The sequence below is a fragment of the Streptococcus oralis genome (assembly GCF_001578935.1).
Taxonomy (GTDB): domain Bacteria; phylum Bacillota; class Bacilli; order Lactobacillales; family Streptococcaceae; genus Streptococcus; species Streptococcus oralis_R.
In genome coordinates this window covers 577530-635200 of the sequence record NZ_KQ969521.1, presented here as the reverse complement: position 1 = coordinate 635200, position 57671 = coordinate 577530, and the positions used below count along the sequence as shown (strand labels likewise).

Annotated in this window: 57 protein-coding genes, 1 tRNA gene, 1 pseudogene and 1 riboswitch (1 of these 60 only partly in view); of the genes and pseudogenes, 45 read left to right on the top strand and 14 right to left on the bottom strand. The window is 40.4% G+C overall.

What is annotated here, in order from left to right:
- Both SORDD15_RS03165 and SORDD15_RS03160 read left to right on the top strand, forming a co-directional pair.
- Nucleotides 1-273 carry the 3' portion of an amino acid ABC transporter ATP-binding protein gene (locus SORDD15_RS03165; RefSeq protein WP_061414261.1) on the top strand. The gene continues 357 nt to the left of window position 1, outside the view, so only the last 273 of its 630 coding nucleotides appear in the window; its start codon lies off the left edge, out of view; it ends in the stop codon at nucleotides 271-273.
- Nucleotides 274-288: 15 nt separating this feature from the next.
- Nucleotides 289-1122, top strand: coding sequence for an amino acid ABC transporter substrate-binding protein (locus SORDD15_RS03160; RefSeq protein WP_061414259.1), 834 nt, complete (start codon nucleotides 289-291; stop codon nucleotides 1120-1122).
- Between the two features lie 233 nt (nucleotides 1123-1355).
- On the opposite strand, the gene lysS is transcribed toward SORDD15_RS03160, so the two are convergent.
- From lysS to SORDD15_RS03135, 5 genes are all read right to left on the bottom strand, one after another.
- Nucleotides 1356-2846 carry a lysine--tRNA ligase gene (gene lysS, locus SORDD15_RS03155; RefSeq protein ID WP_061414256.1) on the bottom strand — a complete coding sequence of 497 codons (1491 nt, stop codon included), beginning with the start codon at nucleotides 2844-2846 and terminating at the stop codon, nucleotides 1356-1358.
- 138 nt (nucleotides 2847-2984) lie between these two features.
- A complete protein-coding gene (locus SORDD15_RS03150) occupies nucleotides 2985-3608 on the bottom strand; it encodes a histidine phosphatase family protein (RefSeq protein WP_061414253.1) in 624 nt (207 codons plus the stop codon).
- The gene (locus SORDD15_RS03145) at nucleotides 3608-4090 is read right to left on the bottom strand and encodes an aminoacyl-tRNA deacylase (protein WP_061414250.1); all 483 of its coding nucleotides are present in this window, start codon (nucleotides 4088-4090) and stop codon (nucleotides 3608-3610) included. The genes SORDD15_RS03150 and SORDD15_RS03145 overlap by 1 nt, the downstream gene beginning before the upstream one ends.
- Complete coding sequence (locus SORDD15_RS03140; RefSeq protein ID WP_061414248.1) at nucleotides 4090-4932, bottom strand: DUF368 domain-containing protein; 843 nt, start codon at nucleotides 4930-4932, stop codon at nucleotides 4090-4092. The genes SORDD15_RS03145 and SORDD15_RS03140 overlap by 1 nt, the downstream gene beginning before the upstream one ends.
- 106 nt (nucleotides 4933-5038) lie before the next feature.
- Complete coding sequence (locus SORDD15_RS03135) at nucleotides 5039-5839, bottom strand: glycoside hydrolase family 25 protein (RefSeq protein WP_061414246.1); 801 nt, start codon at nucleotides 5837-5839, stop codon at nucleotides 5039-5041.
- 155 nt (nucleotides 5840-5994) lie between these two features.
- Between SORDD15_RS03135 and glmU the strand changes: the two genes are divergently transcribed.
- The 7 genes from glmU (at nucleotide 5995) to SORDD15_RS03100 (ending at nucleotide 11975) form a co-directional block, all read left to right on the top strand.
- Nucleotides 5995-7374 carry a bifunctional UDP-N-acetylglucosamine diphosphorylase/glucosamine-1-phosphate N-acetyltransferase GlmU gene (glmU, locus tag SORDD15_RS03130; protein WP_061414244.1) on the top strand — a complete coding sequence of 460 codons (1380 nt, stop codon included), beginning with the start codon at nucleotides 5995-5997 and terminating at the stop codon, nucleotides 7372-7374.
- A 9-nt stretch (nucleotides 7375-7383) separates the two neighbouring features.
- Nucleotides 7384-7929: an NUDIX hydrolase gene (locus SORDD15_RS03125; protein ID WP_061414241.1), complete on the top strand. Its 546-nt coding sequence runs from the start codon at nucleotides 7384-7386 to the stop codon at nucleotides 7927-7929.
- An 11-nt stretch (nucleotides 7930-7940) separates the two neighbouring features.
- Complete coding sequence (gene macP, locus SORDD15_RS03120) at nucleotides 7941-8252, top strand: cell wall synthase accessory phosphoprotein MacP (RefSeq protein ID WP_000517872.1); 312 nt, start codon at nucleotides 7941-7943, stop codon at nucleotides 8250-8252.
- A gap of 15 nt (nucleotides 8253-8267) precedes the next feature.
- A complete protein-coding gene (locus tag SORDD15_RS03115) occupies nucleotides 8268-8960 on the top strand; it encodes a 5'-methylthioadenosine/adenosylhomocysteine nucleosidase (protein ID WP_061414238.1) in 693 nt (230 codons plus the stop codon).
- Between the two features lie 76 nt (nucleotides 8961-9036).
- Nucleotides 9037-9531, top strand: coding sequence for a chromosome segregation protein RocS (rocS, locus tag SORDD15_RS03110; RefSeq protein ID WP_000021252.1), 495 nt, complete (start codon nucleotides 9037-9039; stop codon nucleotides 9529-9531).
- A gap of 81 nt (nucleotides 9532-9612) precedes the next feature.
- Entirely contained in the window at nucleotides 9613-10203 is a 591-nt protein-coding gene (locus SORDD15_RS03105; protein WP_061414235.1) for a 3'-5' exonuclease, read from the top strand.
- Between the two features lie 8 nt (nucleotides 10204-10211).
- A complete protein-coding gene (locus SORDD15_RS03100; protein ID WP_061414232.1) occupies nucleotides 10212-11975 on the top strand; it encodes a glycerophosphoryl diester phosphodiesterase membrane domain-containing protein in 1764 nt (587 codons plus the stop codon).
- A gap of 37 nt (nucleotides 11976-12012) precedes the next feature.
- Here SORDD15_RS03100 and SORDD15_RS03095 read toward each other — a convergent pair whose 3' ends face one another.
- Nucleotides 12013-12312 (bottom strand): YbaB/EbfC family nucleoid-associated protein, encoded by a 300-nt coding sequence (locus SORDD15_RS03095; protein ID WP_000981515.1) that lies wholly within the window; start codon nucleotides 12310-12312, stop codon nucleotides 12013-12015.
- 187 nt (nucleotides 12313-12499) lie between these two features.
- Between SORDD15_RS03095 and efeO the strand changes: the two genes are divergently transcribed.
- The 22 genes from efeO to lacG all read left to right on the top strand — a co-directional run bounded on the left by efeO (nucleotide 12500) and on the right by lacG (nucleotide 33157).
- Entirely contained in the window at nucleotides 12500-13372 is an 873-nt protein-coding gene (gene efeO / locus SORDD15_RS03090) for an iron uptake system protein EfeO (RefSeq protein WP_061414229.1), read from the top strand.
- A 5-nt stretch (nucleotides 13373-13377) separates the two neighbouring features.
- Nucleotides 13378-14592, top strand: coding sequence for an iron uptake transporter deferrochelatase/peroxidase subunit (gene efeB, locus SORDD15_RS03085; RefSeq protein ID WP_061414225.1), 1215 nt, complete (start codon nucleotides 13378-13380; stop codon nucleotides 14590-14592).
- The gene (locus SORDD15_RS03080) at nucleotides 14567-16255 is read left to right on the top strand and encodes an FTR1 family iron permease (RefSeq protein WP_061414223.1); all 1689 of its coding nucleotides are present in this window, start codon (nucleotides 14567-14569) and stop codon (nucleotides 16253-16255) included. The genes efeB and SORDD15_RS03080 overlap by 26 nt, the downstream gene beginning before the upstream one ends.
- Complete coding sequence (tatC, locus tag SORDD15_RS03075; protein WP_061414221.1) at nucleotides 16256-16987, top strand: twin-arginine translocase subunit TatC; 732 nt, start codon at nucleotides 16256-16258, stop codon at nucleotides 16985-16987.
- Nucleotides 16971-17141, top strand: a complete 171-nt coding sequence (tatA, locus tag SORDD15_RS03070; RefSeq protein ID WP_049484393.1) for a twin-arginine translocase TatA/TatE family subunit — start codon at nucleotides 16971-16973, stop codon at nucleotides 17139-17141. The genes tatC and tatA overlap by 17 nt, the downstream gene beginning before the upstream one ends.
- Before the next feature lie 363 nt (nucleotides 17142-17504).
- Complete coding sequence (locus SORDD15_RS03065; RefSeq protein ID WP_000638514.1) at nucleotides 17505-18212, top strand: IspD/TarI family cytidylyltransferase; 708 nt, start codon at nucleotides 17505-17507, stop codon at nucleotides 18210-18212.
- A 4-nt stretch (nucleotides 18213-18216) separates the two neighbouring features.
- On the top strand, nucleotides 18217-19239 hold the full coding sequence (locus tag SORDD15_RS03060; RefSeq protein ID WP_061414218.1) for a ribitol-5-phosphate dehydrogenase: 1023 nt from the start codon (nucleotides 18217-18219) through the stop codon (nucleotides 19237-19239).
- A 16-nt stretch (nucleotides 19240-19255) separates the two neighbouring features.
- Complete coding sequence (locus tag SORDD15_RS03055) at nucleotides 19256-20113, top strand: phosphotransferase family protein (RefSeq protein ID WP_061414215.1); 858 nt, start codon at nucleotides 19256-19258, stop codon at nucleotides 20111-20113.
- Between the two features lies 1 nt (nucleotide 20114).
- Nucleotides 20115-20993, top strand: a complete 879-nt coding sequence (locus tag SORDD15_RS03050) for a DMT family transporter (RefSeq protein WP_061414212.1) — start codon at nucleotides 20115-20117, stop codon at nucleotides 20991-20993.
- An 11-nt stretch (nucleotides 20994-21004) separates the two neighbouring features.
- A complete protein-coding gene (locus SORDD15_RS03045; RefSeq protein ID WP_061414209.1) occupies nucleotides 21005-21694 on the top strand; it encodes a sugar phosphate nucleotidyltransferase in 690 nt (229 codons plus the stop codon).
- Between the two features lie 190 nt (nucleotides 21695-21884).
- Nucleotides 21885-22361: a PTS sugar transporter subunit IIA gene (locus tag SORDD15_RS03040; protein WP_000521979.1), complete on the top strand. Its 477-nt coding sequence runs from the start codon at nucleotides 21885-21887 to the stop codon at nucleotides 22359-22361.
- Nucleotides 22362-22398: 37 nt separating this feature from the next.
- A complete protein-coding gene (locus SORDD15_RS03035; RefSeq protein WP_000590551.1) occupies nucleotides 22399-22704 on the top strand; it encodes a PTS sugar transporter subunit IIB in 306 nt (101 codons plus the stop codon).
- 54 nt (nucleotides 22705-22758) lie between these two features.
- Entirely contained in the window at nucleotides 22759-24234 is a 1476-nt protein-coding gene (locus SORDD15_RS03030) for a PTS galactitol transporter subunit IIC (RefSeq protein ID WP_061414206.1), read from the top strand.
- A gap of 108 nt (nucleotides 24235-24342) precedes the next feature.
- Nucleotides 24343-25239 (top strand): aldose 1-epimerase family protein, encoded by an 897-nt coding sequence (locus SORDD15_RS09935; RefSeq protein WP_081102350.1) that lies wholly within the window; start codon nucleotides 24343-24345, stop codon nucleotides 25237-25239.
- A 291-nt stretch (nucleotides 25240-25530) separates the two neighbouring features.
- The gene (lacA, locus tag SORDD15_RS03020) at nucleotides 25531-25956 is read left to right on the top strand and encodes a galactose-6-phosphate isomerase subunit LacA (RefSeq protein WP_000029277.1); all 426 of its coding nucleotides are present in this window, start codon (nucleotides 25531-25533) and stop codon (nucleotides 25954-25956) included.
- 30 nt (nucleotides 25957-25986) lie between these two features.
- Nucleotides 25987-26502: a galactose-6-phosphate isomerase subunit LacB gene (gene lacB, locus SORDD15_RS03015; protein WP_001216921.1), complete on the top strand. Its 516-nt coding sequence runs from the start codon at nucleotides 25987-25989 to the stop codon at nucleotides 26500-26502.
- A gap of 10 nt (nucleotides 26503-26512) precedes the next feature.
- Nucleotides 26513-27442 carry a tagatose-6-phosphate kinase gene (locus SORDD15_RS03010; protein WP_061414203.1) on the top strand — a complete coding sequence of 310 codons (930 nt, stop codon included), beginning with the start codon at nucleotides 26513-26515 and terminating at the stop codon, nucleotides 27440-27442.
- 1 nt (nucleotide 27443) lies between these two features.
- The gene (lacD, locus tag SORDD15_RS03005) at nucleotides 27444-28424 is read left to right on the top strand and encodes a tagatose-bisphosphate aldolase (protein ID WP_061414201.1); all 981 of its coding nucleotides are present in this window, start codon (nucleotides 27444-27446) and stop codon (nucleotides 28422-28424) included.
- Between the two features lie 229 nt (nucleotides 28425-28653).
- Nucleotides 28654-29487 (top strand): PRD domain-containing protein, encoded by an 834-nt coding sequence (locus SORDD15_RS03000; protein ID WP_061414198.1) that lies wholly within the window; start codon nucleotides 28654-28656, stop codon nucleotides 29485-29487.
- Between the two features lie 172 nt (nucleotides 29488-29659).
- Nucleotides 29660-29977 carry a PTS lactose/cellobiose transporter subunit IIA gene (locus SORDD15_RS02995; RefSeq protein WP_023936918.1) on the top strand — a complete coding sequence of 106 codons (318 nt, stop codon included), beginning with the start codon at nucleotides 29660-29662 and terminating at the stop codon, nucleotides 29975-29977.
- Nucleotides 29977-31671, top strand: a complete 1695-nt coding sequence (locus SORDD15_RS02990) for a lactose-specific PTS transporter subunit EIIC (RefSeq protein ID WP_061414195.1) — start codon at nucleotides 29977-29979, stop codon at nucleotides 31669-31671. Before SORDD15_RS02995 ends, SORDD15_RS02990 begins: the two co-directional genes overlap by 1 nt.
- A 79-nt stretch (nucleotides 31672-31750) precedes the next feature.
- Nucleotides 31751-33157 (top strand): 6-phospho-beta-galactosidase, encoded by a 1407-nt coding sequence (gene lacG, locus SORDD15_RS02985; protein ID WP_061414193.1) that lies wholly within the window; start codon nucleotides 31751-31753, stop codon nucleotides 33155-33157.
- A 39-nt stretch (nucleotides 33158-33196) separates the two neighbouring features.
- On the opposite strand, the gene SORDD15_RS02980 is transcribed toward lacG, so the two are convergent.
- From SORDD15_RS02980 to nrdH, 4 genes are all read right to left on the bottom strand, one after another.
- Nucleotides 33197-33961 carry a DeoR/GlpR family DNA-binding transcription regulator gene (locus SORDD15_RS02980; protein ID WP_061414190.1) on the bottom strand — a complete coding sequence of 255 codons (765 nt, stop codon included), beginning with the start codon at nucleotides 33959-33961 and terminating at the stop codon, nucleotides 33197-33199.
- Nucleotides 33962-34100: 139 nt separating this feature from the next.
- A complete protein-coding gene (gene nrdF / locus SORDD15_RS02975) occupies nucleotides 34101-35063 on the bottom strand; it encodes a class 1b ribonucleoside-diphosphate reductase subunit beta (protein WP_061414187.1) in 963 nt (320 codons plus the stop codon).
- A 194-nt stretch (nucleotides 35064-35257) separates the two neighbouring features.
- Nucleotides 35258-37417 (bottom strand): class 1b ribonucleoside-diphosphate reductase subunit alpha, encoded by a 2160-nt coding sequence (gene nrdE, locus SORDD15_RS02970; RefSeq protein ID WP_061414184.1) that lies wholly within the window; start codon nucleotides 37415-37417, stop codon nucleotides 35258-35260.
- Nucleotides 37418-37498: 81 nt separating this feature from the next.
- Nucleotides 37499-37717, bottom strand: coding sequence for a glutaredoxin-like protein NrdH (gene nrdH / locus SORDD15_RS02965; RefSeq protein WP_061414181.1), 219 nt, complete (start codon nucleotides 37715-37717; stop codon nucleotides 37499-37501).
- A gap of 362 nt (nucleotides 37718-38079) precedes the next feature.
- On the opposite strand from nrdH, the gene SORDD15_RS02960 reads away from it, so the two are divergent.
- The 4 genes from SORDD15_RS02960 (at nucleotide 38080) to SORDD15_RS02945 (ending at nucleotide 43905) form a co-directional block, all read left to right on the top strand.
- Nucleotides 38080-38343, top strand: coding sequence for a phosphocarrier protein HPr (locus tag SORDD15_RS02960; RefSeq protein WP_000146948.1), 264 nt, complete (start codon nucleotides 38080-38082; stop codon nucleotides 38341-38343).
- A gap of 5 nt (nucleotides 38344-38348) precedes the next feature.
- Nucleotides 38349-40082: a phosphoenolpyruvate--protein phosphotransferase gene (gene ptsP, locus SORDD15_RS02955; protein ID WP_041170815.1), complete on the top strand. Its 1734-nt coding sequence runs from the start codon at nucleotides 38349-38351 to the stop codon at nucleotides 40080-40082.
- 396 nt (nucleotides 40083-40478) lie between these two features.
- Entirely contained in the window at nucleotides 40479-41396 is a 918-nt protein-coding gene (locus SORDD15_RS02950) for a metal ABC transporter solute-binding protein, Zn/Mn family (RefSeq protein ID WP_061414179.1), read from the top strand.
- A 7-nt stretch (nucleotides 41397-41403) separates the two neighbouring features.
- The gene (locus SORDD15_RS02945) at nucleotides 41404-43905 is read left to right on the top strand and encodes a pneumococcal-type histidine triad protein (RefSeq protein WP_061414175.1); all 2502 of its coding nucleotides are present in this window, start codon (nucleotides 41404-41406) and stop codon (nucleotides 43903-43905) included.
- 134 nt (nucleotides 43906-44039) lie between these two features.
- Here SORDD15_RS02945 and pepT read toward each other — a convergent pair whose 3' ends face one another.
- Complete coding sequence (gene pepT / locus SORDD15_RS02940; protein WP_061414172.1) at nucleotides 44040-45263, bottom strand: peptidase T; 1224 nt, start codon at nucleotides 45261-45263, stop codon at nucleotides 44040-44042.
- A gap of 330 nt (nucleotides 45264-45593) precedes the next feature.
- Between pepT and SORDD15_RS02935 the strand changes: the two genes are divergently transcribed.
- From SORDD15_RS02935 to hemH, 6 genes are all read left to right on the top strand, one after another.
- A complete protein-coding gene (locus SORDD15_RS02935) occupies nucleotides 45594-48176 on the top strand; it encodes a DUF7601 domain-containing protein (protein ID WP_061414169.1) in 2583 nt (860 codons plus the stop codon).
- Nucleotides 48176-48727: a PI-2 pilus system signal peptidase SipA gene (lepB, locus tag SORDD15_RS02930; protein ID WP_061414166.1), complete on the top strand. Its 552-nt coding sequence runs from the start codon at nucleotides 48176-48178 to the stop codon at nucleotides 48725-48727. The genes SORDD15_RS02935 and lepB overlap by 1 nt, the downstream gene beginning before the upstream one ends.
- 52 nt (nucleotides 48728-48779) lie before the next feature.
- Nucleotides 48780-50003, top strand: a complete 1224-nt coding sequence (locus SORDD15_RS02925; protein ID WP_061414165.1) for a DUF7601 domain-containing protein — start codon at nucleotides 48780-48782, stop codon at nucleotides 50001-50003.
- A gap of 18 nt (nucleotides 50004-50021) precedes the next feature.
- Complete coding sequence (gene srtB, locus SORDD15_RS02920) at nucleotides 50022-51002, top strand: PI-2 pilus system class B sortase SrtG1 (protein ID WP_061415640.1); 981 nt, start codon at nucleotides 50022-50024, stop codon at nucleotides 51000-51002.
- A 97-nt stretch (nucleotides 51003-51099) separates the two neighbouring features.
- On the top strand, nucleotides 51100-51969 hold the full coding sequence (gene srtB, locus SORDD15_RS02915) for a PI-2 pilus system class B sortase SrtG2 (RefSeq protein ID WP_155718768.1): 870 nt from the start codon (nucleotides 51100-51102) through the stop codon (nucleotides 51967-51969).
- A 77-nt stretch (nucleotides 51970-52046) separates the two neighbouring features.
- Nucleotides 52047-53141: a ferrochelatase gene (gene hemH, locus SORDD15_RS02910; protein WP_061414162.1), complete on the top strand. Its 1095-nt coding sequence runs from the start codon at nucleotides 52047-52049 to the stop codon at nucleotides 53139-53141.
- A 42-nt stretch (nucleotides 53142-53183) separates the two neighbouring features.
- Here the strand turns inward: hemH and mscL are convergent, their stop codons facing one another.
- Both mscL and SORDD15_RS02900 read right to left on the bottom strand, forming a co-directional pair.
- Nucleotides 53184-53564, bottom strand: coding sequence for a large conductance mechanosensitive channel protein MscL (gene mscL / locus SORDD15_RS02905; protein ID WP_061414160.1), 381 nt, complete (start codon nucleotides 53562-53564; stop codon nucleotides 53184-53186).
- Between the two features lie 75 nt (nucleotides 53565-53639).
- The gene (locus SORDD15_RS02900; protein ID WP_061414158.1) at nucleotides 53640-54071 is read right to left on the bottom strand and encodes a GtrA family protein; all 432 of its coding nucleotides are present in this window, start codon (nucleotides 54069-54071) and stop codon (nucleotides 53640-53642) included.
- Nucleotides 54072-54099: 28 nt separating this feature from the next.
- Nucleotides 54100-54196, top strand: a riboswitch (PreQ1 riboswitch).
- Between SORDD15_RS02900 and SORDD15_RS02895 the strand changes: the two genes are divergently transcribed.
- The 4 genes from SORDD15_RS02895 (at nucleotide 54194) to dapA (ending at nucleotide 57327) form a co-directional block, all read left to right on the top strand.
- The gene (locus SORDD15_RS02895; RefSeq protein ID WP_061414156.1) at nucleotides 54194-54706 is read left to right on the top strand and encodes a QueT transporter family protein; all 513 of its coding nucleotides are present in this window, start codon (nucleotides 54194-54196) and stop codon (nucleotides 54704-54706) included. It overlaps the preceding riboswitch by 3 nt.
- A 104-nt stretch (nucleotides 54707-54810) precedes the next feature.
- A tRNA-Thr gene (locus SORDD15_RS02890) sits at nucleotides 54811-54883 on the top strand.
- A gap of 359 nt (nucleotides 54884-55242) precedes the next feature.
- Nucleotides 55243-56319, top strand: a complete 1077-nt coding sequence (locus SORDD15_RS02885) for an aspartate-semialdehyde dehydrogenase (RefSeq protein ID WP_049489680.1) — start codon at nucleotides 55243-55245, stop codon at nucleotides 56317-56319.
- 72 nt (nucleotides 56320-56391) lie between these two features.
- Nucleotides 56392-57327: a 4-hydroxy-tetrahydrodipicolinate synthase gene (gene dapA, locus SORDD15_RS02880; protein WP_061414154.1), complete on the top strand. Its 936-nt coding sequence runs from the start codon at nucleotides 56392-56394 to the stop codon at nucleotides 57325-57327.
- 46 nt (nucleotides 57328-57373) lie between these two features.
- On the opposite strand, the pseudogene SORDD15_RS10450 reads toward dapA, so the two are convergent.
- A pseudogene (locus tag SORDD15_RS10450) lies at nucleotides 57374-57671 on the bottom strand (hypothetical protein); the annotation flags it as partial.

Genomic DNA, 57671 nt, shown 5'->3' with positions numbered 1-57671 from the left:
CAACTTGGGTTAGCTGGGCATGCAGATGCCTTTCCATTCTCACTTTCAGGTGGGCAAAAACAACGGGTGGCCTTAGCGCGCGCCATGATGATAAACCCAGAAATCATTGGATATGATGAGCCTACATCAGCCTTAGATCCAGAGTTGCGATTAGAAGTAGAAAAACTTATCCTTCAAAATAAAGAGCGTGGGATGACTCAGATTGTTGTGACCCACGATCTTCAGTTTGCGGAAAACATTGCTGATCAGATCCTCAAGGTTGATCCAAAGTAGAAGTAGGAGGTGCCTATGAAGAGAAAGAAAATTGCCCTTGTACTTGCTCTGTTCTTTAGCTTCTTCCTGACGGCTTGTACTCAGAAGGCAAGTGATCCAAATCAGGATAATTGGGCCAAATATCAAAAGCAGGGAAGTATTACCATTGGCTTTGACAATACCTTTGTTCCCATGGGATTTGAGGAAAAGAATGGCCAGTATGCAGGTTTTGATATTGACCTAGCTCAAGCTGTTTCTGAAAAGCTAGGAATTCAAATTAAATTTCAACCCATCGACTGGGATATGAAAGAAACCGAACTACAAAATGGTACCATTGATGCCATCTGGAATGGCTATACAGCTACAGATGAACGGAAAGAGAAGGTTGCTTTTACCATTCCTTACATGGAAAATCAACAAGTTTTGGTCTCTAAAAAGTCTCAAAATATCCACTCAGTTCAGGATATGACTGACAAAGTTTTAGGGGCCCAGGCTGGATCTTCTGGCTATTTGAATTTTGAAGGACAACCTGAACTACTCAAGAATCGAGTGAAAGACCAGAAGGCTAATCAATACCAAAGTTTCAATGAAGCCTTGATTGATTTGAAAAATGATCGGATTGATGCCTTGTTGATTGACCGGGTATATGCCAATTATTATCTCCAGTCTGAAGGAATATTAAATGACTACAATGTCTTTTCAGCTGGATTTGAAAGTGAAGCTTTTGCAGTGGGTGTTAGACCTGCTGATAAAACTTTGCTAGCTGCTCTGAATCAAGCCTTTGTATCACTATACCAAGAAGGAAAATTCCAGGAAATCAGCCAGAAATGGTTTGGAGAAGATGTAGCCACCAGTCAAGTTAAAAGTTAAGAATAAGAAAAAGAGATTGAGTTTTTCCTCAGTCTCTTTTTGCATCGAAAAATCCTCTGGAAAGTACCAGAGGATAAGTGTTTATACTCAATGAAAATCAAAGAGCAAACTAGGGAGCTAGCCGCAGGCTGCTCAAAGCACTGCTTTGAGGTTGTAGATAGAACTGACGAAGTCAGTAACCATACATACGGCAAGGCAACGCTGACGTAGTTTGAAGAGATTTTCGAAGAGTATTATTTCATTGTTGGGAAAAGCAATACGTCACGGATAGTAGTTGTATCAGTGAGGAACATGCAAAGACGGTCAATACCGATACCCAAACCACCTGTTGGTGGCATACCGTATTCAAGAGCCTCAATGTAGTCGTAGTCGATACCTGTTGCTTCATCGTCACCAAGTTCTTTAGCTTTTGCTTGGGCTTCGAAACGGCTAAGCTGGTCGATTGGGTCGTTCAACTCAGTAAAGGCATTACCGTATTCCTTGGTCATAATGAAGAGCTCAAAGCGGTCAGTAAAGCGTTCGTCTTCAGGGTTTTTCTTAGCAAGTGGAGATACAGCTACTGGATGTCCGTAGACAAAGGTTGGTTGGATTAAGGTTTCTTCAACAAATTCTTCAAAGAAGGCATTGATGATGTGACCAACTTCAGTGTAGTGTTTCTCAACTGGAACTTTCTTCTCAGCAGCGATAGCTTTAGCTTCCTCGAAAGTCATGTCTTGCCAGAAGTCTACACCAGTAATTTCCTTGATAGCATCTACCATGTGAACACGTTTAAATGGTTCGTTGATTTTGATTTCAGTTCCTTGATAGTTTACTGGACCATCACCCTTAACTGCCTTAGCAGCGTGTTGGATAATACCTTCCGTCAAATCCATGATATCTTGGAAGTCTGCATAAGCTTGGTAAACTTCGATAGAAGTGAATTCAGGGTTGTGAGTAGCGTCCATTCCTTCGTTACGGAAGATACGGCCAATTTCATAGACACGTTCCATACCCCCAACGATAAGACGTTTTAAGTGAAGCTCGGTCGCGATACGAAGCACCATGTCAATGTTCTGTGCATTGTGGTGAGTGATAAATGGACGAGCAGCAGCACCACCAGCTTCGTTGTGAAGGACAGGTGTTTCCACTTCAAGGAAGCCTTTTTGATCTAGATAACGACGGATTTCAGAGATGATTTTTGAACGAGTGACAAAGCGTTCAAAGCTTTCACGGTTAGAAATCAAGTCAAGGTAACGTTTACGATAAATTGTTTCAACGTCTGTCAAACCGTGGAATTTCTCTGGAAGTGGGCGAAGTGCTTTAGACAAGTGTGTAATGTGAGTTGCCTTGATAGAAAGTTCTCCCATATCTGTACGCATGACTTCACCTTCGACACCGAGGAAGTCACCGAGGTCAGCCTTTTTGAAGATTTCGTAATTTTCTTCACCAACAGCATCTTTACGAACGTAGATTTGGATTTGACCTTCTCGGTCTTGAAGATGGGCGAAGCCGACTTTCCCTTTACCACGTTTAGTTACTAAGCGTCCAGCGATAGTAGCAGTTTCATTTAATTCATGTAGTTGTTCTTTATCAAGTTCTGCAAATTTATCTTTAAGTTCTTGAGAGTTAGCAGTACGTTCAAAACGTTTTCCGAAGGGATCGATTCCTTGTTCACGGAGCGCAGCCATTTTTTCACGGCGAACGATCTGCTGGTCATTTAGTTCTTCCATATGTTCTGTAGACATGGGTTCCTCCTAATTTTACTCAAAATTTGATACGATGAGTCATTTTTTGCGATACTCCCATTTTATCATAAATAGCAGAGAAATTCACGGATATTCTTTGAAAACTAAAAAGAACTTGACTATTAAGATCAAGTTCCATTATTTTCTTTGATAGGAAGTGTCATTCCATCTTTCCAGAGTGAAGGTTTCAAAATCATCGGTCTCTAAAACTGTCAGACTAGCATTGGCCAAGCCTCCATCTTTGCGAAGGTGAGCCTCTTTATAGCCTAAGAGAGTGCGTAGGCTAGCAGTGAGATTTGCCCCATGACCAACAATCAGAATGTTTTCAGCCGGACTTCCTTTCAGAGATTTGATAAACTGAATGGTTCGCTGAGTCGTAGAGTAGAGAGATTCGGCTTCAAACATCCTCGTATCAAACTTAGCTAGATTTGACCGAAAAGCCTTGATTTGCTGCGGGTAAATAGCTTCCAAAGTTGCAATTTTTAATCCCTCTAGTTTGCCAAGTTGCCATTCACGTAGGTCAGGAATGCACTTTAAAGAACAAGGGGGCTGGAGTTGACTTTGGATAATTTCAGCAGATTTGACCGCTCTGGGTAAATCACTAGAATAAATCTTATCCAAAGGTATCTCCTTAAGATAGTGCCCCAGTTGTTTTAGTGTGTCAATGGACTCTGAAAGAAGGGGAGAGTCGCCGCTAGCACCTTGAAAACGTCCTTCAAGATTCCAGACAGTCCGACCATGACGAACAAAATAGAGTTTCATCAGTTGTTTTCCTCCAAGATATCAGCGAAGTCCGCTTTTACAAAGCTGGCTAAGTCTTGAGGTCGGATGATGATACTGTGCCCGACTTCTCCAGCAGAGACAATCATTTTGTCTAAATCCAAAGCAGTCTGATCAATAAAAATGGGATAATTGTGTTTTTGGCGAATGCCGACGGGGTTATTAGCCCCATGAATATAGCCTGTTGTTTTTTCTAGGTCTTTTTGTGGAATCATACTCACTTTTTTATTACCAGAAACCTTTGCTAATTTTTTTTCAGCGAGGTGTTCTGTTATGGGGACGATTCCGATAATTGGGCCTGTCTTGTCCCCCAGCAGAGCCAAGGTTTTAAAGATATGTGTTCGATCATATTCCGAAGGAAGTTTTCCCTCAAGCGCATTGATTTGAATACCTATGTGCTCAATTCCTGCTTTGGTTAAGATCTGCTCGACAAGAGTTTTTTTAATCTTTACTTTTTTTGCCATTATTTATACTTATCCTCCAATTGACTCATCCAGATACCAAGCCAAATGCCAAGTGCAAAGAAGAAGGCGATGAGAACATAGCTTACAACAGAAAGATTGGTATATTGGATACTTTCAGCATTTCCAGCATTTGGAATTAAAATCAAGAGTGTGCTTGATAGCACAATCCCAATAATAAAGTGATAAACACGGGAGTGGTAGTTGTTCAAGGCGTGGTCCATTAATTTTGAAAAAACGATGAGGGTTGCTCCTGCACCAATCCCGATAGGAAGGAAGGTACCAAATAAATCAAAGGTCTTAAAGCCAGTTAACATTGGAGCGTACAGTCCTAAAATCAAGAGTAGATTTGACGGACTTAAACCAGGCACCAAGACACCTAGAGCTAAAAGAGCACCCGCTAAGATGAAACTAGCGAAACTAGCACTGAGAGAACCAACAACAAAGTTTAGCGCGTAGAGCCCTAGGCCTGAAAGGATAAAGGTAGTCCAGAACCAGACTAGGTCGATCTTGTCACGATCAGATTCTCGAGTAGATTCTTTAAGGAGGCTAGGAACTGTACCGATGATGGCTCCCGCAAAGCTCCACAAAACATAGACTTGATAATTTTCTAGCAGATACTCGATTGGATAAGAAAACAAACCAATGCCTAGCAACATCCCGATTGCTACTGGGATAAAGTATAGGACATTCTCTTTAAAATCCTTAAAGGGATGAGCCAGAAAGCTAATCATTCGCTCGTAAATTCCCAAAATAGCTGCTAAAACACCGCCAGAAATTCCAGGTAGGATAAATCCTAAGGCGATGACGATTCCTTTAATAACTCTTGCAATCCATGAAAACATCATAAAATCCTCAATTTCATAAAATTCTTTCTCTATTCTATCAATTATAACACAGACGAGAAGAAAATGAAAAGACAAGTGAAAAAGAGAGCGATTTTCACTTGTCTTATGGCCTTAAAAATAGTTTTCTGAAGGTTTCTTCTTTTTTCTTCAAGGTAGAAATGAGATTAATATCTAAATGGTGTTCAAATCCAGCAATTCTTCCTTTTGAAGTATACTGATGGAGGTCATAGTCTAAATCAGTATTAGGCGTGGTTTCAAAGTAACCTGAATCCGTTCCATAAGATGGAATCCAAACAGCAGAGAACTTGTCTGGATTGATACTATGCTCTTGCATGAAATAAACACCAATGTAAATTCCAATATTTTTAGCGCCAAGTGCTTCTAATTTAGCTCTAAAAGCTTCAACACCTTCGTTCATATCAGACATTGTGTTTTCTTCAACATCAAGCCAGTAGTAACTAGGGTTATATGGAGAAGCAGCGTTGTAGAAAACCTCAGCAGCTTTTTCCATTTCTTCCTTACTAGTACCTGCTAGATAGGCATAAACAGCAACTGGAACATTGCGCTTTTGAAATTCTGAAATATGATTTATATAGGCTTTGTCGACACCATTGGCATGGGCGGCATTATTTGTTTCAGTATGCTGAGCCCCATTGTGGACACGAACAATAACACCAGAAATATTTTGAGACAAGGTATCGTAGTTGATTTCCTCAGGTCTTTGCCAGCCAGAGACGTCAATAATAGGTTTGTCAAGATTATGCAAGGCCTGATTTTCAACCTGCACTGCATTGGGTTTTGACTTGACAGGATGGTCTTCATAAGTTGGTCTATTGAGGATCAAAATAGCTATAAATATAGTAAATAAAGTAAAAATAATAGCTGGATGAATCTTTTTTCTCATATCTAAATAGTTTAACGTAAATAGATAAAAAAATCAAAGAAAACATCGGAAAAAGTGAATAAACGGGCGTCTTTTCCCTATTTCTCTGTTTGTTTACTCCTAAGAAACTAAATTATGGTATAATATAAGGGAATTTCTAGAGAAAAGAGAAGAGTATGTCAAATTACGCTATTATTTTAGCAGCGGGTAAAGGAACTCGCATGAAATCAGATCTTCCAAAGGTACTTCATAAAGTAGCTGGAATTTCGATGTTGGAACATGTTTTTCGTAGTGTTGGTGCTATTCAACCTGAAAAAACAGTTACTGTAGTTGGTCACAAGGCAGAGCTAGTTGAGCAAGTATTAGCTGGTCAGACAGACTTTGTTACCCAATCAGAACAACTAGGAACTGGACATGCTGTCATGATGGCAGAACCAATTCTCCAAAACCGCTCTGGCCACACCTTGGTTATCGCTGGGGATACTCCTCTGATTACAGGTGAAAGCTTGAAAAACCTCTTGGATTTCCATATCAATCACAAAAATGTGGCGACTATTTTAACGGCTGAAGCAGCAGATCCTTTTGGGTATGGTCGTATCGTCCGTAATGATAACGCTGAAGTTCTTCGCATTGTGGAGCAGAAAGATGCAACAGATTTTGAAAAACAAATCAAGGAAATCAATACGGGAACTTATGTATTTGACAATGAACGTCTTTTTGAGGCTCTTAAAAACATCAATACCAACAATGCCCAAGGTGAGTACTATATTACTGACGTGATTGGTATTTTCCGTAATGCGGGTGAGAAGGTTGGAGCCTATACTCTCAAGGATTTTGATGAAAGTCTTGGAGTAAACGACCGTGTAGCTCTTGCGACTGCGGAAGCAGTGATGCGTCGTCGTATCAATCAAAAGCATATGGTTAACGGTGTCAGCTTTGTCAATCCTGAAGCAACATACATCGATATTGATGTCGAGATTGCTCCTGAAGTCCAAATTGAAGCTAACGTTACCTTGAAAGGTCAAACGAAAATTGGAGCGGAGACTGTTTTAACAAATGGAACTTATATCGTAGATAGTACCGTTGGATCTGGAGCTGTAATTACCAACTCTATGATTGAGGAAAGTACAGTTGCAGATGGTGTGACAGTTGGTCCTTATGCTCATATTCGTCCAGGCTCAAGTCTGGCTGCTCAAGTTCATATTGGTAACTTTGTTGAAGTTAAAGGCTCTTCAATCGGTGAAAACACCAAGGCGGGTCATTTGACCTATATCGGAAATTGTGAAGTGGGTAGCAACGTTAATTTTGGTGCAGGAACTATTACAGTCAACTACGATGGAAAAAATAAATACAAAACGGTCATTGGTAATAATGTCTTTGTTGGCTCAAACTCAACTATTATTGCTCCTGTAGAACTTGGGGACAATTCTCTGGTTGGAGCGGGTTCAACCATTACCAAGAATGTTCCTGCTGATGCCATTGCTATCGGACGTGGACGACAAGTTAATAAAGATGAGTACGCAACACGCTTACCTCATCATCCTAAGAACCAGTAGGAGTTTGTCATGGAATTTGAAGAAAAAACGATTAGTCGGAAGGAAATCTACCAAGGTCCTATTTTCAAACTAGTACAAGACCAGGTGGAACTACCAGAAGGAAAGGGTACTGCCCAACGTGACTTGATTTTTCACAATGGAGCTGTTTGTGTACTAGCTGTGACAGCTGAGGATAAAATTGTCCTTGTGAAGCAATACCGAAAGGCTATCGAGGCGGTCTCTTATGAGATTCCCGCAGGAAAACTGGAAATTGGTGAAAATGCTGATCCAACGGCAGCGGCCCTTCGTGAATTGGAAGAAGAAGTTGCCTACACAGCTAAGTTAGAACTGTTGTACGATTTCTATTCTGCGATTGGATTTTGTAATGAAAAACTAAAACTCTACCTCGCTAGTGATTTGGTCAAGGTGGAAAATCCTCGCCCACAAGATGATGATGAAACCTTGGAAGTTTTAGAAGTTAGTCTAGAGGAAGCCAAGAACCTGATCCAGTCAGGTCATATCTGTGATGCCAAGACCATTATGGCGATTCAGTACTGGGAACTACAAAAGAAATAGAGGAGCAACCCATGGGAAAACCTTTATTAACAGACGAAATGATTGAACGTGCCAATCGTGGTGAGAAAATCTCAGGACCACCTCTTCAAGATGATGAGGAAACAAAGATCCTACCAACATCTTCACAACATTTTGGTTATTCACGCTCTAGAGACCACGGTTTTAGTCAAGATACACTTACAATCGAAGTAGAACCAACAATTCATAAGAGTCGCCGCATTGAGAACACTAAGAGAAATGTTTTTAATTCGAAACTCAATCGCATCTTGTTTGCAGTCATCCTACTTTTGATTTTGTTAATTTTAGCGATGAAACTCTTGTAATTGAAAGGACTTGAAATGAAAATTGGAATCATTGCTGCCATGCCAGAAGAACTCGTATATTTGACTCAGAATTTGGATAAACCTCAAGAAGTCCAAGTCTTAGGAAATACATACTACACAGGCTCTGTTGGCAATACTGAAGTCGTTCTAGTTCAGAGTGGGATTGGAAAGGTCATGTCGGCTATGAGTGTAGCGGTGTTAGCTAACCACTTCCAAGTAGAAGCTATCATCAATACAGGATCAGCAGGTGCTCTTGCAGACGGGATTGCAGTAGGAGATGTAGTGATTGCGGATAAGTTGGCTTACCATGATGTGGATGTGACTGCTTTTGGCTATGCTTATGGCCAAATGGCGCAACAACCGCTTTATTTTGAATCAGACAAAACCTTTGTAGCCAAAATCCAAGAGAGTCTATCTCAGTTGGACCAAAACTGGCACCTAGGCTTGATTGCTACAGGAGACAGTTTTATAGCTGGAGATGATAAGATTGCTAGTATCAAATCCCACTTTCCGGATGTTTTAGCAGTTGAAATGGAAGGGGCTGCTATTGCACAAGCAGCTCAGGCTCTTGGTCTACCTTTCCTAGTCATTCGTGCCATGAGTGACAATGCCAATCACGAAGCCTCTATCTCTTTTGATGAGTTTATTATCGAAGCTGGACGTCGTTCTGCCCAAGTCTTACTAGCCTTTTTAAAGGCTTTGGATTAAGCGGAAATTTGACAGTTTATCTAGCTTATGATAAGATTTAAATAAAGAAAAGCTAGAAAACGTTTCAGAGGATATTATGAGTATTGAAATGACCGTCAGTGAGATTGCAGAGGTCTTAGGGCTATCTCGTCAAGCAATCAACAATCGTGTCAAAGAACTTCCAGAAGAGGACACGAAAAAAAATGACAAAGGTGTAACTGTAGTTACTCGAAGTGGCTTGATCAAGCTAGAAGAAATCTACAAAAAAACGATTTTTGAAGATGAACCAGTCAGTGATGATGTCAAACAACGTGAACTGATGGAAATCTTGGTTGATGAGAAAAACGCTGAAATTCTTCGTTTGTACGAGCAGCTCAAGGCCAAAGACCGCCAGTTATCAGAAAAAGATGAACAGATGCGTATCAAAGACCGACAGATTGCTGAAAAGGACAAACAGTTGGACCAACAGCAACAATTAACTCTTCAAGCCATGAAGGATCAAGAAACCTTGAAACTCGAGTTGGACCAAGCAAAAGAAGAAGTCCAAGCAACCAAAAAAGGCTTTTTTGCTCGCCTTTTTGGAGGAAAATAAAGAAGCTGTTTGGGTTACTCATTAACCTAATGGCTTCTTTTATTGTTTATAGTTTAGTTTGGGTAGTAATTGAGGGAAATAATGGAAAAATTAAGAGATTATATCGCCTTTGATCTGGAATTCAATCAACATGAGGGGGTTACTCATTTAATTCAAGTATCAGCAGTCCGCTTTCAAGATGGACAAGAAAGTGCTGCTTTTGATTCTTATGTTTATACTACGGCACCTTTAAAGAGTTTTATCAATGGTTTGACTGGAATCACAGCTGAAACCTTGAAAGACGCGCCAAAAGTAGAACAAGTTTTAAAGGACTTTCAGGCATTTGTTGGCAACTTACCTATCGTTGGTTACAATGCAACTAAGAGTGATTTGCCTATTCTCTTGGAGCATGGTATTGATTATCGTGACCAGTATAAGGTTGATCTATATGAGGAGGCTTTTGAACGCCGTAGTTCTGATCTACACGGCATAGCCAATCTTAAATTGCAAACTGTAGCGAATTTTTTAGGCTTTCACGGGAAGTCTCATAACAGTTTAGAGGATGCCCGCATGACGGCGCGTGTTTACGAAGCTTTTTTGGAATCGGATGAAGGAAAGCTATTATTAGAAGACCAGAGTAGTTTTTCTATGAATCCCTTTAATAGCTTAGACTTATCTCAATTTTTAGACTAGGAGTGTCTATGAAACCTGAAAAACCTAAAAAGCTAGGTTTTAGGAAGATTTACTATAACCTAGATAAAATTTTATTTCTATTTTTCTTGATTTTTATGATGGTCGAGTTTGTCTGGCTACCATTAAATTCATGGATTGCTGGCATCCTTCTGAGACAAACTGGTTATTTGTTTATCTCCTACAATAACTTTTGGGCGATTATACAAGGCTCGCCTTTTATCAGTTTAGCCTTTCTCATCTTAATTGCAATCAATCTCTTGGTTGCCTATTTTCAGATTTGTCTTTTGTTTATCGGGGCTCGTCACCTTCTCTATCATGAAAAGAGAACTTTAATTGAGTATAGTAGAAAAGTATTTCAACAGAGCTTTCTATTCGTTAAGCGATTGAGCTTTTGTAAGATGGCCTTTGTCTTTTTTTACATTGCTTTGCTTTTCCCGTTCATCCGTAAGATTTTAAAAATCTACTACCTCAACAAGATTATTATCCCTGATTTTATTGTGAATTATTGGGAAGGTAAGCATTGGTTGGTAGGTCTGATGATCATAGCATCCGCTTGGATCTTTCTCTACATCTCAGTCCGATTTATGTTTGCCCTTCCTAAGATTCTCTTTGAAAGAAAGACAGTAAGAGAAAGTGTGAAATATAGTCTCCAAAAGACGAAAAAAAATGTCCTTTTCTTCTCTTGGCATCTCTTACTCATTATCATTAAAACGTATCTCTTCTTCTTTGGTTTGTTAATTCCTTTGCTTTTTGCGCAAGTAGTGATGGATAGTCTAACTCAAAAAGAATCCTTGATTCTCGGTGTGATTAATTTTGTCTTGATTAAAAATTTCCATTACATGACCCTGACTTATTTCCTAGTGAAGTTTGTTTCCTTCCTGACAGGAGAAGAGCTAGAGATTATGCCAAGGCGAAAGAAAGATCATCTGATGAGATGGGGTGTCATGGGGTGTGCAAGCATCTTCTTTGCGATAGAAGGCTACGTTTATCTGGAATCTCCGGATACCAATACACCTTTAGTGATTTCGCACAGAGGAGTAAGTAATAAAAATGGTGTTCAAAATACTGTGCAGTCTTTAGAAAAAACAGCACAACTAAAACCAGATCTCATCGAAATGGATGTGCAGGAAACGAAAGACGGTCAGTTCGTGATGATGCACGATGCTAACCTCAAAAATTTAACAGGTATTAATGCTACACCGCAAGATTTGACTCTGGATGAATTAACAAATACAGATATTTACGAGAATGGTTATCAAACAAAGATTTCAAGCTTTGATGCCTATTTAGAGCGTGCAAATGCTTTAAACCAAAAATTGCTGATTGAGATTAAAACCAGTAAAAAAGATAGTCCGCAAATGATGGACCATTTCCTCGAAAAGTATGGAGCTACTATCAAAAAATATGGACACCAGATGCAATCGCTAGACTATCATGTGATTGATAAGGTGTTGACTTATGATTCTGAAATTCCAGTTTACTTTATTCTTCCCTATAACAGTATCTTCCCAAGAACCAAGGCAACGGGTTACACTATGGAGTACTCAACTTTGGATGAATACTTTGTCAATAAACTCTGGACAACTGATCAGAGACTCTATGTTTGGACCGTAAATGGTTCGGAGGCATTTGATAAAGCAGTTCGTCTCGGCGCAGATGGCATGATTACTGATGATCTTGAAATGGTCCAGTCACAAGTCACAATGGCTCAAGACGATCCGGAATATACGGAATTACTCTTAAAGAAAGCAATGGAATTCTTTGATTTCTAAGAAAAAAGAGAAACAGATGTTTCTCTTTTTTTGTGGATTAGAAAGGCAATTTTCCAGCGAAAGCTCCTAGTTTCTTCTTAGTCGTTTCATCAATTTGTTCAAGTGCTGCGTTAATTGCTTGCGCAGTCATGTCAGAAAGGGTTTCGAGATCTTCTGGATCTACAACTGCTGGGTTGAAGTCAATGCTGACCACTTTTTTGTCTCCAGTCAAAGTTGCTTGGACAAGGTCCTGAGCTGATTTTCCAACAAATTCCATGGCAGCGAGTTCTGCTTGGCTTTGTTCCATTTGTTTTTGAAGTTTTTGTGCTTGGCGCATCATGTTTTGCATGTTCATCATGGCGGTTTACAGTTTCCTTTTTTCTATTATTTTCTTTTTTATTTTATCAATTTTAGGGACAAAAGTCTATTATTAGTTTTAGACAGCTAACATTAAATTTTCTGACAATTTATTGAAAAATGAGGAAATACATGTTATAATAGAGCGTAAAATAAATTCAGGTCTTCTGAGCCGATAGGAGTATACAATGAAAAAACTAGGTTTCGTCCTTTTATCTTCAGCCTTGCTATTGACAGCTTGTGCCAATAATCAAACAAAGCCAAGCGATACGAGCGATTCATCGAAGGTGACAGCCTTGTCTGAAGACAAGCAAAAAATGCTGGATAAGGCCACTGCTGACTATAAGACTTTTGTACAAGAGCAAATTGATAAATTGTTGACAGATACGGAAGGTTTTGTCAAACTCTTGAAAGAAGGCAAATTAGAAGAGGCTAAGAAGGTTTATCCACTGATTCGTATGTCTTATGAGCGTTCAGAACCCATTGCTGAGAGCTTTGGTGAGTCAGATGTCAAGATTGACTTTCGTTTGGCAGACTACGTAGATGAAAATAAGACTGAGGAAGGCTGGTCTGGTTTCCACCGTATTGAGCGTATCCTTTGGGAAGATAATACCACAAAAGGGACTGAAAAATACGGTGATCAATTGGTCAATGATATTAAGGAATTGAAAGCTAAGATTGCGACTGTAGATGTGGACTACAAGGTTATGTTGACTGGGGCAGTTGACTTGCTTAACGAAGTAGCGACAAGTAAGATTACTGGTGAAGAAGAAGTATACTCCCATACAGATTTATACGATTTCCGTGCTAATATCGAGGGTGCTGAGAAAATTTTCCAACTATTTAAACCTCTCCTTGAAAAATCAGATGCTGACCTAGTCAAAGAATTGGAAACAGATTTTAAATCTGTCAACAGTTTGCTAGACAAACACATGACAGACAAAGAACACTATAAACTCTATACAGATTTGTCAAAAGAAGACACTAAAGAATTGTCCGAAGCTGTGACAAAACTAGGTGAACCTCTATCACAAATGGGTAAATTTCTGGATGGAGAATAAGAAGTATGACTGATAAAGACGAAACCTTTTTTGAGAAAAAAATGGACCGTCGAGAATTTCTAAAAAAAGCAGGGATTGGAGGGGCTGGTTTAGCGCTAGGGCTCTCTGGTGCTTCTGCTTTTTTCGCACCTAAGCTAGGAAATCAAGAAAACATCTCGTACGGGAATGAAAAAATTGCTTTTTATGGCAAACACCAAGCGGGTATTACAACCCCTATGCAGAAGAATATTTATTTTGTTGTTCTGGATTTGCATACGACAGATAGGGATAAAATTATTCAGTTATTTAAGGACTGGACGAATTATAGTAGCAAACTTGTAGAGGGAGAATTGGTCAAAAAAGATAGTCAGAATGCTCTCTTGCCACCTAGTGACACTGGAGAAACCGTGGGGCTAAATCCTCATCGTTTAACGCTGACTTTTGGTGTATCTGCAAGTTTCCTGAAAAAAATGAATTTAGAACAAAAACGTCCTCAACTTTTTAAAGATTTGCCACCCTTTCCAAAGGAGCAACTGCGTGAAAAATATACTGGTGGGGATATTGTCATCCAGGCTTGTGCAGATGATGAGCAGGTTGCTTTTCATGCCATTCGGAATCTCATCCGTAAGGGGAGAAATGCGGTGACTCTTCGTTGGAGTCAGTCTGGTTTTGCTGCTATTGGGGATCGTCTGGAAACACCACGCAATCTTTTTGGTTTCAAAGATGGGACAGCAAATGTCACAACAGAAAAGGAATTTGACCGTGTTGTTTGGGCCGACAGCAAGGATTGGATGGAAAACGGATCCTATATGGCTGTTCGCCGCATCCAGATGTTTCTAGATACCTGGGATCGAACCAATCTTGAAGAACAAGAAAATACCTTTGGTCGCTACAAGGAAAGTGGCGCTCCATTTGGCAAGAAGAATGAGTTTGATGAAGTGGATTTAAGTCTTTTGCCTGATGATTCGCATGTTCGATTAGCTAAAGAGGTAGATAAGCCACTCTTGCGACGTTCCTATTCATACTCGGATGGAATTGATGAAAAAACTGGACAATTTGACACAGGCTTGCTCTTTATTTCTTTCCAAAAGGATCCCGATCATTTTGTCAAGGTTCAAACTAACCTTGGAGCTACAGACAAGATGAATGAGTATGTAACCCACATCGGTAGTGGTCTTTTTGCCTGCTTTGGTGGAGTAGAGAAAGGAGGCTATATTGGTCAAAAATTATTGGAAGGCTAGAAGTTGGTTCTTGGTCTTAGCCCTGTCATTTTTAATCCTTTCTCCAGTAGGGGCCCAAGAAAGTTTGAGTTCTTATTTTATAAAAATCACAGATGCATCCAAAGAGGTCAAAAATGGCAATCAGTCTGAGGCCAAGTCCTTAGTTAGAGAAATGGCGACGGATTTTGAAAAAGTAGAACATTCCGATTCGGATGCTGGTAAGGTCGTCAAGGAAAAGCTTGCTCTGACAGGAGATATAAGTGAGGAAAATCTGACACAGATTTCATCTGCTCTTCTTGCATTTGAGAAAGAGCAAAATCCGGTAGATCTTGATGCTGAAAAAGAAAAGCTTGTTAGTCGACTAAGACCGCGTTTTGAGGTTCTGGATAAGGCAATTTCTTCCCAAGACATAGAGCAAATTCGAGAAGCTTATAAAAAGATGAATTCAACCTGGACGATCAATGAGAGTGTTGTCCGTGACAACAGTACAGCTCATTATGGTCAAGTAGAAACAGCTATTTCTTTCTTACGGAGTAGCATAGAAACTGAACCTACTGATTTTAACTCCATCCAGACTTCCTTTGAGGACTTAAAAAAGGCTATTGATGATTTTGTAACTGGAAAAGAAGTCGCAGAAGCATCTTCTGATTTAAGTCTCAAAGACGGTATTGCCCTTTTGAAGAAGGCTTTGGAACAATTCCAAGCTGGAGACCAAGCATCAGGGGCAGCTACCATGAAAGAGTTTATCACTATATGGCCAACTATTGAAGGTACAGTTAGTACAACAAATCCTGCGCTCTATACCCGAGTGGAAAGCGAAAGTCCTGTGATTATGGTCAAGGGAAGTGAGAAAGAATATCAAGAAAAGTTAGAGAAGCTGATTACAGATTTATCCCAAATTGATACTAGTGCAAGCTACAATGCTTTTGATGCTATGCTCATTCTCCTACGGGAAGGAGTAGAGGCTCTCTTAATCGTCATGGCCTTGGTCACGACACTAAAAGCAGCCAAGATGCGCAAAGGACTCAAGTGGGTATATGGTGGTGCCCTAACAGGTATCGCTGCAAGTCTAGTGATTGCATTTATACTACAAATCGCCTTTCCTGCTGTGACATCAGGTGCCAATCGTGAAATTATCGAAGGTGCTGTTGGTATTTTCGCAGTAGTGATGATGATTGTTATCGGTATTTGGCTTCATAGTAAATCTTCAGTCAAAAAATGGAATGCCTTTATGGATTCACAGATGAAAACAGTGACTAAGACAGGTTCCTTCATTTCTATGTTTGCGCTGAGCTTTCTAGCTGTTTTCCGTGAAGGAGCAGAGACCATTCTATTTTACGTAGGGATGTTACCGAGAATATCTAGTTTTGACTTTATTCTAGGTGTTTCTCTGGCTTTGTTCGTCTTGCTAGTTATCGCATTCCTGATGAACAAAGCGAGTCAATTTATTCTCCCTCACAAGATCTTCTTTATCCTGACATGGATGATCTATGCTCTTGCCTTTAAGATGCTAGGTGTTAGCGTACATGCTCTGCAGCTGACCAATATGGCTCCAAATCACTTAATATCAGGTTTCCCAACGATCGACCTATTGGGTATCTATCCAAGTTGGGAAGGTTTAGGAAGTCAGCTAGTCTTTTTGATAATTGTTTTGGTTGTCACATTGAGACAGGGTGAAAAGTAGATGGATACAAAAGAATTGACAATCATTGAACATCTGGTAGAATTTAGAAAGAGGTTCATTGCTGTTATAGCCTGCTTTTCTATAGTCTTCTGTGGAGCTTTATTGTTTGCTGATCAGCTTTACTACTATCTAACTCAGTCCTTTAATCAAAAATTGATTGTATTAGGTCCAAATGATATTCTGTGGATTTATTTGCGCTTGGCAAGTTTGATGTCCTTTACCATTACGCTACCTTTTACAATTTATCAGATTTGGAGTTTTATCAAACCAGGCTTGAAAATCGAAGAAGCAAGAGCCATTTTTGCCTATATTCCAGCTAGTTTTATTTGCTTTCTATTTGGACTAGCCTTTGGATTCTACTTTGTAACGCCTGCCTTACTTCAAGTGCTTTTAGGACTAGGGGAAGGATTATTTGAAACCCAATTAACGGCGCAGAACTACTTAGACTTTGTTTTCCAAACAACTATCCCTTTGGCATTCATCTTTGAATTGCCAGTCATTATTGCTTTTTTAACGTCGATTGGCTTGATTGGGCCAGCTTTCTTAGTTGCTTATCGTCGTTACGCTTATTTTATTTTACTGGTGCTAGCTGTTATTTTGACACCAGCTGATTTTATCAGCGATTTAGCCATGACAATTCCTTTAATCTCGCTCTATGAGCTTAGTATTGCAATTAGCAAGAGTATTATGAAGAAAAAAATGAAAGGAGAAAAGAATGGGAATCTTACGTGATATCGGTGCTCCAGGATTGATTATCATTGTTCTAGGTGCACTCTTAATCTTTGGACCAAAACGTTTACCAGAACTGGGTGAATCAATCGGTAAAATGCTGTCTGAGTTTAAGAAGGCAGTTAAAGGACTTAGTGACCAAGAACAGGAAAAGTAATCTATTCCATAATCATAAATAAAAACAAGAAAGTTAGGAACTGTATCTGTCTTTGCGAGTTTGAACAGTTTCCTAGCTTTTTCTTGTATTTCAAAAAATATGTTTAAGTTTTCTTTAAGTTTTCTATTATATTCTAAAGAACTCTATATTAACCGAACGTTGAACGGATAATATAGAGGATAACCTATTTTTATTTCTTAATTTGTTATGGTCTTTCTGGATTTAGTAATACATTGTTCACTTTTTACCTTAAATGGTGTGTTGATTCGACTAAATGACGCTCTGTCTTTTCTTCATGATGGAGGCAGATTGTGATATAATAGACAGTGATAAGTTTTTTAGAATAAACAAAGGAGAAAATATATGATCTATGCAGGAATCCTAGCCGGAGGAACTGGCACACGCATGGGAATCAGTAATTTACCAAAACAATTCTTGGAGTTGGGTGATCGACCTATTTTGATCCACACAATTGAAAAATTTGTTTTGGAACCAAGTATTGAAAAAATTGTAGTTGGAGTTCATGGAGATTGGGTATCTCATGCTGAGGACTTGGTTGACAAGTATCTTTCTCTTCACAAGGATCGCATCATCATTACTAAGGGTGGTGCTGATCGCAATACCAGTATCGAGAAGATTATCGAAGCTATTGATGCCTACCGTCCAATCACTCCAGAAGATATCGTGATTACGCATGACTCTGTTCGTCCTTTTATCACACTTCGCATGATTCAGGACAATATCAAACTGGCTCAAAATCATGATGCAGTTGACACGGTAGTAGAAGCTGTTGACACCATTGTTGAAAGTACCAATGGTCAGTTTATCACTGATATTCCAAATCGTGCTCACCTCTATCAAGGTCAAACACCTCAGACTTTCCGTTGCAAGGATTTCATGGATTTGTATGGTTCCCTATCTGATCAAGAAAAGGAAATCCTGACGGATGCATGTAAGATTTTTGTTATCAAAGGGAAAGATGTCGCACTAGCTAAAGGGGAATATTCAAACCTTAAAATCACAACTGTGACAGACTTGAAAATCGCGAAAAGCATGATTGAGAAAGACTAAGGCTATGATTAATCAAATTTATCAACTGACAAAACCAAAGTTTATCAATGTAAAATACCAAGAAGAGGACATTGATCAGGAGAATCACATCCTTATTCGTCCAAATTATATGGCGGTTTGTCATGCGGATCAACGTTACTATCAAGGGAAACGCGATCCAAAAATATTGGCTAAAAAGCTTCCTATGGCCATGATTCACGAGTCTTGTGGAACTGTTATTTCAGATCCAACTGGGACTTATGAAGTCGGTCAAAAGGTGGTTATGATTCCAAATCAACCGCCTATGCAGAGTGACAAGGAATTCTACGAGAACTACATGACAGGGAGCTACTTCCTATCTAGTGGTTATGATGGCTTTATGCGAGAATTTGTCTCTCTTCCCAAAGACCGAGTTGTTTCTTATAATGACATTGAAGATACAGTTGCTGCCATTACCGAGTTTGTGAGTGTAGGTATGCATGCTATGGATCGATTCCTGCATCTTACCCACAGCAAGCGAGAGCGCATCGCTGTTATCGGAGATGGTAGTTTGGCTTTTGTGGTTGCCAATATTATCAATTACACTCTACCAGAAGCAGAGATTATCGTGATTGGTCGCCATTGGGAAAAATTGGAGCTCTTCTCTTTTGCAAAAGAGTGCTATATCACGGACAATATTCCAGAGGATTTGACCTTTGATCATGGATTTGAGTGTTGCGGTGGTGATGGTACAGGTCCAGCTATCAATGACTTGATTCGTTATATTCGCCCACAGGGAACGATTCTCATGATGGGAGTGAGCGAATACAAGGTTAATATCAATACACGAGACGCTTTGGAAAAAGGATTGTTATTAGTAGGCTCGTCTCGCTCAGGACGCGTCGATTTTGAGAAGGCCATTCAAATGATGGAAGTTAAAAAGTTTGCGAATCGTCTGAAGAATATCCTTTATGTTGAAGAGCCTGTGAGAGAAATCAAGGACATTCACCGTGTCTTTGCTACAGACCTAAATACTGCTTTTAAAACAGTATTCAAGTGGGAAGTGTAGAAGATGGAGGTTATTTGTGGAGAAACTCATCAAAGAAAAAATTTCTTCTTTACTATCTGATGAAGAGGAAGTACTCAGTGTCGAACAGCTGGGAGGCATGACCAACCAAAACTATTTGGTTAAAACAACCAACAAACAGTATATTGTGAAATTTTTTGGTAAAGGGACTGAAAAACTCATTAATCGCCAAAATGAAAAGTACAATCTTGAACTTTTAGAGGATTTAGATTTGGATGTCAAAAATTATCTCTTTGATATTGAGTCAGGGATTAAAGTAAATGAGTACATCGAATCAGCAGTAACTCTTGATTCAACATCTATCAAGTCCAAGTTTGAAAAGATTGCAGCAATTTTACAAACCATCCATGCTTCAGGGAAAGAATTAAGAGGAGAATTTGCCCCTTTTGAGGAAATCAGAAAATATGAATCCTTGATTGAGGGACCTATCCCTTATGAAAACTATGAAGCTGTAAGAAAAGATGTATTTTCACTAGAAAAGAGATTGGCTGATTTGGGTGTTGATAGAAAGTCCTGTCACATCGATTTGGTACCAGAAAACTTTATCGAGTCACCACAAGGTCATATGTATCTGATTGACTGGGAATACTCTTCTATGAATGACCCGATGTGGGATTTGGCAGCTCTTTTCTTAGAGTCTGAATTTACAAAGAAAGAGGAAGATGATTTCCTTTCCTACTATGAAAGTGACAAAACGCCTGTATCACGTGAGAAGATTCGTATCTATAAAATCTTGCAAGATACTATCTGGAGTTTGTGGACAGTGTACAAAGAAGCTCAAGGAGCTGATTTTGGAGATTACGGTATCAACCGTTACCAAAGAGCTGTCGAAGGTTTGACTTATTATGGAGGTTAGGATGAAGAATAAAAATGGCGTTTCTTTTGGTCTGCTCTCTGGTATCTTCTGGGGATTAGGTCTAACGATTAGTGCCTATATCTTTTCAATTTTTACAAATCTTTCACCTTTTGTGGTGGCTGCTGCTCATGATTTCTTGAGTATCTTTATCTTGTTAGCTTTTCTTTTGGTAAAAGAAGGAAGAGTTCGTCTCTCGATTTTCTTAAATATTCGAAATGTGAGTGTAATTATCGGTGCTTTACTAGCAGGACCTATTGGTATGCAGGCCAATCTTTATGCGGTTAAATATATTGGTAGTTCTCTAGCTTCATCTGTATCGGCTATTTACCCAGCAATTTCAGTTTTGCTAGCCTTCTTCATTTTGAAACACAAGGTTTCAAAGAATACAGTATTCGGTGTATTCTTGATTATTGCAGCGATCATTGCTCAAACCTACAAGGTTGAACAAGTTAACTCGTTTTACATTGGGATTCTTTGTGCCCTTATCTGTGCCATTGCCTGGGGGAGTGAAAGTGTTCTCAGCTCCTATGCTATGGAAAGTGATTTAAGTGAAATTGAAGCCTTGTTAATCCGACAAGTAACCTCATTCTTGTCCTATCTCGTGATTGTGCTCTTTTCTCACCATTCATTTGCAGAAGTGGCAGATGGGCAATTATTCGGCCTCTTGATTGTCTTTGCGGCCTTTGATATGATTTCCTACTTAGCTTATTATATCGCCATTAATCGCTTACAACCTGCGAAAGCGACAGGTTTGAATGTGAGCTATGTAGTTTGGACTGTCTTATTTGCAGTTATTTTCTTGGGTGCACCGCTAGATATGCTGACAATTATCACTTCACTTATTGTTATGGCTGGTGTTTATATTATTATTAAAGAATAAAGGAGATTCGTGTGAAAGCGATTATTTTAGCAGCGGGCTTAGGAACTCGTCTACGCCCTATGACTGAAAATACCCCAAAAGCTTTGGTTAAGGTTAATCAAAAACCCTTGGTAGAATATCAAATCGAGTTTTTGAAAGAGAGAGGAATTGATGAGATTATCATCGTTGTCGGTTACCTCAAAGAACAATTTGACTACCTAAAAGAAAAATATGGTGTCCGTTTAGTCTTTAACGACAAGTATGCTGATTACAATAACTTTTACTCACTTTATCTAGTAAAAGAAGATTTAGCTAACAGCTACGTCATCGATGCAGATAACTATCTTTTCAAAAATATGTTTCGAAGCGATCTTAAACGTTCTACCTATTTTAGCGTTTATCGTGAAGACTGTACGAACGAGTGGTTCTTGGTTTACGGTGATGACTACAAGGTTCAAGACATCATTGTTGACAGCAAGGCTGGTCGCATTTTGAGCGGGGTATCATTCTGGGATGAACCAACTGCTGAGAAGATTGTTGGCTTTATTGACAAAGCTTACGAAAGTGGTGAATTTGTTGATCTCTACTGGGACAACATGGTTAAGGATAATATCAAAGAATTGGATGTCTATGTCGAAGAATTAGAAGGAAATAGCATCTATGAAATTGATAGCGTAAAAGATTACCATAAGTTAGAAGAGATTTTATCTACTATTGAGTAAGGAAATAGAAGAAGGCTTGGGCCTTCTTTTTTTGTGGATTTTATAAAAAGAATGTTTGATATTGATTGTATTCTTTAAATGAAACAAAAATTACAAAAAAATGAACAAAATAAAACAAAAATTATTGACAACGATTTCATATAGTGTTATACTTATAGCATAAAAGATAATTGAAAGAAGGGAAAATGTTATGGGATTAGATCATTTCTTTGACAAAAATCTGGTGTTTTGCTTAGAAGCGGATAATCAAGAACAACTCTTTGATCAGGTAGCAAGCTTGTTGGAAGAACGAGAAATTGTCACTCCAACTTATCGTGAAGCCTTGATCACGCGTGAAAAGTCATTTCCAACTGGCTTAGATATGGAATTTCTAGGTAAGGACTTGCCAAATGTAGCGATTCCTCATACAGATATTGTTCATAATCTAGCTGAGAAAGTAGTGGTTGTTCGATTAGAAAAACCAGTAACTTTTCACAATATGATAGCTCCTGATAAGGAAGTAGAAGTATCCCTACTCTTCTTTATCATTAACAACTCAAGTTCAAGCCAAACAAATATTCTGGCTCAGTTGATGGACTTTTTCACAGGAAATGGACATCTGGAAGATCTATCAAAAATTTCCGAACCAGAAAAACTTTATGCTTACATTGCTGAAGCAACCGCTTAATCTTGTCTATTAAAAAATAAAATCGGAGGAAATCCAAATGATTAAAATTCTTGCTGCCTGCGGTGCAGGTGTTAACTCAAGTCACCAAATTAAAAGTGCCTTAGAAGAAGAACTTTCAAACCGTGGTTATGATGTTCACTGTGATGCAGTCATGGTGAAAGATGTAAACGAAGACCTTATCAAGGGATACGATATCTTTACACCAATCGCTGCAACTGACCTTGGTTTTGAACCAGGTATTCCAGTAATTGAAGCTGGACCAATCTTGTTCCGTATTCCAGCGATGAGCGCTCCAGTATTTGACAATATTGAAGCAGCTATCAAAGAACATGGACTAAGCTAATTTATTCTTTATCTTGTTAACATTCATATAACTAAAAAAACGGGAGGAACTATTATGGATGTCATTATCAATCTGGCCAACGATATCTTCAAACCTATCTTGGCTATGGGTGGCCCTATCATCATGCTGATCATTTTGACAGTATTGGCCCTACTTTTTGGAGTGAAATTCTCCAAAGCGCTTGAAGGTGGTATCAAGCTTGCTATCGCCCTTACTGGTATCGGTGCTATCATCGGTATGCTCAACGGAGCTTTCTCAGCATCCCTCGCGAAGTTTGTTGAAAATACTGGTATCCAATTGAACATCACTGACGTTGGTTGGGCACCGCTTGCTACGATCACTTGGGGATCTGCTTGGACACTTTACTTCTTGCTTGTAATGTTGATTGTCAACGTTGTGATGCTTGCAATGAAGAAAACAGATACGCTTGACGTTGATATCTTCGATATCTGGCACTTGTCAATCACTGGTCTTTTGATCAAATGGTATGCAGACAACAACGGTGTAAGCCAAGGGGTTTCACTCTTCATCGCAACTGCAGCAGTTGTCCTTGTAGGTATTTTGAAAATCATCAACTCTGATTTGATGAAACCAACTTTCGACGACCTTCTTAACGCACCAAGTTCATCACCAATGACTTCAACTCACATGAACTACATGATGAACCCAGTTATCATGGTCTTGGATAAGATCTTTGATAAAGTATTGCCTGGTCTTGATAAATATGACTTTGACGCTGCAAAATTGAACAAAAAAATCGGTTTCTGGGGATCTAAATTCTTCATCGGTTTCATCCTTGGTATTGTTATTGGTTTGATGGGAACTCCACACCCAGTTGCTGGAGTAGAAGATGCATCTTCATGGGAACTTGTTATTAAAGGTTGGTTGAGCCTTGGTTTGACTGCCGGTGTCTGCTTGGAGCTCTTCTCACTTATCGGATCTTGGTTCATTGCAGCCGTAGAACCACTTTCACAAGGTATTACAAACGTTGCTACTAAACGTCTTCAAGGACGTAAATTCAACATCGGTCTTGACTGGCCATTCATCGCTGGTCGTGCTGAAATCTGGGCTTGTGCTAACGTACTTGCTCCAATCATGCTAGTAGAAGCTGTGCTTCTTTCAAACGTCGGAAATGGTATCTTGCCACTTGCAGGTATCATCGCTATGGGTGTAACTCCAGCTCTCTTGGTTGTTACACGTGGTAAATTGCTCCGTATGATTATCTTCGGAACACTCTTGTTGCCTCTCTTCCTTCTTTCTGGTACTCTTATCGCACCATTCGCAACAGAACTTGCTAAAGGTGTAGGTGCCTTCCCAGAAGGTGTGAACCAATCTCAATTGATTACCCACTCAACTCTTGAAGGACCAATTGAAAAACTATTTGGTTGGGCAATCGGTAATGCTACAACAGGTGATATCAAAGCAATCCTTGGTGCAGCAGTCTTCCTTGTATTCTATGTAGGTATCTTTGCTTGGTATAGAAAACAAATGATCAAACGTAACGAAGAATACGCAGCAAATGCTAAATAATTCGCTCCTATAAAATGTAAATTGTGAAAACTAGGTTGTTAATTTCCTACATTGGGAGTGACAACCTAGTTTTTTATATAAAAATCTAAAAAATAGTTGGAGAATATTATGGTAATTGAAATAAAATCAGACCAGTTAACGGTCCAGTTTAAAACCTTAGGTGGCGCCTTGTCGTCGATCAAGGATCGAGAAGGCATTGAGTATCTGTGGCAAGGAGATGCCACTTACTGGAGTGGACAAGCTCCAGTACTTTTTCCAATCTGCGGCTCTTTAAGAGAAGATACAGCCTTCTACAGTCACGCAGATGGAACGGTGTCTACAGGTCACATTCCTAGACATGGGTTGGTACGTAAGAAAGATTTTGACTTGGTGGAACAAACAGAAAACAGTGTGACTTTTGCAATCGAAGATGATGATACTTGCTATCAAAACTATCCTTATCATTTCCGTCTAGAAATCACCTATACAGTCTCTGGAAAAACTGTTCGGACTCAGTACAAGATTTTTAATAAAGAAACTGAAAAAGTGATGCCCTTCTTTATTGGCGGACACCCAGGATTTAATTGTCCACTATTTGATGACGAAGTCTATGAAGATTACTATTTAGAGTTTGAGAAAGAAGAGACTTGCTCTGTTCCACGTCCTTTCCCAGAAACTGGTATGCTGGATTTTCAAGATAGAAGTCCATGGTTGGATTCTCAAAAGGAAGTGGGCCTCAGTTACGATCTGTTTCGTATTGATGCAGTGACTTTGGATGAGTTGCAATCCAGAACAATTGCCCTTCGTTCTCGTAAGCATGAGAAGGGATTAAAAGTACACTTCCAAGAGTTCTCAAATCTCATCATTTGGTCAACTTTGAATAAGGGACCTTTCATTGCGGTTGAACCATGGTCTGGCTTGTCAACATCCCTTGAGGAAGGAGATCATTTAGAAGATAAGAAAAACGTTCGCCTCCTAGAACCTAATCAAGTAGATCAAATTGGTTTTGATATAGAAATCTTTTAATCTAAAAAATAAAACACAAAAACAAACATTTACTGTTGACTTTTTCTAAAAATAGGAGTATATTATGTTTGTAAACAACAAATGATGTTTGTAATAAACAAATAATCACTTGTTATATTCTCTTTCAAGGGGAAAGTTTGTTTCTAGGAACTTGATTTCCTGGACTTGGATAAGGTGTTATTCATCTCATTCAATCAAATTTGTCACTAAACTGCTAGAAAGTCTTTTGTAGGTAAACTGCTAACTAAAAAAGTCTTTACTAGCCTAGAAAAATAAAAAGGAGTATACAATATGTCTATTGTTATAGGTGCAGATGCTGCAGGTTTGAGATTGAAAGAAGTTGTGAAAGACTTCTTGGAAAAAGAAAACTTCCACGTTGTGGATGTTACAGCTGAAGGTCAAGATTTTGTTGATGTGACTCTTGCTGTTGCTGCAGAAGTAAACAAAGAAGAACAAAACCTTGGTATCGTGATTGATGCTTATGGTGCTGGTCCATTCATGGTCGCAACAAAAATCAAAGGAATGGTTGCCGCAGAAGTATCTGACGAACGTTCAGCTTATATGACTCGTGGCCACAACAACTCACGCATGATCACTATGGGTGCACAACTTGTTGGTGATGAATTGGCTAAAAATATTGCTAAAGGATTTGTTAACGGTAAATACGACGGTGGCCGTCACCAAATTCGGGTCGATATGTTGAACAAAATGTGCTAATTAGATTACAGTAAGAAAGGTAAGAGAAAAATGAGAATTGCAATTGGATGTGACCACATCGTAACAGATGAAAAAATGGCGGTTTCAGAATTTTTGAAATCAAAAGGATATGAAGTCATCGACTTTGGTACCTATGACCACACACGTACTCACTACCCAATCTTTGGTAAAAAAGTTGGTGAAGCCGTTACAAGCGGTCAAGCTGATCTTGGAGTATGTATCTGTGGTACAGGTGTTGGTATCAACAACGCTGTCAACAAAGTTCCAGGTGTCCGTTCTGCCTTGGTTCGTGATATGACAACAGCGCTTTACGCTAAAGAACAATTGAACGCTAATGTTATCGGTTTTGGTGGTAAAATCACTGGCGAATTGCTCATGTGCGATATCATTGAAGCTTTCATCAATGCTGAATACAAACCATCAGAAGAAAACAAAAAATTGATTGCGAAAATTGAGCACGTTGAAACTCACAATGCTCATCAAGCAGATGCAAACTTCTTTACAGAATTCCTTGAAAAATGGGATCGTGGTGAATACCACGACTAAGAGGTGACGCATGATTTTAACAGTCACAATGAATCCATCCATCGATATTTCTTATCCTTTGGATGAATTAAAAATTGACACTGTCAACCGTGTGGTAGACGTGACCAAGACAGCTGGTGGTAAAGGTCTCAATGTTACACGAGTTCTTTCAGAATTTGGTGATTCTGTTGCTGCTACTGGTTTGGTCGGTGGTAAACTTGGTGAGTTTTTAGTAGAGCATATCGACGATAAAGTAACGAAACGTTTTTTCTTCATTCAAGGTGAAACTCGAAACTGTATCGCTATTCTCCACGGAGACAATCAAACAGAAATCCTTGAAAAAGGTCCTGAAGTTCTGGAACAAGAAGGACAAGATTTCTTGGCTCATTTCGAAAATCTTCTTGACACTGTGGAAGTAGTTGCTATCTCTGGTAGTCTGCCAGCAGGTCTTCCAGTTGACTATTATGCAAGCTTAGTAGAACTTGCTAATCGCGCAGGGAAACCAGTTGTTCTAGACTGCTCAGGTGCAGCTCTTCAAGCAGTTCTTGAATCACCACATAAACCAACAGTCATCAAACCAAATAATGAGGAATTGTCTCAGCTTTTAGGCAGGGAAGTTTCTGAGGATTTGGATGAATTAAAAGAAGTTCTTCAAGAGCCTTTATTTGCAGGGATTGAGTGGATTATCGTGTCACTTGGTGCAAATGGTGCTTTCGCTAAACACGGTGATACTTTCTACAAGGTAGATATTCCTAGAATCCAGGTAGTCAATCCTGTTGGGTCTGGAGATTCTACTGTTGCAGGTATTTCATCAGGTCTTCTTCATAAGGAATCTGATCAAGAACTCCTCATCAAGGCCAATGTCCTTGGTATGCTCAATGCTCAAGAAAAGATGACAGGTCATGTCAATATGGCTAACTATCAAGGTCTATACGACCAACTAATCGTAAAAGAGGTATAAAATGGTTTTAACAGAAAATAAACGCGCTTGCTTGAAAAAACTCTCTGATGAAAACGGAATCATCTCAGCTCTTGCCTTTGACCAACGTGGTGCTTTGAAACGCCTCATGGCTCAATACCAAACAGAAGAGCCAACAGTGGCTCAAATGGAAGAACTCAAAGTCTTGGTTGCAGATGAATTGACAAAATACGCTTCATCTATGCTTCTAGACCCAGAGTATGGACTTCCAGCTACAAAAGCGCTTGATGCTAATGCTGGTCTTCTCCTTGCTTATGAGAAAACCGGTTATGACACAACTAGCACCAAACGCTTGCCAGACTGCTTGGATGTTTGGTCTGCCAAACGCATCAAAGAACAAGGCGCAGATGCAGTCAAATTCTTGCTTTACTACGATGTAGACAGCTCTGACGAACTCAACCAACAAAAACAAGCCTATATCGAACGTATCGGTTCTGAGTGTGTGGCGGAAGACATTCCATTCTTCCTTGAAATCTTGGCTTACGATGAAAAAATCGCTGACGCAGGTTCTGCAGAATATGCCAAAGTGAAACCACACAAGGTTATCGGTGCCATGAAGGTCTTCTCAGACCCACGCTTCAACATCGATGTCTTGAAAGTGGAAGTTCCGGTCAACGTTAAATACGTTGAAGGATTTGGAGATGGTGAAATCGTGCATACACGTGAAGAAGCAGCAGCCTTCTTCAAAGCACAAGATGAAGCAACTAACTTGCCATATATCTACTTGAGTGCGGGAGTGTCAGCTAAACTCTTCCAAGAAACCCTTGTCTTTGCCCACGAATCAGGCGCAAACTTCAACGGAGTTCTTTGCGGCCGTGCAACATGGGCTGGATCAGTTGAAGCCTACATCAAAGATGGTGAAGCAGCAGCTCGTGAATGGCTTCGTACAACTGGTTTTGAAAACATTGATGAACTCAACAAGGTTCTTCAAACCACAGCGACTTCATGGACTGAACGTGTTTAAGAAACCCCTCCTATTTTAGGAATATGAACTTAAAAATTTTAAAAAAGTTGTATGTAAAGGTTTACAAAATAACCTACTTGTGCTATACTTAAATCACAAGTTAATACAAGGTGAGTGTTACTAAGTAATATTAGGCATGATCACAGGTGAATTAGAAATCAGATGATTTTCTAGTTCATTTGTGGTCATTTTTTGTACTCATATACCTTTAAAATATAAGGAGGTTACCATGTATCGAATTCTAAATCCAATAAATCACAATGTTTCGCTTGTCAGAAATGACAAAGGAGAAGAAGTGATTGTGATTGGTAAAGGGATTGCATTTGGAAAGAAGAAAGGGGATTTTATTGCGGAACAGCAGGTGGAGAAAATCTTTCGGATGAAGACAGAAGAGTCCAGAGAAAACTTTATGGTTCTCCTCAAAGATGTTCCGCTTGATTTTATCACAGTGACCTATGAGATTATTGATAAACTTTCAAAGAAATATCATTATCCGATTCAGGAATATCTCTATGTAACCTTGACAGACCATATTTACTGCTCTTATCGAGCTCTAGCACAAGGAAGGTACAAGGATAGCAATCTGCCAGATATTTCTGTCAAGTATCCTGTCGCTTTTCAAATCGCAAATGAAGCCTTTGAAATCTATCGTCAGAAGCTAGCTGAACATTTCCCTGAGGATGAAATTATTCGGATTGCTTATCATTTCATCAATGCTGAGGGTGAGAATGAGGTGGCAGTTGTTGAAACGATCGATAAGAGGAAAGAAATTCTCAGAGATGTTGAAGAAGTGCTGAAGAATTATGCTATTCAGCGAACCAAAGAAAACAACCATTTTTATGATCGCTTTATGATTCATTTGAATTATTTCTTGGATTATTTAGACCGCTCTAGAGATGATAACCAATCGCTTCTGGATATGGAAGACCATATCAAACAAACCTATCCAAAGGCATTTGAGGTCGGCTCCAAGATTTATGATGTGATTACGCAACATACTGGTCTTGATTTGTATAAAAGTGAGCGAGTCTATCTCGTTTTACATATTCAACGTTTATTGTAGTGGTTGTCGAGAGCTATAAAAAGCTCTGGATGTTGTATTTTAGTAATTGAACTCGGGCTAAAATCTTGGAAAAAAGATAAATGTTCCTAGGAGCGTCGCTCCGTCATCACATTTCCTATTTTTCTTTCGATTTTCAAACGCCCTTAGTATCTTAAATAAGGAGGATTCTATCATGAATAGAGAAGAAGTTACATTGTTAGGTTTTGAAATTGTTGCCTATGCTGGCGATGCTCGTTCAAAACTATTGGAAGCCTTGAAGGCCGCTGAAGCTGGTGATTTTGCAAAAGCGGACGCTCTTGTAGAGGAAGCTGGTAGCTGTATCGCCGAGGCTCATCACGCGCAAACAAGTCTATTGACCAAGGAGGCAGCTGGTGAGGATTTGGCTTATAGTGTGACCATGATGCATGGTCAGGATCACTTGATGACAACGATCTTGCTCAAAGATCTCATGCACCATTTAATCGAACTCTACAAGAGAGGAGTTAAGTAATGAACAAACTAATTGCATTCATCGAGAAAGGAAAGCCATTCTTTGAGAAACTATCTCGTAATATCTATCTTCGTGCCATTCGTGATGGTTTCATTGCTGGGATGCCAGTCATTCTCTTCTCAAGTATCTTTATCTTGATTGCCTTTGTTCCTAATTCATGGGGTTTCCAATGGTCAGATGAAGTTGTAGCCTTTCTAATGAAACCTTATAGCTATTCAATGGGAATTCTGGCACTCCTGGTTGCTGGTACAACTGCCAAGTCATTGACGGACTCAGTTAATCGTAGCATGGAGAAAACCAATCAAATCAACTATATGTCAACACTATTGGCAGCGATTGTTGGTTTGTTGATGTTGGCAGCTGATCCAATTGAAGGTGGTTTTGCGACAGGTTTCCTTGGGACAAAAGGGTTGCTTTCAGCCTTTCTTGCGGCCTTTGTAACCGTAGCAATCTATAAGGTTTGTGTTAAGAACAACGTCACTATTCGCATGCCTGACGAAGTTCCACCCAATATCTCACAAGTCTTTAAAGATGTGATTCCATTCACTCTATCTGTTGTTTCTCTTTATGTTCTTGATTTACTTGCTCGCCAGTTTGTTGGAGCCAGCGTTGCAGAATCAATTGGTAAATTCTTTGCACCATTATTCTCTGCTGCTGATGGTTATTTAGGTATTACCATTATCTTTGGGGCCTTTGCCTTCTTCTGGTTTGTGGGTATTCACGGTCCTTCCATCGTCGAGCCTGCAATCGCAGCGATTACCTATGCAAATGCTGAAGTCAACTTGAACCTTCTCCAACAAGGAATGCATGCAGACAAGATTCTTACTTCAGGTACACAAATGTTTATCGTTACCATGGGTGGTACGGGTGCAACACTGGTTGTTCCATTCATGTTCATGTGGTTAACCAAATCAAAACGAAACCGTGCGATCGGACGTGCGTCAGTAGTACCAACCTTCTTTGGTGTGAATGAACCAATCCTGTTTGGTGCCCCCCTTGTCTTGAACCCAATCTTCTTTATTCCTTTCATCTTTGCGCCAATCGCAAACGTCTGGATCTTTAAATTTTTCATTGAAACGCTTGGCATGAACTCATTTACTGCCAACCTTCCTTGGACAACACCAGGTCCGCTCGGTATTGTTCTCGGTACCAACTTCCAATTCTTGTCATTTGTACTTGCTGCTTTGTTAATTCTTGTTGACGTAGCTATTTACTATCCATTCCTCAAGGTTTATGATGAACAAATCCTTGAAGAAGAGCGTTCTGGTAAAGCCAATGATGAATTGAAAGAAAAAGTAGCTGCAAACTTCAATACTGCCAAAGCAGATGCGATTCTTGAAAAAGCGGGTGTCGATGCAGCTCAAAATACCATCACTGAAGAAACAAATGTCCTCGTTCTCTGTGCCGGAGGAGGTACAAGTGGTCTCCTTGCAAATGCTCTAAACAAAGCAGCAGCAGAATACAATGTTCCTGTGAAAGCAGCAGCTGGTGGCTATGGAGCTCACCGTGAAATGTTGCCTGAGTTTGATCTAGTTATCCTTGCTCCTCAAGTAGCTTCAAACTTTGAGGACATGAAGGCCGAAACCGACAAGCTTGGTATCAAACTTGCCAAGACAGAAGGTGGCCAATACATTAAACTGACTCGCGATGGAAAAGGCGCTCTTGCATTCGTACAAGCTCAATTTGAACAATAAAATTTTAGAAGTGAGATGGAGAATAAAGCCTCACTAGCCTCCTCTCCATCTCATTTCTATTTCTTGAAAGGTGAAATACATGTCAAAAACATTACCAAAAGACTTTATTTTCGGTGGCGCAACAGCTGCCTATCAAGCAGAAGGTGCTACACATACTGATGGTAAAGGACCAGTAGCGTGGGACAAATACCTCAAAGATAACTACTGGTACACTGCTGAACCAGCCAGTGATTTTTACCACAAATATCCAGTTGATCTTAAACTAGCAGAAGAGTATGGTGTTAATGGTATCCGTATTTCAATCGCTTGGTCACGTATCTTTCCAACTGGTTACGGGAAAGTCAATGCCAAGGGAGTTGAGTTCTATCATAATCTATTTGCAGAGTGCCACAAACGCCATGTGGAACCCTTCGTGACCCTCCATCACTTTGATACGCCAGAAGCGCTTCATTCAAACGGAGATTTCCTGAACAGAGAAAACATTAATCACTTTGTGGATTATGCAGCCTTCTGTTTTGAAGAGTTTCCAGAAGTCAACTACTGGACAACCTTTAATGAAATTGGACCAATCGGTGATGGTCAATACTTGGTAGGGAAATTCCCACCGGGTATCCAGTACGATCTTGCCAAAGTTTTCCAATCCCATCACAATATGATGGTGTCTCACGCTCGTGCAGTTAAGCTATATAAAGATAAAGGCTATAAAGGTGAAATTGGTGTGGTTCATGCCCTGCCTACTAAGTATCCTCTGGATCCAGATAATCCAGCAGATGTTCGTGCAGCCGAGTTAGAAGATATCATTCATAATAAATTTATTTTGGATGCCACTTATCTAGGACGATATTCCGAAGAAACCATGGAAGGTGTCAACCATATCTTATCTGTCAATGGTGGTAGCTTAGATCTTCGTGAAGAAGACTTCGCAGTCCTAGAAGCTGCAAAAGACTTGAACGACTTTCTTGGAATTAACTACTACATGAGTGATTGGATGCAAGCTTTTGATGGTGAAACGGAAATCATCCATAACGGAAAGGGTGAAAAAGGAAGCTCTAAATACCAAATAAAAGGTGTTGGTCGTCGTGTAGCTCCTGATTATGTACCACGTACGGACTGGGATTGGATTATCTATCCTCAAGGTTTGTATGACCAAATCATGCGCGTCAAACAAGACTATCCAAACTACAAGAAAATCTACATCACAGAGAATGGTCTCGGATATAAAGATGAGTTTGTGGATGGGACAGTCTACGATGATGGACGGATTGATTATGTTAAGAAACATATGGAAGTGATTGCAGATGCAATCTCTGATGGAGCCAATGTCAAAGGCTACTTTATCTGGTCGCTGATGGATGTCTTTTCTTGGTCAAATGGTTATGAAAAACGCTACGGTCTCTTCTATGTAGATTTTGAGACGCAAGAACGTTATCCGAAGAAATCAGCTCACTGGTACAAGAAACTTGCTGAGACACAACTTGTTGATTAAAATTCAACAAAAATTCCCCGCCAAAAGGCAGGGGAATTTTTATTTTGATAAAAGAATGGTTGTTTGTTTCGACAGTTCTTCAAATGTCTCCTGACTCAGTTTGGAATCTGAAACGATGGTATCAATCTCTGAGATATTGTAAAAAGTGTAAAAATCAAACTTATTAAACTTACTGTGGTCTGCCAGTAAGTATTTTTTATTGGCATTGCTCAAGGCGATTCGTTGTACCTCGCCCTCTTCTTCACTGAAAGTAGCAATTGCCTTATCCTTAATACCATTACAACTTACAAAAGCTTTAGAAAACTGAAGGTTGGTCAAATCCTGCAAGGTGAGTGTTCCCACAAAAGCACCAGTGATAGAGCGATAATTTCCACCAATCAAGATTAAATCTGTTAGTTTTCGTTCGTTTAGGATGAGAAAAACAGGAAGACTGTTTGTTACAACACGAATATTATCAATTGGGAGCTCACGAGCAAAACATTCCAAGGTTGTTCCCGGCCCGATAAAAATAGTTTCACCTTCGTCAATCAAATGCCCTGCAAAACGGCTAATTTCTTGTTTTTCAGCAATCTGCAAGCCTTGTTTTTCAACGTTTGAGCGTTCGTTGTTTAAGAGAGAACCTGTACGAAGTTTTTCAGCGCCACCGTGCACACGAACCAGCAAATCCTTGTCTGCCAATTCTTGTAAATAGCGGCGAGCTGTCATATCTGATACATCAAGACTCTCCATAATCTCTTTTACAGTAATAGTGCCTTTTGTGTTTACTGCTTCTAGAATACTATCTAGTTTTTCTTGCTTTAGCATCCTTATCACCTCGATTTCTACTATTATTATCTTACCATAAAACGCTCAATCAATCAAATAGAAAAAAACAAAATAAAACAAAAACAAAAATATCATGGTTGTTTTAAACAAACCATGATATTTTGAATGATTGGTCAAATTAATCTAAGCCGTAGTTGTAATCCTCGTCTTGCATGGCTTCAACTTCACCAAGGAGGTAACCATTTCCGACTTGAGAGAAGAAGTCGTGGTTAGAAGTTCCTGTTGAGATTCCGTTCATAACGATTGGATTGACGTCATCTGCTGAGTCAGGAAAGAGAGGATCTTGTCCGAGGTTCATAAGAGCTTTATTGGCATTGTAACGAAGGAAGGTTTTAACTTCCTCAGTCCAGCCAACACCGTCATAGAGGCTCTCTGTATAGCCCTCTTCGTTCTCGTAGAGAGTGTAGAGCAGGTCGTACATCCATTCTTTCAGTTTTTCTTGCTCTTCTTCAGACAATTCATTGAAACCAAGTTGGAATTTGTAACCAATGTAGGTACCATGAACAGACTCATCACGGATGATCAGTTTGATGATTTCCGCAACGTTGGCCAGTTTGTTGTTACCGAGATAGTAGAGTGGGGTGAAGAAACCAGAGTAGAAGAGGAAGGTTTCAAGGAAAACGCTGGCAACTTTCTTTTCTAGAGGGCTACCATTGAGGTAGATTTCATTGATAATTTCAGCTTTTCTCTGAAGGTAGGGGTTAGTGTTGGTCCATTCAAAGATTTCTTCGATTTCAGCCTTGGTATTCAAGGTTGAAAAGATAGAAGAATAGGATTTTGCGTGGACAGATTCCATAAATTGGATGTTGTTGAAAACAGCTTCCTCATGCGGTGTACGGATGTCTGCGCGAAGCGCTTGAACCCCTGTTTCAGATTGCATGGTATCTAAAAGGGTCAAACCACCAAAGACTTTTCCAACCAAGTCTTTTTCTTTGTTTGATAGTTTTCTCCAGTCGTCTAGGTCATTTGACAAGGGGATACGCGTATCGAGCCAGAATTGCTCTGTCAGCTTTTCCCAAGTTGATTTGTCGATGACATCTTCGATGGCATTCCAGTTAATGGCTTTGTAGTAAGTTTCCATTTGAAATCTCTTTCTGTATGTAATAATGCGATTGTCGAATCATCTCTATTTTATCATAGTCTGAGAAGAGTATCGCACAAAAAGTCGGAAGACCGACTTTTTAGTTTTTCATAGTATTTAAGATACTTATCAAGTTTTGTCTGGCGGGTAACTTAATCAGTAGTCTGAGAAAATGTGGTTGCCTCAGATAAAAATTAAATCACACAGCTCTCACATTGGTTGGCACCGACTTCTCCACCGTCGTCTGTAAAGGTACGGACGTAGTAGATAGACTTGATGCCCTTGTTAAAGGCGTAGTTACGAAGGATTGACAAGTCACGAGTCGTTTGTTTGTTTTCTTTCTTCCATTCGTAGAGGCCTTTTGGAATGTCACTGCGCATGAAGAGGGTGAGTGAAAGCCCTTGGTCCACGTGCTCTGTTGCAGCAGCGTAAACATCAATCACCTTACGCATATCCATGTCATAAGCAGAAGTGTAGTAAGGAATGGTATCTGTAGACAAGCCTGCGGCAGGGTAGTAGATCTTACCGATTTTCTTCTCTTGACGTTCTTCGATACGTTGTGTAATCGGGTGGATAGAAGCAGAAACGTCGTTGATGTAGCTGATAGAACCATTTGGTGCAACAGCTAGACGGTTTTGGTGATAAAGACCATTTGCTTGAACCTTTTCGCGAAGTTCAGCCCAATCAGCAGCACTTGGGATAAAGACATCTTTGAAGAGTTCTTTAACACGGTCTGATTTTGGAACAAACTCGCCTGTCACATACTTGTCAAAGTAGCTACCGTTAGCATAGTCTGATTTTTCAAAGTTGTGGAAGGTGATACCACGTTCGCGCGCAATATTGTTTGACTCAACCAAGGTCCAGTAGTTCATAAGCATAAAGTAGATGCTTGTAAATTCAATTGACTCAGGTGATCCGTATTCGATGAGTTGTTGGGCAAGGTAGCTGTGAAGCCCCATAGCACCAAGACCAAAGGTATGCGCTTGGCTGTTTCCGTTATCAATAGTAGGAACAGCTACGATGTGGGAACTATCTGTAACGAACGTCAAAGCACGAACCATAGCACGGATCGAACGACCAAAGTCAGGTGAGGTCATCATGTTGACCACGTTGGTTGATCCCAGGTTACATGAGATGTCGGTTCCCATTTGCAGGAATTCTTGGGCATCATTGAGAAGACTTGGTTCTTGAACTTGAAGAATCTCAGAACACAAGTTACTCATGATAATCTTTCCATCAACAGGATTTGCACGGTTAGCCGTATCAATGTTGACGACATAAGGGTAACCAGATTCTTGTTGCAATTTAGAGATTTCAGTTTCCAAATCACGCGCCTTGATTTTGGTCTTGCGGATGTTTGGATTGGCCACCAATTCATCGTATTTTTCTGTGATGTCGATGTAGTTGAAAGGCACACCATATTCAAGCTCCACTGAGTAGGGGCTAAAGAGGTACATGTCTTCATTTTTACGAGCCAATTCGTAGAACTTATCTGGAACAACGACACCAAGCGAAAGAGTCTTGACACGAACTTTTTCATCGGCATTTTCTTTCTTAGTTGAAAGAAAGGCAATAATGTCAGGGTGAAAAACATTGAGGTAAACAACTCCAGCTCCTTGACGTTGGCCGAGTTGGTTGGAGTAGGAGAAGCTATCTTCAAAAAGTTTCATAACCGGTACGACACCAGAAGCCGCCCCTTCATAACCCTTGATCGGTGCGCCAGCCTCACGCAGGTTGCTAAGGGTAATTCCCACACCGCCACCGATACGCGAAAGTTGAAGGGCTGAGTTGATGGAGCGTCCGATTGAGTTCATATCATCCGTTACTTGGATCAAGAAGCAGGAAACCAACTCCCCACGACGAGCACGACCAGCATTCAAGAAGGAAGGCGTAGCAGGTTGGTAACGTTGGTGAATGATTTCATTGGCGATATCTGTCGCAATGGCTTCATCTCCATCAGCAAAATAAAGCGCGTTAAAGAAGACACGGTCTTCCATACTTTCAAGGTAGTATTCACCGTCATTAGTCTTCAAGGCATACTGATTGTAAAACTTGTAGGCTGCCATGAATGACTTGAATTGGAAGTTTTGGTCTTTGATAAATTGATGCAGTTCTTCCAAAAACTCTGGACGGTATTTCTTGAGAAATGCAGTTTCGATGTAGTTGTGTTCAATGAGGTAGTTGATTTTATCAGTAATTGAATCAAAAACCATGGTATTTGGAACCACATTTTCTTTAAAGAAGGCATCCAAGGCTTCTTTATCTTTATGGAGCATGATTTGTCCATTGACAGGACGGTTGATTTCGTTATTGAGACGGAAGTAAGTTACGTCCTCAAGATGTTTTAATCCCATAAAATTTCCTTTATCTAATTACAAAAGAAAGGCCTCTAAGTTAGCCCTAGAAGCGAGTTTCTTCTGGATGATGTACTAAGATTATGCTAATTGTTTCAGTTTTCCTGGTTGGAAGCCTGAAAAGACTTCAGTTGGTGTTTGGATAACAGGAGCAGCGCTAAAACCAAGTTCACGGACTTGATCGATATACTCAGGCTGTTCATCAAGATTGATTTCACGATAAGCGACATTGTTGCTGTCCAAGAAACGTTTGGTCATTTTACATTGGACGCAGTTATTTTTAGAATAAACGGTTACCATTTCTGTAACTCCTCTTTCAAAATAGATTACTTTCTTAGTATATCAGAAAAAAAAACTTTGTCAAACTTTTTAAACTAAATCTTGTGCTAAAAAGTTACAGTTTCAAAACAAAGACACAATATATAGTGTTTTATCAGAGTGTAAAATTAGTTTTTCATTGAACTATCAAAGTTTATCAAAACAAAAAAACTATATACTGTATCTCGGTAAGAAAAATAGAAGATTTTCAGCAAGTTATCAGAAAGGAAATAGAAGAAAGTCAATAAAATACTTGAAAAATATCCTAGAAGATGTTATAATATAAAATTGTAAGGGTTATCACATGTAACTCAAAAAAGAAACAATTAAAGGAGAGTCAAACTATGGCTTCTAAAGATTTCCACGTAGTGGCAGAAACAGGTATTCACGCACGTCCAGCAACATTGTTGGTTCAAACAGCTAGCAAATTTGCTTCAGATATCACTCTTGAATACAAAGGTAAATCAGTAAACCTTAAATCTATCATGGGTGTTATGAGTCTTGGTGTTGGCCAAGGTGCTGACGTTACAATTTCAGCTGAAGGTGCAGATGCTGACGACGCAATCGCTGCTATCACTGAAACTATGGAAAAAGAAGGATTGGCATAAGGAAAATGACAGAAATGCTTAAAGGAATCGCAGCATCTGACGGTGTTGCAGTTGCAAAAGCATATCTACTCGTTCAACCGGATTTGTCATTTGAGACTATTACAGTCGAAGATACAAACGCAGAAGAAGCTCGCCTTGATGCCGCTCTACAGGCATCACAAGACGAGCTTTCTGTTATTCGTGAGAAAGCAGTAGGTACGCTCGGTGAAGAAGCTGCTCAAGTTTTTGACGCTCACTTAATGGTTCTGGCTGACCCAGAAATGATCAGCCAGATCAAAGAAACAATCCGTGCCAAGAAAGTGAATGCAGAAGCAGGTCTGAAAGAAGTAACAGACATGTTTATCACTATCTTTGAAGGTATGGAAGACAACCCATACATGCAAGAACGTGCAGCGGATATCCGCGACGTGACAAAACGTGTATTGGCAAACCTCCTTGGTAAGAAATTGCCAAACCCAGCTTCTATCAATGAAGAAGTGATTGTGATTGCGCATGACTTGACACCGTCTGATACAGCTCAATTGGACAAAAACTTTGTAAAAGCTTTTGTAACCAACATTGGTGGACGTACAAGCCACTCAGCTATCATGGCGCGTACGCTTGAAATTGCAGCAGTACTGGGTACAAACAACATTACTGAAATCGTTAAAGACGGTGATATTCTTGCCGTTAACGGTATCACAGGTGAGGTTATTATCAACCCAACTGATGAGCAAGCGGCAGAATTCAAGGCTGCTGGTGAAGCTTATGCGAAACAAAAAGCTGAATGGGCGCTCTTGAAAGACGCACAAACAGTAACTGCTGATGGTAAACACTTTGAATTGGCTGCCAACATCGGTACTCCAAAAGACGTTGAAGGTGTCAATGACAACGGTGCTGAAGCTGTTGGTCTTTACCGTACAGAGTTCTTGTACATGGATTCTCAAGACTTCCCAACAGAAGACGAGCAGTACGAAGCTTACAAGGCTGTACTTGAAGGAATGAACGGTAAACCTGTTGTTGTTCGTACAATGGATATCGGTGGAGATAAGGAACTTCCTTACTTCGATATGCCTCACGAAATGAACCCATTCCTTGGATTCCGTGCCCTTCGTATCTCTATCTCTGAGACTGGAGATGCTATGTTCCGCACTCAAATCCGTGCCCTTCTTCGTGCGTCTGTTCACGGTCAATTGCGTATCATGTTCCCAATGGTTGCGCTCTTGAAAGAATTCCGTGCAGCGAAAGCAGTCTTTGACGAAGAAAAAGCAAACCTTCTTGCTGAAGGTGTTGCAGTTGCGGATAATATCCAAGTTGGTATCATGATCGAAATCCCAGCAGCAGCAATGCTTGCAGACCAATTTGCTAAAGAAGTTGACTTCTTCTCAATTGGTACAAACGACTTGATTCAATACACAATGGCAGCAGATCGTATGAACGAACAAGTTTCATACCTTTACCAACCATACAACCCATCTATCCTACGTTTGATCAACAACGTTATCAAAGCAGCTCACGCTGAAGGTAAATGGGCTGGTATGTGTGGTGAGATGGCTGGTGACCAACAAGCTGTTCCACTTCTTGTCGGAATGGGCTTGGATGAGTTCTCTATGTCTGCAACATCTGTACTTCGTACACGTAGCTTGATGAAGAAACTCGATACAGCTAAGATGGAAGAGTACGCAAACCGTGCCCTTACAGAATGCTCAACAATGGAAGAAGTTCTTGAACTTCAAAAAGAATACGTTAATTTTGATTAATCGAAAAGTCCTTGCAACTCAGTTGCAGGGATTTTTTGTGTTTGGAGATGAAAATGAAGAGATTTCAAAAAAATAGTTAACTGGTTCACAAAATTCTTGACAAGTTGTAAAATTAGGGGTAGAATATTAACCAGTTAATCAAAAAAGGAATGAAGTGTTTGAAAATGGGATAAAGAGACAAGTTTGTTTAGTAAAAGAGCCTGTATCCGTTTGAAATGAAGTTTCTAAAAGAGTATTGAAATGAATCAACTATCCCAGTCTATTAGTATGAATGGAACTTGTGTCATGGATGATTGAGATACTTGAAAATAGAAAAAACATCTTGACATAAGGAGATAATGGGTGTAGAATATTTACTGGTTAATTAAATAGTTAAATACTAGTTAAGGAGTTTTTATGAAAAGAAAATCAATTGTCTATTTTCTCCTAATCGCCTTCGTTTTCGTTTTGGCTGCTTGTGGTCAGAAGGAGAGTCAGCAGAGCAAAGGGATGAAAATCGTAACTAGCTTTTATCCCATCTATGCCATGGTTAAAGAGGTATCTGGAGATTTGAACGATGTACGGATGATTCAGTCTAGCACCGGGATTCATTCCTTTGAACCATCGGCAAACGACATTGCAGCTATCTATGACGCGGATGTCTTTGTCTATCATTCACGAACCTTAGAATCTTGGGCAGGAAGTTTAGATCCCAACTTGCAAAAGTCTAAGGTACGAGTCTTAGAGGCGTCTGAAGGCATGACCTTGGATCGTGTATCTGGTCTTGAGGATGTTGAGGTTGGTGATGGGATTGATGAGAAAACACTCTATGATCCTCACACTTGGTTGGATCCAGAAAAAGCAGGAGAAGAAGCACAGATTATTGCGGATAAATTGTCTGAGGTGGATAGCGAACACAAGGATATCTATCAAAAAAATGCCAAAGCATTTATCGCAAAAGCACAAGAGTTGACCAAGAAGTTCCAGCCTGTTTTTGAAAAAGTTCAACAAAAGACCTTCGTCACTCAACACACAGCCTTTTCTTATCTAGCGAAACGATTTGGGCTAAATCAGTTGGGGATTGCTGGGATTTCTCCTGAGCAGGAACCCAATGCAAGGCAATTAACTGAAATCCAAGAATTTGTCAAAACCTTCAAGGTGAAAACGATTTTCACAGAAAGTAATGCCTCATCCAAAGTGGCAGAAACACTGGTCAAATCAACAGGTGTGGGACTGAAAACACTCAATCCTTTAGAGGCAGACCCACAAAATGACCAAACTTATCTGGAAAATTTAGAAGAAAATATGACTATCTTGGCAAATGAATTGAAATGAGGAATTTATGAAAATCAATAAAAAATATCTTGCAGGTTCTGCTGTAGCTCTACTTTTGAGCGTTTGTACCTATGAATTAGGACTTTATCAGGCGCGTACGGTCAAGGAAAATAACCGAGTGTCTTATGTTGACGAGAAGCAACCAGCCCAGAAAGCGGAAAGCTTGACACCAGATGAAGTCAGCAAGCGTGAAGGGATCAATGCGGAGCAAATTGTCATCAAAATCACCGATCAAGGCTACGTGACTTCCCATGGGGATCATTACCATTACTACAATGGTAAGGTGCCTTATGATGCTATTATCAGCGAAGAATTGCTGATGAAGGATCCCAACTACCAACTAAAGAATGAAGACATCGTTAATGAAATCAAGGGTGGCTATGTTATCAAGGTCAATGGAAAATACTATGTTTATCTGTCCAATCCATCCCAAACCGAAAATATCCGAACCAAGGATGAAATCAATCGCCAACGACAGGAACATAGTCATAGGGAAAATCATGGAGGAGGCTCTTCGACTACGGATAGCGCCCTTGCTCTGGCTCGCTCACAAGGTCGCTACACGACAGATGATGGCTATATCTTTAATGCGTCAGATATCATAGAGGACACAGGAGATGCCTACATCGTACCACATGGAGATCATTTTCACTATATTCCAAAGAGTGATCTTTCTGCAAGTGAATTGGCAGCAGCCCAAGCCTTTTTATCAGGTGGCCGGACAGAGCCTTCTAGAGTAAATTCCCACCGCAATTCTGGCGGAAATGACGGAGAGAGAGAGGCTGGCTGGACACCATCTACGAATAACGGAGGATTAGTCTCTCCAAATGCTCCTGTGAATCCAAGACTAAACGAAAGTGATGGTCAACCGAGTCAGAGCGAAGATATTACGAGTCTCTTAAAGGAACTCTACGCTCTGCCTTTATCCAAACGACACGTAGAATCAGATGGTCTGGTCTTTGACCCTGCACAGATCACAAGACGAACGGCAAAGGGAGTTGCAGTACCGCATGGCGATCATTACCACTTTATCATGTACTCGCAAATGTCTGCCTTGGAAGAAAGAATCTCCCGCTTGATTCCTTTGAAAGGGGAACAAGCTCCAGTTGTTCCAGGAGAGCGTCCTCTAACCCCACTTCCTAGTCCACATCCTCAGCCAGTTCCAAACCCAACACCTCAACCGATGCCAACACCTATCAATCCAGTAGAGGAACAACTGGTTCAGACAGTTATTCGAAAGATTGGAGATGGTTATGTGGTAGAGAACAAAGAAGGAACTCGCTATGTTCTTGCCAAAGATTTGACAACCGAAACTGTAGCAGCACTTGATAAAAAACTAGCAACTCAAGAAAATCTGAGCCATGAATTGCCAGCTAAAAAAGAAGGTGTATCTCCAAGAGATCAAGAATTCTATGATAAAGTCTACCATCTTTTGGAAGAAAGTCACCAAAAACTACTTGAAAACAAGGGACGTTTGACGGACTTCCAAGCATTGGATCAGCTTCTTGCCCGTCTCAATGATGAATCAAGTGATAAGGTACAGTTGGTAGATGATGTCCTTGCCTTCCTAGCACCCGTTCTACATCCAGAACGCCTTGGCAAGCCAAATGCACAAATCGAATACAGCGAAGAGGAAGTACGTATGGCTCAGTTAGCAGATAAGTATACAACCTCAGATGGTTATATCTTTGATGCTCGTGACATTATCAGTGATGAGGGAGATGCCTATGTGACACCACATATGGGACACAGTCACTGGATTGGTAAGGATAGTCTTTCTGCCAAGGAAAAGGCGGAGGCGGCAGCTTATACCAAGGAAAAGGGAATCCTCCCACCATCTGCAGATGCTGCAGCTCAGGCAAATCCAGATGGAGAAAGTGCAGAAGCTATCTACAATCGTGTGACAGGAGAAAAACGTATCCCACTCGTTCGCTTACCATATAATGTTGAGCATACGGTAGCGGTTAAAAATGGCAATCTCATCATTCCTCATAAGGATCACTACCACAATATCAAGTTTGCTTGGTTTGACGATCACTCCTACAAGGCACCAAATGGCTATACTCTAGAGGATCTCTTTGCGACTATCAAGTACTACGTCGAGCATCCAGATGATCGCCCAACTTCAAATGATGGTTGGGGAAATGCGAGCGATCATGTCCAAGGTAAACCGACCAGAGACCAAAACTTTGCTCCGGGTGAAGAGCCAAGAGATGAGGAAGAAGAGGAAACACCAGCAGAGCCGGAGGAACCACAAGTTGAAACGGAAAAAGTAACTGCCAAACTCACGGAAGCAGAGCAACTCCTATCAGAACTGAGTGATGCAAGTCTAAAAGCCAATGCAGAAGAAACCTTGCTCGGTCTTAAAAACAGCCTATTGCTCGGAACACTGAGCAATAACCAAATCATGGAAGAGGCTGAAAAACTACTCACTCTTTTGAAAGGGGCTCCTATTTCTACAATAGAAGAAAAAGAAAAGACAGAAACCACAACTCAACCAAGCGCATAATGCAAAAGAACCTCCAAAAATTTTAAATACCTAAAAAAGGCATCCTATCAAGATTTTTGAACATTTAATAGGGTGCCTTTTGTTATGGAATTATTGACTAAAAATCTCCATGATTTCGTTTGTATCTAGCTTTTCTAGTCTTTGTATGAAACGATTCCGATAATGGTATCAACTGCCTTTTCCATTGTTTCTAGACTGACGTATTCAAAGCGTCCGTGCATGTTTTCGCCACCAGCAAAGATATTTGGAGTTGGAATTCCCATAAAGGAAATCTTAGACCCATCTGTTCCACCACGGATAGGTTCGATAATTGGTGCGATCCCTAAATCTTCCATAACAGCTTTAGCAATGTTAACAGGCGTCATGTCTTTCTCAATGACTTCCTTCATATTGTAGTACTGGTCTGTCAGAGTTAAGGTCACGCGATCATTCCCAAGCTCTTGATTCATCTTATCAGCGATGGCTTGCATAGATGCTTTACGGGCTTCAAAGGCGTCCTTTTCAAAGTCACGGATGATGTAGCTTGCACGCGCCTCCTCGACACTACCTGACACATCCATGAGATGATAGAAACCTTGGTAACCATCTGTCAGTTCAGGTCGGTCATTCTCTGGCAGTTGATTATGAAAATCAATGGCTAGCTGAAGAGCATTGACCATCTGACCTTTAGCAGTACCAGGATGAACATTGCGCCCTTGGAAATGGAGTTCAGCCCCAGCTGCTGAGAAGGTTTCGTACTGAAGTTCACCCAGTGGGCCACCATCAATAGTATAGGCAAAGTCAACGTCAAAGTCCTCTGCATCAAATTTATTAGCACCGACGCCAATCTCCTCATCTGGGCCAAAGCCGACACGGATCTCGCAATGTTTGATTTCAGGATGAGCTGTTAAGTATTCGATGGCTGTCATGATCTCAGCAATACCAGACTTGTCATCGGCACCTAGAAGGGTAGTGCCGTCTGTCGTGACCAGAGTTTGCCCTTTGTAGTTAGCAAGGTTAGCAAAGTCGGTTGGATCAAGGCTAAAGCCAGAGTCGCCTAGTGAAATGACCCCACCATCGTAGTTTTCGATGACTTGGGGATTGACACCTTCGGCATTAAAGTCAGCGGTATCCATGTGAGAGATGAAACCAATCTTGCGAGTCAAGGAAGGGTCGTTAGCGGGTAAAGTTCCAATGGCAAAACCGTTTGGTAGGTAGTAGACATTTTGCAGACCGACACGTTTCATCTCAGGGATGAGGACATTGGTCGCGAAGTCTATCTGGCTTTGCGTGCTTGGAGTAGTAGTAGAGTGCTCGTCGGAGCGAGTGTTTACTTTGACATAGGTCAAAAAACGATCCAGTAAGTTAGGATAAGTCATCATAAAACTCCTTTTGATTTCATAGTAGTTCTAGTCTGCCAAAGATTAAATTGTGGAAAAATTGAAAAAACAGAATATTTCAGTTTTATACAATCTGATTGAAGCGTTTTCACGAGTGAGAGACTAGTTTCCTTAAGAAATCTTCTATTATTTTTTCCATTGTACCACAGAGAAAAAGGAAAAAAAAGAGGAATCATACTAATTTTTGATTAAAAAAGTGATTTATAGACTCATATTATTTGACTTATATTATTATTTGATTTATAATAAATGGACAAATCTATTATATTGATAAAATAACTATGATAAAATTGGAATAGGGAGGATATCATGAACTTTCAAAAGATGGGGAAACGTGTAGGAATGTGGGGGCTTCGATTGGCTACACTACTAGCTACCCTGTTTTTGTGCGCCCCGATGGGACTTTTGCGAGCAGATGGCTCCACAGAACCACTCACTACTATTCATAAAACACTGACGCCTGTACAGGGAAAGACAGATGAATACGAACTCTCTCTGGACATCACCTCGACCATGGGATCAGAAATCCAGTCTGACCCTTTGGATGTAGTACTGGTCGCGGACCTGTCGGGGAGTATGAATAAGACAGACGTCCAAACTGCCAGTGGTAGCATGGTTAGCCGTATCCAGTCTCTCAAAAATACCTTGACAGGAACAAACGGACGACAAGGCTTGATTGACTCGATTTTGTCTAAACCCAATAACCGACTAGCGATTGTAGGGTTTGGAGGGAAGATAGATAATCAAAGAGTTGGTTATGTTTCGGATTCGTATTCGTATTATGGTTACACATATAGGTATTGGCCATACTGGGCAGGATACTATTCAGGGATAAACACCTACGACGACGCTAACACCATATTAGGTTGGGATTCTAACGCTAGTAACGCTAAATATGCAGCCGGTAATATGGCGATAGCAGGAGGATATTCGTTAGGGAATGAAGCTGGCATTGGTACAGGTACCAATATTACAGCTGGGATGCAGTTGGCAAATCAGTTGCTGGGAACAGCTCGAAGCAACGCCAAAAAAGTTGTTATCCTTCTATCAGATGGATTTGCCAATATGTATTATGATAGTAATGGCTATACTATCTATAACTATAATAATCAGGATGGAGTCACTGAAACTGCTCCAGATTGGTTTGAAAGAGCTCTAAATGAAGAGACAGATAAAGTTTCAAAAGAAATTGCTCCAAAGGTGGACGGCTTCTACTCTGTTAAGTTTCGCTATTCCAACTCAACGGATAGTATCTCAACTTTGAAATCCTATATCAGTAATTATAATGGAAATATCCCCAATGAAGTTTTTTTTGCCAATGATGAAAATCAGTTGCAGGAGCAGTTCAAGGAAATCACCAAGAAGATTCTTCCTTTGGGGATTCACCATGTGACCATCACGGATATTCTCTCCAAGTATGTCAAGCTATTGCCAGATAACGCCTCTCATATCCGCGTTGTCAAGGTCGAAAATGGACAGGAAGAAACTCTGGGAGCAGATAAGGTCACTCTAGAGACCAAAAAGAACGATGCTGGTCTGGTAGAAGTCACAGCTAAGTTTAACCCCGACTATATCTTAGATGATAGTGTCAAGTACGCACTCAAGTTTAGAGTCACCTCGACCCAAGAGGCAGACGATACCAGTGCGGGGGACAAGACCGTCACAGCAGATGATGCCGAGGGAGGAGATGCTACCAAGCTCTACTCCAATAAAGGTGCTAAGGTCACCTACTCTTACGGTAAGGGAAGCACACAGACCAAGGAAGTACAGTATAAGGAAAAACCAACCTTTAGTCCAAGAGGACCTCTGACTATACCTGTAAAGGTTGAGTGGAAAGGTGTGACAGATGGTACCGTCCCTCATGCACCGCAACCTGAAAACCTCCAACTCACCCTCGTCCAAAAGGGCAAGGACGGAGGCCCTGATAAAGAAAACTATCGAACAAGCACTGCCCAAAGGCAAGATGTTAGACTAAGAAATGCAAGCTTTGACAAGGTAGCGAGAGGCTATGACTATGAGGTCAAACCACCAGAAGCTCCAGGTTACACGGTCGAAGTAGAAAAGACAGGCACAGCAGAACAGCCATCCTTTAAAGTCGTCTATCGTCAACTCCCGACCCTTAAAGTTACCAAAATCGCCAAAGGCAATAACATCATCCGCAACAAAGGCTTTAAGATCAATATCGAACTAACAGATGCAGACGGTCAACCAATTAATGGTACCTTTGGAAAAGTGAAAGTGACCAACGGGAAAGCGCAGATCAGTCTCTTACGGGAGCATAGTGAAGACCTAAAATATTTACCGCGAAATGCCCACTACAAGGTGGAAGAAGATGCAGAGTCAAGAGTCGGATATGATGTCCAGTATGATAGCAGCAAAGAAGGGACACTGGATGACGATAAGCAAACGACTGTTACCAACCGCCGTCTGCCCCGTCTGTCTATCACCAAAAAAGTCACTGGTGTCTTTGCCAATCTCTTGCAGTCCTTTAAAGTCGACGTCCGCCTTACAGATGCCAAGAATCAACCCTTGAATGGGGAGTATGAAGTTAATAATAATGGCAAAATCGAAAAAGTGATGGTCAAGGATGGACTGCTCACCCTCGAGCTCAAGAGAAATCAACACCCAACCCTCTATGACCTTCCTCTTGGTGCCCACTATCGTGTCGAAGAGCAAGCTGAATCTTCACGTGGCTATCAAGTTACCTATGAAAATCAAGAAGGAACCCTTGATGCTGATAAGGCCGCAACGGTTACTAACGATAAAAACAGTATACCTGAGACTGGCGTGGATTTCTTGAGTAGCGAACTGATGTTAGGGATCATCCTTCCCTTATCAGGGCTCCTCTTTACCATCTTTCTCGGTCATCTCGTGGTGAATAGGAGGAAGTAATGCTGCTAGGAAAAAAGAAAACCAAAACCGTGGCGCAGGTCAACAGGGATAAGTCTCCACCGAGTGTCTGGGGAGATGTCCTCTACTTAGTCAGTAAGCTCCTCATGGTCGCAGTCGTACTCGTGGCTCTCTACTACCTAGTCTTTGGCCTAGTCAGGTACAATGACGATGGCATGAAACCAGCCCTCAAAGATGGGGACCTTGTGGTCTACTATCGGCTGGACAAACGCTACTCGGTCGGTGATCTCCTAGTCTATAGCTACAAGGGCAAGGAGAGGGTGGCGCGCGTGATCGCGACAGAAGGAAGCACCATCGATATAAACGAAAACGGTCTCATCATCAATGGCTCGCCTCAACAAGAGCAGGACATCTATAAGGAAACCCTGCTCTATAAGGAAGGAATTACCTTTCCGATAAAGGTGCCACCCGGACAACTCTTTGTCCTAGGGGACAATCGAACAACAGCAGTAGATAGTCGGGCATTTGGGACTATCCCCATAAAGGATACCCAAGGAAAGGTCGTCACCGTTCTCAGAAGACGAGGCTTTTGATGCAAGAGATAAAAGAAAATAGAAAAGATAAAAGATAAAAAAAGGAAAACTTATGAAAAAAACATTTTTGAAAAAGTTAGTCACTGCAAGCGTTGCGGCCCTCACAGCCTTGTCGGTGTTTAGAGGAGTGCCAACATTTGCGGATACTGTTGTAAACACGCCAACTGCCGACACAGATATTCGAGTATCAATTCGTAAAACATTGAATATCGCTGAAGGAGTTACAACACCAAATGCAACTTTTAGTTTCCAATTTAAGCCTAAGCAGGTAGATGCTGATGGAGTTCCAAATGCACAAACTGTTCCTATAGTAGATGTAACAAACATTCCTGATAGAACTGTTACATATGGGAAAGATGATGCTTTGGAAGCAGGTAAAACAAATATTCAAAAAGAATCAGATAATATTTTTAAAGATATTACCTACAAATATGCTGGTGAATATGTATATGACGTATCTGAAGCTAAAACAGGATGGACTGCAATCACCAAAGATAACCAAACCATAGATGAAATGAAATTTGATGAAAGCAAGTATGAAATGCATGTTTTTGTTAAAAATAAGAAAAATGGGCAAGGTACTTATATTTCAACTGTTTATTTTAAAACGGTAAAAAATGGTTCAGCTACCACAGAAAAGAAAAATTCAGAAACAAGTAAAACATTTAACTTCACTTTTGATTTATTTACTAATACATACCGTAAAAACGCAGGTAAGATAACAGACCCTAATGATCCTACTCCAAATAATCCTAATCCAGATCATGTAAATCCTAAAGCGAATTCACTTGTCATTAAAAAATTGATTTCTGGAGATCTTGCGAGTAAGACAAAAGATTTTACTTTCAAAATCACATTCAAAAAAGGGTCTACTGATGAAACGGGTATTTTCAGAGGTAAAGTAGGAGAAAAAGATTTCGAGTTTAGAGATGGAGAAACAAAGGAGTTTACACTTCATCATGATCAATCCCTTGTTTTTGCAACTCTTCCTGCAGGTACACGTTATTCCTTAGTTGAATCAGGAACACCTGGTTACACCGCTTCAGCATCATGGCAAGAAAATGGAGCTGATAAAACTCAACAGGGTACTCAAGCAACTGACTTCTCATTGACTAATCTTCTTGTAGGTGAAAAACCAAATGACAACACTATCACCAATACATACCAAGACGTTACCCCTACTGGTCTCTTAATTGACAACCTTCCATTCATTTTGATGATTGGTCTTGGTTTGGCTGGATTTGTTGTCTTGTCTAAAAAACGTAGAGAAGCCTAAACGGTTGGGGGATAGATGATGAAAACCAAGCGTGAGAAACCAAAAAAGAGTCTGTCTAGGCGTTTCGTTCTGGCTATAGATGGGGTGATCAATCACTTGCTGCTCTTGTTGGCAGCGCTAGTATTTCTCTTTGGTTTTTACGCTCTTTGGGATTCCAACCAAGTCTACTCACTAGCCTCTTCTAGCGAGTATGAGGCTTATCGGCCAGTCGCTCCGACACAAAAGGATGAGCTGGCTAGTTTTACAGGCTTCAGCAAGCTTCAAGAACTCAACCCCGAAGTTCTCGGTTGGATCAATGTCTATGGTACCAATATCGACTATCCTTTAGTACAAGCCAAGGACAATGAAAAGTATCTCAACAAGGACTCCAAGGGTGAGTTTGCAGCGACAGGTGCTATCTTTCTTGATGCGAGAAATAGTACCAACTTTGATGATTTTAACACCATCATCTATGGCCACCACGTGGAAAATGGCGTCATGTTTGGAGACGTGGCAAAATTTTCAGATGCGACCTATTTTGACCAGCATCGTTATGGGAGTATTTACTACAATGGTGTAGAAAAGGGGATCGAAATCTTTGAGATGCTAGAGGTCGATGCCTATGACTTTAACATCTATGATCCAGGAATACAGGGTGAGGACCGCCAGCAGGCCTATCTAGACCACCTGCTCTCAGTTTCCATGCACAAGCGGGATATCTCACTCTCACCGAGTGATCGTATCATCCTGCTCAGCACCTGCTTTCTAGATGTGACCAACGGGCGTCATATCGTGGTCGCAAAGATCACAGACACCGTTCCCCAAAATACCTTCCATACTAAAAAAGCAAAACCATTCCCGTATAGTGTCTTTGACGACTCGTCATTTGGACGTTTCCTCTCATCGATCCCTCTATGGATATGGTATATCATTTTGTTTGTATTGTTCTTATTATTGATTTTCTTGCTCATCATTCTCTACTTGATCTTACGTCGTAGAAGAGAGGCGCGAAAGTCATAAAGGAACCATCCCTACTGACTAAGGATGAATAGGAAAAAGGCGGTTTATTGTCCCGCCTTCTTTCCTTTTTAGAGAATAGAGAGAAAGGAGTGCCTGAATGGCAAAATCCCCTTCCAAACGACGTTTTTTTCTAGTGCCTTTTCTACTTTGTTTGTTGGCAGTTGTGGGCTGGCGATCAGTGGCTGCTAGTGACTATGATCACTACAATCCCATTGAAAAGGATGCTTCAAGTACAGGATTTGAAACTCTCCAACATCTTAATCAAGATGTTTGTGGTTGGATTAGCATCGATGGGACCAAGGTCGACTATCCGCTCCTGCAAAGTCGGGATAACATCAAGTATCTAGATCGTAATGCTTTTGGCGATTATGCGGTGACGGGCTCTATTTTTCTCGACTATCGCTTTAATCCTAACTTTACAGACTTTAATACCATCATCTATGGTCACTCCATGGCTTCTGGTGCTATGTTTGGGGAGATTCAAAAATTTGCGGATCAAGATTTTTTTGAAAAGCATCGCTATGGTTCTATCTACTACAATGGTCGTGAACGTGGTCTTGAGATATTTGGGATTTTAGAAGTAGATGCCTATGATACGGAGATTTATCGAACCTTGAGTTCCAACGATGAGGAACATCAGGCTTACTATCAATATCTGCTGAGCAAGGCAAAGTACAAGCGTGATGTTTCCTTGACTTCAACGGACAAGATTGTTTTGTTAAGCACCTGTTTCCTTAATATTACAAACGGACGACATATCCTCTTAGCTAAAATAACGGATGCACCAGTAAAAGCATCCCAGGATAAAAGTGGGGAAGCAGTAGGAACACGCTATTTTGACCAAGGGCTACCAACGCATTGGATTTATATCCTTGCCTTTCTTCTCCTGATTATCGTTATTTTACTCCTTGTCGTTATCATCCTAATCATGAGACGAGATAGAAAGACAAAAGAACAAAAAAAATAGTAGACGTCGGAAACGTTTACTATTTTTGTCTTTCATGATAGAATAGATAGTGAAAATAATATCATAAGGATGATAACATGAAAAAAGCTATATTAACGATGACCTTTGGTTCTCCAGAGGAGATTAGTTTTGAAGGAGTAGCAGAATTTTTTACAAACATTCGTCGTGGAGTTAGACCCAAAAACCATGAGATACAGACCCTCTATGACAACTACGTCCTTATCGGTGGGACGCCTTTGCAGCGGATTACAAGGGAAGAAGTTGCTTTAGTAAGAGAACGTTTAGGGGAGGAGTACGGTATCTACTTTGCCAATAAGTTTTCTCGCCCCTTTATCCCAGACGTAATCAAGCAGATGGAAGCTGATGGCGTTGAAGAATGTATCTGCTTAATCCTTGAGCCACATTATTCTTTCTATTCGGTTATGGGGTATGAGAAATTCTTAGAAAGTAAACAGATTCGTTTTTGGGTCATTAAGGACTGGTATCAGGAGCAGCCTTTGCTGGACTTCTGGACAGATGAGATTGGAAAAATTTTACGAGACGATGTAGGAGAAGAATCCTTCAAGGTAATCTTTTCAGCCCATAGCGTCCCCATTTTTGCCTTGGACTTTGGAGATCCATATATCGACCAGATTTTCGATAATAGCAAGCTCATTGCTGAACAGCTCGGCCTAACAACCGACCAGTATACCAATACTTGGCAGAGCGAAAGCGATATTGGAATTCCTTGGATCAAGCCAGATGTTTTAGAATATTTGCGAGAACAAAAGCAACATCCAGAGCATTACATCTTTGTCCCGATTAGCTTCATTAGTGAGCATATCGAAGTCCTCTTTGACAACGATGTAGAATGTTATGACTTGTGTCAAGAATTAGGTGTAACCTACCATCGTCCACCTATGCCAAACACAGACTCTCGTTTAATTGATGCTTTAGTTGATACTGTAAGAGCCAATGAACAAAAAGAATTTAAGGAATTTCTCCCAGAAGAAGAAACCTTTGATGAGCTAGCTCCGTCAGCAACCACTAAGGATATTATGGAGGAGACAGACGACCTTCAGATGCCAGAATTTGTCAAAAAGCTCATTGAGAAAAAAGGCCGTGAAAATGTCAAAATGCCTTATCTTATCAAGAAGATGCTAGAAAAGGCTGGGAAATTACCAAAAGAGTAAAGAAAAAAAGGATTTGGCTTTATGCTAAATCCTTTATTTGTTTTATTTTTTCTCAAGAAGAGCTTTGATTTCTTGAAGAACTTCAAGTTCAGTTGGACCAGCAGGAGCTTCCTCAACCACTTCCTCTTTTTTACGAAGGCTTTGAGCTTTTTCAATACCTTTGATAACGAAGAAGAGAACAGTACCAACTACAAGGAAGTTGATGATAGCGCTCAAGAAGCTACCGTAACCAACACCATTCCATGAAAGTTCTGCAATACGCTCAACGTTCGCAGCTTTCAAAGCTGGGTTCAAAATAAGTGGAGTGATGATATCGTTGACAAGAGAAGTCACGATGGCACCAAAAGCAGAGGCAATGATCACACCGACAGCAAGATCGACAACATTACCACGAAGCAAGAATTCTTTAAGATCCTTTAACATTTTCTTTTTCCTTTCAAAAAAATTCTCTTAATTATATCTTAAAAGATGAGGGAATGCAAGTCTAATGCTCAGATCCTACCTTTTGAAAATATAAACTTTACTGAAAACATAATTTAAAATGATAATCAAAATTTGCGCTAGGATAGTTTCAATCGTATTAACCCTATCTATATTAAATTCGACAAACTGGCCAATAATATCAGGAAAAGTTGTAACAAAGATATAAGTTAAAAGAACGTCAAGACCAAGAGTAGAAAGACGAGCTAAGAAAAACTTAGCCAGGCGGGTTGGCCAATTCCTTCTCTCTTGTTTAAAGACGATTGTATCATTTGTGAGAAAGGCAAAGAGAATCCCGATAATATTTGCGAGGGCAGTTGCGAGGATTTCCTGATGACTGATATGGTAAATAACCAAACGTGATACAATAGAAACCAGAGTAGTAGCACCACCAAAAAATAGGTAGGAGAGGATTTCGTTATCAAAGAAAGCTTTTATTAGTTTTTTCATGATTTTAGTATAGCATAAAGTTATATATTGTGCTATACTGATAGGGTTGATAATCTCAACCCTTGGTGCTTAACTTCTTTCACCAAGCATATTTTACGTGGATAACCGCCAAAGGAGAAACAATGAAAAAATTAACTGTTCGTGATGTGGCTGAAATTGCCATTGTGGCTGCTATTTATGTCGTCTTGACCATCACCCCACCGCTCAATGCCATTAGCTATGGAGCTTATCAGTTTCGTATTTCTGAGATGATGAATTTTATGGCCTTTTACAATCCCAAATACATCATTGGTGTGACTCTTGGATGTATGATTGCTAATTTATTTAGTAGTTTTGGCCTAATAGATGTCTTTGTCGGTGGAGGTTCTACCCTAGTTTTCCTAAGTCTAGGTGTATGGCTCTTTGCAAAATACAGCAAAGATTACCTCTTTAACGGATTGATTCGAAAAGATCATTTCTTCTTTTCAATTCTCTTCTCCATTTCAATGATTACCATTGCAGCTGAACTTCATATCTTGACAGAAGCTCCCTTCTTCTTCACATGGTTCTCTACTGGAATTGGTGAGTTTGCATCACTTATCGTAGGTGCGATTTTGATTGGTAAACTAGGACAGCGAATCGATCTAACAAGATAAGAAGTTTATAAGCTAGATTCTTGCTAAATCTAGCTTTTTTCATTCTAAAAATTAAAAGAGAGCGCTTGACAAGAACATAGAACTATAGTATACTTTTTAGGTAAGCTGATTTAGCTCAGTTGGCAGAGCGCATCCATGGTAAGGATGAGGTCGCCGGTTCAATCCCGGCAATTAGCATGATAGAAGTAAAATGACCTTGGGAGACCAAGGTTTTTTCTTATCTATCTGTATAAATGAAGTTAAAGCGTTTTGGCTGTTGACAAAAGTGCCCCTATCTAGTAGAATAGTAGATGCGATGAGTCGATAGGTAGTCTTCGGACTGCTATTGAGCATAAGGAGGTCATAACGCAGGAGCGGACCTTGATGAGTTGTGTGAACCTGCTCATCACATGAAGATGCCTCTTAGTCTCTGGTTTTGTGCCAGAGACTTTTTTATTTTCAAAAGCATGTACAAAAAAACTTTTCAATTGGTTAAAAAAGTAGTATAATAGGGGCATTAGAAAATTTTTAGAAAATTCTTATAAAGAGGTTTGATTATGGGATATACAGTTGCTGTTGTTGGTGCCACTGGTGCTGTGGGTGCTCAAATGATTAAAATGCTGGAAGAATCCACTCTTCCAATTGATAAAATTCGTTACCTTGCTTCTGCGCGTTCAGCAGGCAAGACCTTGAAATTTAAAGACCAAGACATTACCATTGAGGAAACGACTGAGACAGCTTTTGAGGGTGTTGATATTGCCCTCTTCTCAGCAGGTGGTTCAACCTCTGCTAAGTATGCTCCCTATGCTGTGAAAGCTGGAGCAGTAGTGGTGGATAACACTTCTTATTTCCGCCAAAATCCAGATGTTCCTTTGGTTGTTCCAGAGGTCAATGCCCATGCTCTTGATGCCCACAACGGGATCATTGCCTGCCCTAACTGTTCAACAATCCAAATGATGGTGGCCTTGGAGCCTGTTCGTCAGAAGTGGGGCTTGGATCGTATCATCGTTTCAACCTATCAAGCGGTTTCCGGTGCGGGTATGGGAGCGATTCTTGAAACACAACGTGAACTTCGTGAAGTGTTGAATGATGGTGTGAATCCACGTGACTTGCATGCGGAAATCTTGCCTTCAGGTGGTGATAAGAAACACTATCCTATCGCCTTCAACGCTCTTCCACAAATCGACGTCTTTACAGATAACGACTACACTTATGAAGAGATGAAGATGACCAAGGAAACCAAGAAAATCATGGAAGATGACAGCATTGCCGTTTCAGCAACATGTGTGCGTATTCCAGTCTTGTCAGCTCACTCTGAGTCAGTTTATATCGAAACAAAAGAAGTGGCTCCAATCGAAGAAGTGAAAGCCGCTATCGCAGCCTTCCCAGGTGCTGTTCTTGAGGATGACGTAGCGCATCAAATCTATCCTCAAGCTATCAATGCGGTTGGTTCACGGGATACTTTTGTTGGACGTATCCGCAAGGACTTGGATGCGGAAAAAGGTATCCACATGTGGGTTGTTTCAGATAACCTTCTTAAAGGTGCAGCTTGGAACTCTGTTCAAATTGCAGAAACTCTTCACGAACGTGGCTTGGTTCGTCCAACAGCTGAATTGAAATTTGAATTAAAATAAGCAAACTTTAGGTGCTGGGAGGTATCTCAGCACCTTTTTGTATCCAAAATAAACTAGAAGGAGAGCATCACCATGTCTTATCAGGATTTGAAAAATTGTAAAATGATTACTGCCTTTATCACCCCGTTTCATGAAGATGGTTCCATTAACTTCGAGGCTATTCCTGCCTTGATTGAGCATTTATTGGCCCATCATACAGACGGCATTTTGCTAGCTGGAACAACTGCTGAAAGTCCGACCTTGACCCATGATGAGGAATTGGAAATTTTTGCTGCTGTTCAAAAGGTTGTAGCTGGTCGTGTTCCTCTGATTGCAGGGGTCGGAACCAATGATACACGAGACTCCATTGAGTTTGTCAAGGAAGTAGCGGACTTTGGTGGTTTTGCAGCTGGACTTGCAATCGTGCCATACTACAATAAACCTTCACAAGAAGGAATGTACCAGCACTTTAAAGCAATTGCGGATGCCTCAGATTTGCCTATTATCATTTATAACATTCCAGGGCGTGTGGTTGTCGAATTGACTCCAGAAACCATGCTTCGTTTGGCTGACCATCCAAATATCATTGGTGTTAAAGAATGTACCAGCTTAGCCAATATGGCTTACTTGATTGAGCACAAACCAGATGAGTTTTTGATTTATACGGGTGAGGACGGAGATGCTTTTCATGCCATGAACCTTGGTGCAGATGGGGTTATCTCTGTTGCATCCCATACAAATGGAGATGAGATGCACGAGATGTTGACTGCTATTGCGGAAAGCGATATTCAAAAGGCAGCAGCTATTCAACGGCAATTTATTCCCAAAGTCAATGCCCTCTTCTCTTATCCAAGTCCTGCTCCAGTTAAGGCAGTTTTGAACTACATGGGATTTGAAGCTGGACCAACTCGATTACCTCTAGTTCCAACACCAGAAGAAGATGCCAAACGCATTATCAAGGTTGTCGTAGACGGCGATTACGAAGCGACCAAGGCAACTGTAACAGGAGTCCTTAGACCAGATTACTAATAAAGACAATAAAATCCATGACCGAATGAACGATCATGGATTTTTCTTATTTTCCTAAACAGAATTGGCTAAAGAGTTGGGTGATGAGTTCATCTGGAGCTGCATCACCAGTGATTTCTCCGAGAATTTCCCAAGTGCGAGTCAAGTCTACTTGCAGTAGATCAACAGGCATTCCCAGTTCCAATCCTTGGTTGACAGCTTGCAGGCTTTCGACTGCCTTTTCAATCAAGGAAATATGACGGGCGTTAGACAAGTAAGTAGCATCTTGCTCAACCAAACCAGCATTTTCAAAGAAGAGGTCATTAATACGCTCTTCAATCTTATCAATATTTTGGTTTTTCAGG

Bases quoted from the DNA above. Each gene is read 5' to 3' on its own strand.
- SORDD15_RS03160 (WP_061414259.1), top strand. From the start codon at position 289: ATGAAGAGAAAGAAAATTGCCCTTGTACTTGCTCTGTTCTTTAGCTTC.
- lysS (WP_061414256.1), bottom strand. From the start codon at position 2,846: ATGTCTACAGAACATATGGAAGAACTAAATGACCAGCAGATCGTTCGC.
- SORDD15_RS03150 (WP_061414253.1), bottom strand. From the start codon at position 3,608: ATGAAACTCTATTTTGTTCGTCATGGTCGGACTGTCTGGAATCTTGAA.
- SORDD15_RS03145 (WP_061414250.1), bottom strand. From the start codon at position 4,090: ATGGCAAAAAAAGTAAAGATTAAAAAAACTCTTGTCGAGCAGATCTTA.
- SORDD15_RS03140 (WP_061414248.1), bottom strand. From the start codon at position 4,932: ATGTTTTCATGGATTGCAAGAGTTATTAAAGGAATCGTCATCGCCTTA.
- SORDD15_RS03135 (WP_061414246.1), bottom strand. From the start codon at position 5,839: ATGAGAAAAAAGATTCATCCAGCTATTATTTTTACTTTATTTACTATA.
- glmU (WP_061414244.1), top strand. From the start codon at position 5,995: ATGTCAAATTACGCTATTATTTTAGCAGCGGGTAAAGGAACTCGCATG.
- SORDD15_RS03125 (WP_061414241.1), top strand. From the start codon at position 7,384: ATGGAATTTGAAGAAAAAACGATTAGTCGGAAGGAAATCTACCAAGGT.
- macP (WP_000517872.1), top strand. From the start codon at position 7,941: ATGGGAAAACCTTTATTAACAGACGAAATGATTGAACGTGCCAATCGT.
- SORDD15_RS03115 (WP_061414238.1), top strand. From the start codon at position 8,268: ATGAAAATTGGAATCATTGCTGCCATGCCAGAAGAACTCGTATATTTG.
- rocS (WP_000021252.1), top strand. From the start codon at position 9,037: ATGAGTATTGAAATGACCGTCAGTGAGATTGCAGAGGTCTTAGGGCTA.
- SORDD15_RS03105 (WP_061414235.1), top strand. From the start codon at position 9,613: ATGGAAAAATTAAGAGATTATATCGCCTTTGATCTGGAATTCAATCAA.
- SORDD15_RS03100 (WP_061414232.1), top strand. From the start codon at position 10,212: ATGAAACCTGAAAAACCTAAAAAGCTAGGTTTTAGGAAGATTTACTAT.
- SORDD15_RS03095 (WP_000981515.1), bottom strand. From the start codon at position 12,312: ATGATGAACATGCAAAACATGATGCGCCAAGCACAAAAACTTCAAAAA.
- efeO (WP_061414229.1), top strand. From the start codon at position 12,500: ATGAAAAAACTAGGTTTCGTCCTTTTATCTTCAGCCTTGCTATTGACA.
- efeB (WP_061414225.1), top strand. From the start codon at position 13,378: ATGACTGATAAAGACGAAACCTTTTTTGAGAAAAAAATGGACCGTCGA.
- tatC (WP_061414221.1), top strand. From the start codon at position 16,256: ATGGATACAAAAGAATTGACAATCATTGAACATCTGGTAGAATTTAGA.
- tatA (WP_049484393.1), top strand. From the start codon at position 16,971: ATGGGAATCTTACGTGATATCGGTGCTCCAGGATTGATTATCATTGTT.
- SORDD15_RS03065 (WP_000638514.1), top strand. From the start codon at position 17,505: ATGATCTATGCAGGAATCCTAGCCGGAGGAACTGGCACACGCATGGGA.
- SORDD15_RS03060 (WP_061414218.1), top strand. From the start codon at position 18,217: ATGATTAATCAAATTTATCAACTGACAAAACCAAAGTTTATCAATGTA.
- SORDD15_RS03050 (WP_061414212.1), top strand. From the start codon at position 20,115: ATGAAGAATAAAAATGGCGTTTCTTTTGGTCTGCTCTCTGGTATCTTC.
- SORDD15_RS03040 (WP_000521979.1), top strand. From the start codon at position 21,885: ATGGGATTAGATCATTTCTTTGACAAAAATCTGGTGTTTTGCTTAGAA.
- SORDD15_RS03035 (WP_000590551.1), top strand. From the start codon at position 22,399: ATGATTAAAATTCTTGCTGCCTGCGGTGCAGGTGTTAACTCAAGTCAC.
- SORDD15_RS03030 (WP_061414206.1), top strand. From the start codon at position 22,759: ATGGATGTCATTATCAATCTGGCCAACGATATCTTCAAACCTATCTTG.
- SORDD15_RS09935 (WP_081102350.1), top strand. From the start codon at position 24,343: ATGGTAATTGAAATAAAATCAGACCAGTTAACGGTCCAGTTTAAAACC.
- lacA (WP_000029277.1), top strand. From the start codon at position 25,531: ATGTCTATTGTTATAGGTGCAGATGCTGCAGGTTTGAGATTGAAAGAA.
- lacB (WP_001216921.1), top strand. From the start codon at position 25,987: ATGAGAATTGCAATTGGATGTGACCACATCGTAACAGATGAAAAAATG.
- SORDD15_RS03010 (WP_061414203.1), top strand. From the start codon at position 26,513: ATGATTTTAACAGTCACAATGAATCCATCCATCGATATTTCTTATCCT.
- lacD (WP_061414201.1), top strand. From the start codon at position 27,444: ATGGTTTTAACAGAAAATAAACGCGCTTGCTTGAAAAAACTCTCTGAT.
- SORDD15_RS03000 (WP_061414198.1), top strand. From the start codon at position 28,654: ATGTATCGAATTCTAAATCCAATAAATCACAATGTTTCGCTTGTCAGA.
- SORDD15_RS02995 (WP_023936918.1), top strand. From the start codon at position 29,660: ATGAATAGAGAAGAAGTTACATTGTTAGGTTTTGAAATTGTTGCCTAT.
- SORDD15_RS02990 (WP_061414195.1), top strand. From the start codon at position 29,977: ATGAACAAACTAATTGCATTCATCGAGAAAGGAAAGCCATTCTTTGAG.
- lacG (WP_061414193.1), top strand. From the start codon at position 31,751: ATGTCAAAAACATTACCAAAAGACTTTATTTTCGGTGGCGCAACAGCT.
- SORDD15_RS02980 (WP_061414190.1), bottom strand. From the start codon at position 33,961: ATGCTAAAGCAAGAAAAACTAGATAGTATTCTAGAAGCAGTAAACACA.
- nrdF (WP_061414187.1), bottom strand. From the start codon at position 35,063: ATGGAAACTTACTACAAAGCCATTAACTGGAATGCCATCGAAGATGTC.
- nrdE (WP_061414184.1), bottom strand. From the start codon at position 37,417: ATGGGATTAAAACATCTTGAGGACGTAACTTACTTCCGTCTCAATAAC.
- nrdH (WP_061414181.1), bottom strand. From the start codon at position 37,717: ATGGTAACCGTTTATTCTAAAAATAACTGCGTCCAATGTAAAATGACC.
- SORDD15_RS02960 (WP_000146948.1), top strand. From the start codon at position 38,080: ATGGCTTCTAAAGATTTCCACGTAGTGGCAGAAACAGGTATTCACGCA.
- ptsP (WP_041170815.1), top strand. From the start codon at position 38,349: ATGACAGAAATGCTTAAAGGAATCGCAGCATCTGACGGTGTTGCAGTT.
- SORDD15_RS02950 (WP_061414179.1), top strand. From the start codon at position 40,479: ATGAAAAGAAAATCAATTGTCTATTTTCTCCTAATCGCCTTCGTTTTC.
- SORDD15_RS02945 (WP_061414175.1), top strand. From the start codon at position 41,404: ATGAAAATCAATAAAAAATATCTTGCAGGTTCTGCTGTAGCTCTACTT.
- pepT (WP_061414172.1), bottom strand. From the start codon at position 45,263: ATGACTTATCCTAACTTACTGGATCGTTTTTTGACCTATGTCAAAGTA.
- SORDD15_RS02935 (WP_061414169.1), top strand. From the start codon at position 45,594: ATGAACTTTCAAAAGATGGGGAAACGTGTAGGAATGTGGGGGCTTCGA.
- lepB (WP_061414166.1), top strand. From the start codon at position 48,176: ATGCTGCTAGGAAAAAAGAAAACCAAAACCGTGGCGCAGGTCAACAGG.
- SORDD15_RS02925 (WP_061414165.1), top strand. From the start codon at position 48,780: ATGAAAAAAACATTTTTGAAAAAGTTAGTCACTGCAAGCGTTGCGGCC.
- srtB (WP_061415640.1), top strand. From the start codon at position 50,022: ATGAAAACCAAGCGTGAGAAACCAAAAAAGAGTCTGTCTAGGCGTTTC.
- srtB (WP_155718768.1), top strand. From the start codon at position 51,100: ATGGCAAAATCCCCTTCCAAACGACGTTTTTTTCTAGTGCCTTTTCTA.
- hemH (WP_061414162.1), top strand. From the start codon at position 52,047: ATGAAAAAAGCTATATTAACGATGACCTTTGGTTCTCCAGAGGAGATT.
- mscL (WP_061414160.1), bottom strand. From the start codon at position 53,564: ATGTTAAAGGATCTTAAAGAATTCTTGCTTCGTGGTAATGTTGTCGAT.
- SORDD15_RS02900 (WP_061414158.1), bottom strand. From the start codon at position 54,071: ATGAAAAAACTAATAAAAGCTTTCTTTGATAACGAAATCCTCTCCTAC.
- SORDD15_RS02895 (WP_061414156.1), top strand. From the start codon at position 54,194: ATGAAAAAATTAACTGTTCGTGATGTGGCTGAAATTGCCATTGTGGCT.
- SORDD15_RS02885 (WP_049489680.1), top strand. From the start codon at position 55,243: ATGGGATATACAGTTGCTGTTGTTGGTGCCACTGGTGCTGTGGGTGCT.
- dapA (WP_061414154.1), top strand. From the start codon at position 56,392: ATGTCTTATCAGGATTTGAAAAATTGTAAAATGATTACTGCCTTTATC.